We start from the raw sequence: 57671 nt of genomic DNA, 5'->3' as shown, positions 1-57671 counted from the left end.
ACCCTGCCGGCAGACCGCCGCGAGCGGCTGCTGCCGGCGCTGGCGCAGGCCGAGCGCGACGACATCCGGCGCCTTGCCAGCTACCCGCGCGACAGCGTCGGCGCGCTGATGACCTCCGAGTACGCGACACTGACCCCGGACCTGACCGCGGGCCAGGCGATCGCCGAACTGCGCCGGGTCGCGCCGGACAAGGAGACGATCTACACCTCCTACGTGGTCGACCACGACCGTCACCTGATCGGCGTGGCAACCCTGCGCCGCCTGATCCTGGCCGATCCGGACACCCCGGTGCTGGAGGTCATGGCGCCCAACCCGGTCACGGTGTACGTCGATGCCGACCAGGTCGAGGCGGCCAACAAGATCGCGCGTTACGACTTCATCGCCCTGCCGGTGATCGACCGCGAGGAGCGCATGGTCGGCATCGTGACGTCCGATGACGCGATGGACGTGGCCGAGGCCGAGGCGACCGAGGACTTCCACAAGTCCGGCGGTACCCTGGGCACGCTGACGATGAGCATGAAGGACGCCACGGTGTCCCTGCTGTATCGCCAGCGCGTGTACTGGCTGGTGCTGCTGGTGTTCGCGAACCTGTTCTCGGGCGCGGGCATCGCCCACTTCGAGGACCTGATCGCCGCCAACATGGCGCTGGTGTTCTTCCTGCCGCTGCTGATCGCCAGTGGTGGCAACGCCGGCGCCCAGTCCGCCACGCTGATGGTGCGCGCCCTGGCCACCGGCGACGTGGAGATGCGCGACTGGGGCAGCATGCTGGTGCGCGAACTGGTCGTGTCGACCCTGCTGGGCCTGACGATGGCCGTCGCGGTCAGCGCGATCGGCCTGTTCCGCGGCGGCCCGGCGATTGCCCTGGTGGTGGCCACGACCATGCTGCTGATCGTGCTGGTCGGCAGCGTCATGGGCATGTCACTGCCGTTCCTGCTGAACAAGTTCAAGGCCGACCCGGCCTCGGCCAGTTCCCCGCTGATCACCTCGCTGGCCGATGGCATCGGCATCCTGATCTACTTCGGCATCGCTACCGTGATGCTGTCCTGGATGGGCCACGCGATCGCCTGATCGCACCGGCCCGGCGTCGGTGGCCGGCGGCTCGACGCGTGCGCGCGCTTGAGAAACGACGCGATCGCACCCATTCAAGGACCTGTTGCGGCGGCGTGTGGAGGACAATGGCCCCGTTGGTCGCAATCCCCGATTTGTGCAGGACATGCAATGAGTGAGCCCAGCCCGGCCGTCGATCTGCTCGCCGGCGATGCCAACGCCCGCACCGATGCCGCCCCGCCGGCGGAATCGCACCTGCCGGTGCCGGTCGCCGCGGAGACCGAGCCGGTAATCCGCTACGTCGACAGTTGCGACCTGCCCACGCCGTGGGCGACCTTCCGCCTGCACGGGTTCATCGACACGGCCAGCGGCAAGGAGCACGTGGCGCTGACCTTGGGCGACCTGGACGACAGCGCGCCGGTGCTGGCGCGGGTGCACTCGGAGTGCCTGACCGGCGATGCGTTCTTCAGCCAGCGCTGCGACTGCGGCGCGCAGCTGGAAGAGGCCTTGCGCCGGATCGCCACCGAAGGCCGCGGCATCGTGCTCTACCTGCGCCAGGAAGGGCGCGGCATTGGCCTGATCAACAAGATCCGCGCGTATCACCTGCAGGATCTGGGCGCCGACACCGTGCAGGCCAACGAGGACCTGGGCTTTGCCGCCGACCAGCGCCACTACGGCCTGTGCGAGCCGATGCTGGCCCATTTCGGCGTCGGCGCGCTGCGCCTGATGACCAACAACCCGGCCAAGGTCGTCGCCCTGCAGAAGCTGGGTGTCCTGGTGCCGGAGCGGATCTCGATCCTGGTCGGCCACAACGACAGCAACCGGCGCTACCTCTCCACCAAGCGCGAGAAGCTGGGCCACGTCATCGGCCTGCCGGTCGAGTAGCGGGCGCGCCGGCCTGGCGGGCGAATGTCCCCCGGCCTCCGCCTGCGGCGGACGCCTCCTCCTTTATTTCGCCCGGAATGCCCGCGGGTCCCGCTGACGGATTGCAGCCGTGCCCTGATAGAGCCGCGGACAAACGGTGCGCGTCAACAATTCCGGGCAGCCTGGAACGGCCGGGGGAATGTCCCTGGGTGGGAAATAAAGGAGGAGGCACCGGCTCTATCGGTGCCGGGGGACATTCGCGCCCAGGGACATTCCCCCGGTCGCCTCACGCCCCGCAGGCGCAACGTCCCCTCCTCGGGAAGCGCCTACTTCTCCTTGCGCCAGTTGAGTGACCCGCGGTCCTCCAGCGTGCTGGACTCGATCTCGATGTCGAAGCCGCGGTCGAGCAGGTATTTCAGGGTCAGCACCTGGCCGGTGCCCAGCAGGGACACCCCGTAGCCGACGTACAGCCGCGGCGAGAGCTGCTTGCCGAAGCCGAACACGCTGCCGCCCAGCGCGCGGCTCTGGGTGACGCCCGCATCCTCCAGGCCGATTTTGGTGGCCAGCTGCGATGCCAGCATGCCGCCGCCGGCGGTCAGCGCCGCATTGGCCGCGTTGAGGTCGCCGCGCTCATCGCCAGTCAGGGTCGACAGCGGCCGGCCGAGGGTCAGGTAGGCCAGCGCCTCGGGCTGCGAGCTGGCCGGGTTCGACCACACCGAGGCCTGCGGCGCACTGGCGCGCCCGCTCACGTCCACGCCGGCGGTGACCTCGCCGATCACCCGCTCGGCGCGCAGGTTGACCACCGGGTTGGAGACCGGGTCGTTGGACCAGCGGAGCAGGCCGCGGGTGATCCTCAGGTCCTGCCCGTAGGCCTTGTACTCACCGGCGACGTTGATCGCACCGTTCGCTGTGAGTTCACGCCCGGGGCGGGCCAGCAGGTGCATGTTGCCGTCGACCTTGCCGGTCAACCCGAAGCCCTTCATGCGCACGTTGTCGCCGACGGTGATGCGCAGGTCCATCGCCAGCGGCGTGCCCGGGCCTTCGTCGGGATTGACGGGATCGAGCACGACGACGTCGGCCGATGGCGACACCGCGTGGTCCAGGCCTTCCAGGTTGACCATTGCCTCGGGCACGTTGATCGTCCCGGACAGGCGCATGGGTTGGCCGATCTGGTAATTCAGTTGCAGGTCCGGGCTGGCCACCGCGCGCAGGTCGGGCGTGTCGGAGACCAGCACGTCGGTGCCGCTCAGGCGCAGCACCAGCGGGGTGTCATCGCCCTTCCAGCCCAGCGTGCCGTCGATGTTGAGCACGCCGTTGCCGTCGTTGCCGGCGCTGGAGGCGGAGCGCACGCTGCCGTGGATCCGCGCGCTGCCATCGGCCAGGGCATTGAGCTGCAGGTTGCCCTCGCGCAGGGTGATCGCCAGGGCCGGCATCTCGGTGCTGAAATTGGCCACCTGCGCCTGGCCGCCCAGCTGTGGCGCATCGCGGGTGCCGGTCACGCTGATCTGCGCGCTCAGCGCGCCGGTCGGCTCGACGATGTCCGGCGAGAACAGCTCCATCCAGGTCAGCTCGCGAGTGTTCAGCGACAACTGGCCGCTCAAGGGCGACCACGCGTCCCAGCCGGTGCGCAGGCTGGCGTCGATGCGGCCGTCGCCGTTGAACCCGGTGCCGAACTCGGCCTCGATGCCCTGCGGCCGGAAGGTCGCGGTCAGGGCCAGGTTCTCGTAGCTGAGCAGTTCGGTGCGCGAGCGCTCGCTGTTGCGGATGCCGCCGCCGGGCGAGGTGATGCGGGCCTGGCCGTCCCAGCCGTTGCCGACCGGGCGGATGTGCGCGTCGATCGCGAGCTCGCCGCGCAGCAGCCACGGCTGGCGGTGTTCGCGCTCGGGCAGGTACGGCTCGATGAGCGCGACCGGCAGCCCCTCGCCGACCACGCTGAGGCCGCGGCGCGGCCAGTCCGCGTTGACGCACAGCGAACCGCCGGCGGTCGAGGCCAGGCAGGCCGGCTCCAGCGTCACGCTGCTGCCGCTGGGCACGGGCGCCCAGGCAAAGCCGGCGGGTGCGCGCAGGTTCCAGTCCGCGCCGCGCTCCATGTCCACCCCCAGCCGCGAGAGGGTGCCCTGCCAGCGGCTGCCGCGGTGGTTGAGGGACGCATCCAGCGCCAGCGACGCCAGGCCTTCCCGGCCGGCAGTCGCACTCAGGCGCAGTTGCTCCACCGCGCCGCGCGCGTCGATGGCCAGCCGGTCCACCGGCGCGCCGATCGCCAGGCCGTCGCCACGGATGGCCAGTTGGCCGTCCCCGCGTGACCAGGGCAGCTCGCCCTTGATCGTCAGGGCGTTGGCGGCGTAATCGGCAAACTTCAGGTTGCAGCCGACGAGGTCGGCGCGGATGTCCGGCCCTGCCGCCGGACCCTGCACCCGGGCCGTGCCGCGCAGCGTGCCACTGGCATCGGGCAGCAGGTCCTGCAGGTTCAAGGGGGCGAAGCGCGCGTCGACATCCACGCGGTCGCCGTAGCTGCCCTTGGCGTCGATCCGGCTGCCGCCAACGGCGAGGGCGAGTTCGCCCTGATAGCGCGCGACATCCCCGGTCGGGGAGGCGCCGGACATGGTGAAGTGACCGTTGCCGTCCAGCGGCTTGCCGTGCAGGCGGCCGCCCAGGTCGGCCAGATCGAGGGTCGCTTCCAGTCGGCCGTCGTCGCGGGCGCCGCCGGTGCTGGTGATGTGGCCGTTGACCGAGCCGTTCCAGCCCGCGGCAAAGTAGCCCGGGTCAAACCCGGCCAGGCGGCTGTCGATGTCCCACGCCAGCGCCGGCGCCCAGGCAATGTGGCCGGTGGCGGCCAGGGTGCCGGTGGGCATCGCCACATCCAGCGCGTTCAAATCCATGCGCTCGCTGTTGCCGCGTCCGTCCAGGGTCAGCGTCGCGCGCTCGCCGTCACGGGTCAGGGTGGCATTGCCGATCAGCGCCCACCCCTGCAGGGTGCCGGCGAGACCGAAATCCGCATCCGCGGCCAGCGCGGTCGGGCTGCCCCACTGCAGGCCACGGGCATTGGTGGCGAAGCGGAACGAGGCATTGGCCGGATCGGTGAAGTCGGCCGTGCCGCGCGCAACCACGCTGCCGTCCAGCAGCTCCAGACGCAGCGGGTCCAGGTCCAGGACCTGATCCTCCACCCGCAGGCGCGAATTGAGCACCCTGGCGCTGAACTCGCCCTGCCGGACCTCGCCGCGAAGGCGGGCGTCGCCGCCCACGCCGTCGACCTGCAATTGCAGTGCCAGCGGCGCCTCCGCGGGAGCGGCCTGGGGATCGGTCAGCAGGCCGATGTCGAGCGCGTCGGCGCGTGCGCGCAGCTGCCACTGTGGCCGGTTGACGCTGGCCATGACCGGGCCGCCGCTGGCACCCGGCGGGCTCACCAGACGGTCCTTGCCGCGCAGGATCACGGTGGCCCGTACCTCGCCGGGCGCGCGCCCGCCCAGGCCCAGGTCCATCTCGTCCAGATCGCCCCGCGCCAGCAGACCGAACCGCGCCGACGTGCGGCCGGGCGCCGCGGGCAGGACGGCGGTCACCAGCAGATCGGTGCGGTAGTTGTCCGCGGGCGCGTAGTCGCCGTGGGCGGTGAAGCGGCCGCGGTCGCTGTCGATCGCCAGCGTCTCCACGTGCAGGCTGCCGGGCTTGGCCTGCAGGCCACCGCGCAGGCGACGGATGTTGATGGTCGGCTCGCCTTCGCTGCTGATCCGGAAGCCGTCGATCTGGATGTCGGCAGCGGTCAGTGCCAGTGGCGGATTGATCTGCGGCAGCGAATCGGGCCAGCGCGGGAGTTCGAACGGCTCGTCGCTCGCGGGCAGGTCCAGCGTCGCGTTTTCCACCTGCAGCGCATCCAGGCGCAGGTGCCTGCCCAGCAGCGGCAGCAGGGCGGGCTCCAGGGTCACCCGCTGGGCGGTGAAGACGATCGCGTCGTAGGTGAAACGCACGTCGTGCATCGTCAACGGCCCCGACACCGGACCCTCGGCCTTCTGCCAGCTCAGCGTCGCGTTGGCCGGCAGGCGCTGGACGATCTGCGCCAGCAGCACATCGCGCCCGCCGATCGTGCTGACCAGCCAGTAGACGACGGCGACCAGCAGCAGCACCAGCCCACCGGTCAGCAACGCGCTGCGGATGGCAAGGACGCGCATGCGTGCATGGCGCTTGCGGCGCAGTTCGGCGATCCGCTCCTCGCGCTCCTCCGGGGTCAGGTCCGGGTCCAGGCGATGGCGTCTCGGGAAGCCGATCATGCTCAAAGATCCGCGCCGACGCTGAGGTAGATCTGGAACGACGAGTCCGGGCTGTCCAGGCCGTGGGCGATGTCCAGGCGCAGCGGTCCGACCGGCGAGCGCCAGCGCACGCCTGCGCCCACGCCGGTGCGCCAGTCCGGGGTGCTGTCAAACGCACTGCCGGTGTCCACGAATGCCGCCGCGCCCCAGCTCGGGGTGAAGTAGTGTTCGTATTCTATGCCTCCGGTGGCCACGTTCCTGGCGCCCAGCGCGTACAGCTTTCCGTCGCTGCCTTCCACCCGCGGTCCGACCTCGCGCCACGCGTAGCCGCGGATGCTGCGGTCGCCGCCGGCGAAGAAGCGCAGGCTCGGCGGCATCGCCACCAGCTCCTCGGTGAAGGTGTGGCCCAGCTCGCCGCGGGCGATGATGCGGCCGCGCTCGCCGATGCCGCGGTACCAGCTGGCGGTCGCGCGGATCTGGCCGAAGTCGGCATCGCTGCCGGCGCCTTCCACGCCGCCGCGCAACATCAGCGTGCCGGCGCGGCCGTTGCGCGGGAACACCCGGTCGTCGGCGTCGATGTACTCGGCGCGCAGCGAGGGGTAGGTAAACGTGGCGTAGCGGAATGCCGGCTCGGTGAGCGGGTCGCCGTCATCGTCGGCGGCGTAGGACCAGCGCTCGCGCAGGGCGTGCAGGGAGGCGACAACATTGAGGTGGCGGTTGATCTTGCCGCTGCGGCTGGCGACCAGCTCGATGCGGCGGCTGTCCATGTAGTCGGTCTGCTCATCCGCCGCCTGCGCGCTGACCGTGTACCAGCCGTCCACCCAGGCGAAGGCCGGGATGCGGTATTGCGCGGTCAGGGTCTTGCGGCGCTGGGCGTAATCGAGCTGGGCGAGCGCCTTGTGGCCACGGTCGTTCACGTAGCGGCGCTCCAGCCCCAGGCGCACGCCGGCGCCGCTGTCGGTGCCGTAGCTCAGGCCGGCGGTGTAGATGCTGCGCTTGGCCGGGGTCAGCACCACGTCGATCGGCACCTGGCCGTCGACCGCCTGGTCGGGCAGCGGATTGATCATCACCGAGGAGAAGTAGTCCAGCGCGGTGAGCGAATCGCGCAGGCGGTCCAGCTTGCCCTGGTGGTAGTAACTGCCGGTGTCCCAGTACACCAGCTTGTCCAGCACGGACTGGCGCAGGATGGCGTGGGGCGTCTGCTGGAAATCGATCGGGCCCATGTCGTAGCGGCGGCCGCTGTTCCAGACCAGGTCGATGTCGGCGGCGTTGTCGGCGCGGGTGACCTCCACCCGGCGCGAGGCGAAGTCGGCGTCGAAGTAGCCGCGTTGCGACAGCCGGCGGCTGATGCGGATCTTGCTGGCCTCGTAGAGCTGGTGGTCGAACACGTCGCCGACCTCGGGCTTGAATTTGGCCAGGTCCTCGCTCAGGTAGCGGTCTCGCGCACCGGCGCCGTCGATGGCCACGTGCTCGCGGCGGACGCGCACCGGATCGCCGGGAACGACGGTGATCGTGACCGTTCCCGCGGAGCCGTTGTTGCGCTCGTAATCGACCGTGATGATCGGTGAGTAATAGCCGAAAGGCTCAAGTGCCTCGCGCGTTTCGTCCTCGGCGGCACGGACCAGATAGGCCAGGCGGCGCGCGGAGATCTCCTTGCCGGAGGCCGCCACCAGGGTGACCGCGCTGCGCACGTTGTCGGTCATCGCCTCGTCAAGGCCGAGCACGGCGACCTTGTCGACTCGTGCGGCGTGGGCCGTACCGCAGACCAGCAGACAGGCAAGGGCGGCAGTAACCGCGATCGGGGCAAGGCGCATGGCGGAAGAATACCTTCAACGCGTCAATAGCAAATAAATACGGGCCCATCCGTGGACGCCGCCGTGGCGACGGCGGTGCCGCGGCGCGCCGTGTCGTAGCATGCGCGGATGAAGATCCTGGTAACCGGCGGCGGCGGATTTCTCGGCCAGGCCCTGTGTCGCGGCCTGCGTGCGCGCGGCCACGAAGTGGTGAGTTTCAACCGTGGCGACTACCCGGCGCTGGCGGCGATGGGCGTGCAGCAGGTGCGCGGCGACCTGGCCCAGCGCGATGCGGTCATCGCCGCTGCGCGAGGCTGTGAGGCGGTGTTCCACAACGCCGCCAAGGCGGGTGCGTGGGGGCCGCGGCAGGCGTACCACGACGCCAACGTGCTCGGCACCCGGCACGTGCTGGACGCCTGCCGCAGCCACGGCATCGCCCGGCTGGTGTACACCTCCACCCCCAGCGTGACCCACCGCGCGACCCACCCCGTGCAAGGCGGCAGCGCGGACGACGTCCCCTACGGCACCGGCTTCAAGGCGCCGTATGCGAGCACCAAGCTGATCGCCGAGCAGGAGGTTTTGGCGGCCAACGACTCGGCGCTGGCCACCGTCGCGCTGCGTCCGCGCCTGATCTGGGGCGTCGGCGACAACCAGTTGCTGCCCCGGCTGGTGGAGCGCGCCAACGCCGGGCGGCTGCGGCTGGTCGGCGACGGCGACAACCTGGTCGACACCACCTACATCGACAGTGCCGCCCAGGCCCACTTCGACGCCTTCGAGCATCTGGCGATCGGGGCCGCCTGCGCCGGCCGCGCCTATTTCATCAGTAACGGCGACCCGCGCACGATGCGCGAGACGATCAACGGCCTGCTGGCCGCGGTGGGCGCGCCGCTGGTGGAGAAGACCCTGCCGTTCGGGCTGGCGTATGCAGCGGGCGTGGTCTGCGAGGGACTGTGGACTGCGCTGCCGCTGCGCGGCGAACCGCCGATGACGCGGTTTCTGGCCGAGCAGCTGGTGACCACGCACTGGTACGACATGGCTCCGGCGCGGCGCGATTTCGGTTACCGGCCTGCGGTCGGCTTCGATGAGGGCCTGGCCCGGGTGCGTGCCGACTACCTTGCGCACCGCTAGCGCCGCGTCTGCTGCAACGGCGTTCCTGCGCGGTGACGATGCCGGAGGCAGGCGCGCGCCAAGTAGAATGCGCGCATGACCCAGTCCCGCTCACTTCCTCCGTCGCCGCTGGCGGCGCTCAAGCCGCTGGCCGGGCGCGCGTTGCAGACCGCCCTGAACCGCGCCCTCGCGCTGGATCCGCAGACCCGCGACAGCCTGGCCGCTCTCCACGGTCGTCGCGTCGCACTGCACCTGTCCTCGCCGCCGCTGGCGCTGCAGATCCGGGTGGTAGGCGACGGGCTCGAAGTCGGCCCGGTGGACGCCGCCGAGGCGAGCCACCTGTCGATCAGCAGCACCCTGTCCGGGCTGCTGGGGCAGCTGCCGTTCCTGCGCAACGATGACGCGCCGCCGGTAGGGCGGCTGCGGATGGAAGGCGATGCGGACCTGGCGCGACGCCTGCAGCGGCTGGCCGAGGGCTTCGACCCGGACTGGCAGCAGCCATTCGCCCGCGTGTTCGGCGATGTGGTCGGGGTGCAGGTCGCCAACGCGCTGGCCGCCGGACTGAAGCAGGCGCGTGTGGTCGCCGGCGAGCTGGCCGGCAGCGCGGCGGAGTACGTCACCGAGGAATCGCGCGACGTGGTGCCGCGCGCCGAGCTGGAGGCGTTCCACGATGACGTGGACGCGATCCGCGACGACGTGGAGCGTCTGGTCGCCCGTGTCGGGCGGCTTCACAGCGGCGTCGCCGCACCGGGCAGCGCGTCGTGAAAGCGGCCCTGCGCGCCTGGCGCATCGGTCGCGTACTGCTGCGCTACCGCCTCGACGAGCTGCTTGAGGGCACCTCGGCCGAGCGCTGGTTGAAGCTGGCGCGGCCGTTCGTGCCGCGCGCGTCGGCGGAAATTGTGTCCCAGCCGCGCGGCGTCCGCCTGCGCCTGGCCCTGCAGGAGCTCGGGCCGATCTTCGTCAAGTTCGGCCAGATCCTGTCGACCCGCCCGGACCTGGTGCCGCCCGACATCGCGGTGGAGCTGTCGACCCTGCAGGACAACGTGGCGCCGTTCGATGGCGAGGTCGCGCGCGCGATCGTGGAAGCGTCGCTGGGCCGGCCGGTCGAGGCCGCGTTCGCCAGCTTTGACACCACTCCGCTGGCTTCGGCCTCCATCGCCCAGGTCCACGCCGCGACCTTGTCGGCGTCCGGCGGCAATCCGGCGCGCGAGGTGGTGGTCAAGGTCCTGCGGCCGGGCATCGAGGATCAGGTCGCAGCCGACATCGGCCTGTTGAGCGCGCTGGCCGGGATTGTCGAGCGGACCCATCCGCGCGCGGAGAAGATCCGCCCGCGCGCGATCGTCGCCGAGATCGAAAGCACGCTGGCCGCCGAGCTCGACCTTGAGCGCGAAGGGGCAAACGCCAGCGTATTGCGGCGCTTCTGGACCCGGGCGGACGGCTCGCCCAGCGATGACCTGTACGTGCCGGAAGTGATCTGGAGCCACACCGCCGGCAAGGCGCTGACCCTGGAGCGGGTGTATGGCATCCCTTCCGACGACATCCAGGCGCTGGACGCGGCCGGGATCGACCGCCCGGCGCTGGCGGCCAAGGGCGTGCGGGTGTTCTACACCCAGGTGTTCCGCGACAACTTCTTCCACGCCGATGCGCACGCCGGCAACATCTGGGTCGACATCGACCCCGCCCGCAAGGCCAACCCGCGCTTCATCGCGCTGGATTTCGGAATCATGGGCCAGCTCTCCGACGACGACCAGTACTACCTGGCGGAGAACTTCATGGCGATCTTCAACCGCGATTACCGGCGCATCGCCGAGCTCCACCTGCGCGCGGGCTGGATGCCGGCCGACAGCCGCCTGGACGAGCTGGAAGCCGCGGTGCGCGGCGTCTGCGAGCCGTATTTCACCCGTCCACTGAGCGAGATTTCGCTGGCCGAGGTGTTGGTCAAGCTGTTCCGCACTGCCCAGCGCCACCAGCTGACCCTGCAGCCGCAGCTGATCCTGCTGCAGAAAACCCTGCTCAACATCGAAGGCCTGGGACGCCAGCTGGATCCGCGCATCGACATCTGGGGCGTGGCCAAGCCGGTGCTGAAGAAGATCCTCGCCGCCCGCTACAGTCCCCGGCGCCTGCTGCGCGAGTTCCGTCGCCACCTGCCCGAGTTCGTGACCCACGCCCCCGAGATGCCGCGCCTGCTGCACACCTGGTTGACCCAGCAGGTGCGCGGCGAACACGAGCTGCGGATGCGCTCGGCGGACCTGGCCGAGCTGGCACGCACTGCGCGCGAAACCCAGAAGCGGACGGTCGCGGCAATCCTGGGCAGCGGCCTGCTGGTCGCCTCGGCGGTGCTGTACGGGTTCGATTCCGGCGGCGCCGGGCAGTGGTCGGTGCCCGTCGCTTCGTGGATTGCCGGAATCGCCGGCGTCGCGGCGATGCTGCTGGCGTGGCCGCGCCGTTGAGCGATCCTGCGGCGCTTGCCTTGCCGGTGCTGTACCAGGACGAGTGGCTGGCCGTGATCAACAAGCCGGCCGGCCTGATGGTCCACGACAGCGCGCTGGCCCGGGGCGAGACCGATTTTGCCGCCGACCGCTTGCGCGAGCAGTTCGGGCGCAAGGTGTTCCTGGTCCACCGCCTGGACCGTGCCACCAGCGGCTGCCTGCTGCTGGCCTTCGACCGTGACGCCGCCTCCATCTTGGGCAAGGCGGTCATGGCCGGCGAGCTGCACCGGGAATACCGCGCGATCTGCCGCGGCTGGCCGGAGGCGGATTTCGATGTCGACCACCCGCTCGACGGCGGCCCCGGCAAGCCGGTGAAGAAGCCGGCGCAGACCCGCTTCCAGGTCCTGGCGCGGACCGAATGCGACTGGCCGTCGTCCGGCTTCCCCAGCTCGCGCTACGCGCTGGTGCAGGCGCAACCGGTGACCGGACGATTCCGCCAGATCCGCCGCCACCTCAAGCACGTCTCCCACCATTTGATCGGCGATACCAGCCACGGCGACGGTCGCCACAACCGCGCCTTCCGCATGGTCGGCATCCACCGGATGCTGCTGCACGCGCACCGGCTCGCGTTCGCCCACCCGGCGAGCGGAGAAGCGCTGGAAGCCATTGCGCCGCCGGACGCCCAGTTCGCCAGGGCGCTGGCGTACTTCTAGACTCAGGGAATGGTCCGGATCGGCAATATCGTCATTCCCGAGTCCGAACTGGTCGAGCGTTTCGTGCGCTCGGCCGGTCCGGGCGGGCAGAACGTGAACAAGGTATCGACGGCGGTGGAGCTGCGCTTTGATATCGCCCAGTCGCCGTCGCTGCCCGAGCCGGTGCGCGCCCGCCTGCTGGCCCGTCGCGATCGCCGCATCACCGCCGACGGGGTGCTGGTCATCAACGCGCAGACCCTGCGCACCCAGGACCGCAACCGCGAGGACGCGCGCGAGCGGCTGGCGGCGTTCATCGGCCAGAGCCTGCACGCACCGAAGAAGCGGATTCCGACCCGTCCGACCCGAGGGTCCAAGGAACGGCGGCTGGCCGGCAAGCGCGAACGCGGCACCATCAAGCAGGGACGCTCGCGGACCGACTGGGACTGATCGAGGCGGCCGCTTGGTGCGATCATCGGCGCAGAGCAGAGCAGGGGAGATGGGCGCTCGATGACGGCGAGAGACGACCCGGAAGTGCCGGCAGGCAGCGTGCCCACGTTGCCGCCCAATGTGCCGCGCGTGCGGCCCAGCCACTTTGGACGCTGGTTCGGCCGTACGGTGCTGCGCCTGGGCGGTTGGCGCATGACCGGCGAGTTCCCCGACCTGCCGCGGGTGGTGCTGATCGGTGCGCCGCATTCGTCCAACTGGGACGCGGTGTGGGGGTTCGCGGCCAAGCTGGCGCTGGGCGTGGACGTGCGGATCCTCGGCAAGGACTCGTTGTTCCGGGTGCCCGGACTGGGGTGGCTGTTGCGCAAGCTCGGCGTGATTCCAGTCAACCGCAGCGCCGCGCACGGCGTGGTGGAGCAGGCGACCGCGATGCTGCGCGACGCCGAGCGGCTCTGGTTCGGACTGGCCCCGGAAGGCACCCGCAAGCCGGTGGAGCGCTGGAAGAGCGGCTTCTGGAAGATCGCCGATGCGGCCGGCGTGCCCATCCTGCCGGTGTACTTCCACTACCCGCAGCGCCGCTTGGTGGTCGCCGCGCCGTTTCAGACCGGCGCTGACATGGAGGCCGACATGGATCGGATCCGCGCCTGGTACCGGTCGGTATCCAAGGGAAAGCTGCACGACGCCTGAACGACTGGCATGATTATTGCGATGCTCGTCACAGAGAGCGTCACAAAACTGATCACACAAATCGTCGCAGCATCCGCCGCGTAGCGCGGCCTCCCCGTTGCCGGAGCAGTCACGCCGCATGAATTCGCGCCGCACCAAGCAGCCGGGCCGGCACGCCCGATGGAGCTGAGCGTGGCCCGCGCACCCTGGTTCGCGGCCGGGCCGGGTGCGTGGTGGGCGATGCTGGGCCATCTGCGGCCGCCCGACCCGACCGTGCCCACGCCGGCCGAAGACTGGCGCCACGCGGTGGTCGATGTCGTGATCCCGGTGTGCCGCCATCACGACACCGTCGTCCACTGCCTGGCATCGCTGCTGGGCCAGACCCGGCTGCCGCGGCGGGTATTGCTGGTGGACGACGGCGGCATTGATCGCGACCACAGCCTGCAGCTGGCCCGCGAGTTCGCCCGCGCCAACGGCATACGGCTGGAAACGATTGCCCGCGGCTGGTCGATCGGCCGCGTGGTTACGCTGAAGCGCCAGTCGCGCGAGTTCGAAGGCGACGTGCTGCTGGTGCTGGACGCGGACGCGGTGCTGGAGTCGCCGGACTATATCGAGCGCTGCATCTGCGAGCTGTACCAGGGCGTGGGCATCGCCAGTGCCAGTGGACGGATGCTGCCCTTGCAGGAGTCCGCGTGTGAACGGCTGGAAACCTCCGCGCCGTTCCGCAACTGGCTAGGTGACGACGACTACGCGCATCGCCAACGACCGCACAATCGCTGGCAGACCGCGCTGCAGCGGATGTCGCAGGGCTACCACGCACACATGGCCGTGCTGCAGCAGGACTTCCTCGACGCCGGCGTATCGCGTGTGGACGGGGGCGTGCCGATTGGCAGCGGTGGGGCGGTGGCCTACCGGCGCCGCTACCTGCGCGACCTCTTCCACCGCTACGAGCCGATCCGCGGAGACGACTTCACCGCGCTGGAGGACCATTTCATCGCGCTGGCGCTGATGAACGCCGGCTACCGCAACATCCGCGTGCCCGACGTGGTGGCCCGCACGCGAGCGCCGTCGCTGCTGCGCCTGCCGGAACACTCGCGGCGCTGGAGCGCGGGGTTCCTGCAGCTCCACCACTATTTCGATGTGCTGCTGCGCAGTCCGCTGCGACGCTTGCGCATGCCGGGTCCAGCGCGCCGCGAGGATGCCGCACAGTGGCGCCGGGGCAAGGCGGAGCGACGGGTCCAGGAGCCCTACCGGCAGGGATTCGGCGAGCGGATCACCCGTGAGCGCGGGCGACCGCTGGGAACGCCGCTGGCGCTGATCGCGCTGGAGCGCATCGGCTACCCGGTGCTGCTGTGGGTGCTGGCGCTGGCAGGACAATGGACCGCGCTGGCGATCGTCGTCGCTCTCGAAGTCCTCGCCACCTGCTTCATTGCCGCGCGCTTCGCCTCCGGCCCGCGTTTGCGCGCAGCCCTGCAGGCGCTCGCATGGGCGCCGGTCCGTTATCTGCTGATCCTGCAGGAGCCGGTCGCACTGGGCTGGTTCGCGATCCGCCGGTGGTGGAAGCGCGATCTGGACTGGCATGTCCGACGCGACGCGAGCGGGCGTCGCCGGCCGCGCGCGATCCGCCATTGAGCATCAGCGCTCCGATGGGCCGCTGTCGTCGCGGTCGCGGCGGGTAAACAGGTCGGGCTTGATCAGTTCGGTGAATGCGCGCGCCTGCGGGCTGAGGTACTTGCCGCGCCGCACCACCACGCCGTAGCTGCGGTAGGGGAACCATTCGGCGAGCGAGCGTGACGCCAGCCGGTCCTTGTCGGCTTCGGTCAGGCAGATCGCGGTGACGATGCTGATCCCCAGCCCCATCGCCACGTACTGCTTGATGACCTCCCAGCCGCCGACCTCCAGGGCGACCGTGTAGGGCACCTGATGGCGCTGGAACACCAGATCGACCATGCGATAGGTGGTCAGGCGCTGCGGCGGCAGGATGAGTCCGTAGGGGGCCAGGTCGGCCAGGTCGAATTTGGCCCGGGTCGCCAGCGGATGGTCCGGCGGGGTGATAAGCATCGGTTCGAAACGCATCACCGGCGCGTAATCCAGGTCGCCGGGGACGTCGAGCATCGAGCCCACCGCGAGGTCCACCTCGTCGGAGCGCAGCAGCTCCAGCCCGCCGGCGCCGGTCACGTTGTGCAGGTTCAGACGTACCTCCGGATGCGCGGCGCGGAAGGCGGCCACGATCGGCGGCAACAGGTAGAGGATGGTCGAGCTGCCGGCGGCGACGTTGAGCTCGCCGCCATCCATCCCGCGCAGCTGCTTGCGGAACGCGTCCGGCAGTTCGTCGATGCCCTCCACCAACGGTCGCGCCAGGTCGTACAGCGCCTCGCCCTGGCGGGTCATCACCAGACGTCGGCCGCTGCGCTCCAGCAAGCGTTCGCCCAGATCCCGCTCCAGCGCCTGCAACTGCAGGCTCACCGCCGGCTGGCTCAGGAACAGCGCCTCGGCGGCGCGGGAAACCGACCCCAGCCGCACCGTCTGGCAGAACGCGCGCAGCGGTTTGAGTCGATCGCCCTTGTAGGAGAAGCGGGGTGTCGCCGGTGGTGGCTCGATGCTCATGGGTACTCCTGTGCCCGGTTTCACCGGTCCAACGTTGGTTACGGCATCAGATATAAGCTGCCCTTATACATCGTATTGATATATCTGAATTGTAAATAAAGCCACCGGCGACGCATGGTCGAGTGCCCAACCACTGGAGCAACGGCATGTCGGCAGTCATGAGACGCGAGAGCGAACCGGCCACGCAAGGGTTCAGCGTCCGCGCCGTCGCGGAGGACCAGGATCAATTGCTGAGCGCGTCGGCCAGCGAGTTCCTGTCCGGGCTGCATCGTCGATTCGATGGCCGGCGCCTGGACTGCCTGGCCGCCCGCGTTGCCCGCCAGGCCGAAATCGACAACGGCGCGCTTCCGGATTTCCGCGAGGACACGCGCAACATCCGCCAGAGCGACTGGAAGGTCGCGCCGCTGCCAGCCGCCCTGCGTGACCGTCGGGTCGAGATCACCGGTCCGGTTGACGCGAAGATGGTCATCAACGCGCTGAACTCCGGGGCCAACTGCTTCATGGCCGATTTCGAGGACAGCACTTCGCCGACCTGGAAGAACCTGATCGCCGGCCAGCACGCCATGCGCGGCGCGGTCGATGGGACGCTGGAGTTCGATGCCCCTGCCCGCGCCGACGGCACTCCCGGCAAGCACTACGCGCTGAAACCGGCCGCCGGGCAGGCCGTGCTGCTGGTGCGTCCGCGCGGGTGGCATCTGGACGAGAAGCACGTGCAGGTCGACGGCCGGCCCATGTCCGCCAGCCTGTTCGACCTCGGACTGTTCGCCTTTCACAACGCCGCCGCGCTGGCGGCGCGCGATCGCGGCCCGTACTTCTACCTGCCCAAGCTGGAGTCGATGGAAGAGGCCGCGCTGTGGAACGACGTGCTCGACCACGTCGAGCGCACGTTGGGCCTGGCCGAAGGCCAGATCAGGGTCACCGTGTTGATCGAGACGCTGCCGGCGGTGTTCCAGATGGACGAGATCCTCCACGCCTTGCGGTCCCGGATAGCCGGTCTCAACTGCGGGCGTTGGGACTACATCTTCAGCTACATCAAGACCTTCCGCGCGCATCCGGACCGGTTGCTGCCCGAGCGCGGCCAGGTCGGCATGGACCGGCCCTTCCTGCGCGCGTACTCGGAACTGCTCATCCACACTTGCCACCGTCGCGGCGCCCACGCCATGGGCGGCATGGCCGCGCAGATCCCGATCGGCGACGATGCGGCCGCCAACGAGCGGGCGATGGCGAACGTGCGCGCCGACAAGCTGCGCGAGGTCACCGCCGGCCACGACGGCACCTGGGTCGCGCACCCGGCGCTGATCCCGCTCGCCCGCGACATCTTCGACGAACGCATGCCCGGCGAGCACCAGCGCCACGTGCTGCGCGAGGACGTGCAGGCCTTCACCGAGCGCCAGTTGCGCGACCAGCTGCTGACGCCGCCGCTGGGCACGATCACCCGCGCCGGCTTCGACGGCAACGTCGAGGTCTGCGTGCGCTACCTCGCCGCGTGGCTGGATGGCAACGGGTGCGTGCCCATCCACTGGCTGATGGAGGACGCGGCCACCGCAGAGATCGCCCGCACCCAGCTGTGGCAGTGGCTCCATTGCCAGTCGCAGGCGATCGCCGCGGGCAATCCGCAGGCCGAGCCGCCGCAACTGGAGGAGGGCACACCGATCGACTTGATCCTGCTGGAGCGCGCCTTCATTGGTCTGCCGGCGCGCCTGGGTGATCGCCGCGAGCTCGTCGGCGGCAGCCGGATCGAGGAAGCCATCGGCATGCTCGACCGCCTTTGCCACGCCGACACCCTCGAGGACTTCCTCACCGTTCCCGCCTACCGCCGCCTCGAGTGACGCGCACCCATTCGCCTGTTCCGCCTAAACGTCACCCCACAAAGGACATTGCCATGAGCACCCAACCCACCGCCGATCAGATCCGTGACGACTGGAACACCAACCCCCGCTGGAAGGGCATCACCCGTCCCTACTCGGCCGAGGACGTCGTGCGTCTGCGTGGCACCGTCGCCGTCGAGCACAGCCTGGCCAGTCTGGGCGCCGACAAGCTGTGGCAGTCGCTGCAGCGCGAGGATTTCGTCAACGCCCTGGGCGCGCTGACCGGCAACCAGGCCATGCAGCAGGTCAAGGCCGGGTTGAAGGCGATCTACCTGTCGGGCTGGCAGGTCGCCGCCGACGCCAACCTGGGCGGGCAGATGTACCCGGACCAGTCGCTGTACCCGGCCGACTCGGTGCCGGCGGTGGTCAAGCGCATCAACAACACGCTGCTGCGCGCCGACCAGATCCAGTGCGCCGAAGGCAGCGGTGACATCGACTTCCTGCAGCCCATCGTCGCCGATGCGGAGGCCGGTTTTGGCGGCGTGCTCAATGCGTTCGAGCTGATGAAGGGCATGATCGAGGCCGGTGCCGCCGGCGTGCATTTCGAGGACCAGCTGGCCAGTGCGAAGAAGTGCGGCCACATGGGCGGCAAGGTGCTGGTGCCGACCCGCGAGGCAATCGAGAAGCTGGTCGCCGCGCGGCTGGCCGCCGACGTGATGGGCGTGCCCACTCTGATCGTCGCGCGCACCGATGCCGAAGCCGCCGACCTGCTGACGTCCGACATCGACCCGACCGATGCCCCGTTCGTCACCGGCGAGCGCACCGTCGAGGGCTTCTACAAGACCCGCAAGGGGATCGACCAGGCGATCAGCCGCGGCCTGGCCTACGCGCCCTACGCCGACCTGGTGTGGTGCGAGACCGGCAAGCCGGACCTGGAGTTTGCGCGCCGGTTCGCCGAGGCGATCCACGCCAGGTTCCCGGGTAAGCTGCTGGCCTACAACTGCTCGCCCAGCTTCAACTGGAAGGCCAACCTGGACGACGCGACCATCGCCCGGTTCCAGATCGAACTGGCGGCGATGGGCTACAGGTTCCAGTTCATCACCCTGGCCGGCTTCCACGCCGTGAACTACGGCATGTTCCACCTTGCCCGCGGCTACGCGCAGCGCCAGATGAGTGCGTTCGTCGAGCTGCAGCAGGCCGAGTTCGCCGCCGCCGGCGAGGGCTTCACCGCGGTCAAGCACCAGCGCGAGGTCGGCACCGGTTACTTCGATTCGGTCACCCAGGTGATCCAGAGCGGGCAGTCCTCGACCACCGCCCTGACCGGGTCAACTGAAGAGGAGCAGTTCCAGTCCGAGCCAGCACTGGCCTGACGCTGACGCGGTCACCACCCGCGCGGGAGGATGCTGCCCCATGGAAGGGGCGGCACTCGTTTTGAGCGCGCCGGGCGTGTCGGCTACCGCGTGTTCCCGCCCCCTGTTGAAGCGAGAGGAGGATTTCATGGCGGAATTCAAAGTGGGCGACCACGTGCGCTGGAACTCGGAAGCCGGCCACGTCAGCGGCAGGATCACCAAGGTCCACAAGCGTGATTTCGACTACAAGGGCCACACCCACCGCGCCAGCGCGGAGGAGCCGCAGTACGAGATCAAGAGCGACAACACCGATCACATCGCCGCCCACAAGGGCAGCGCACTGGAAAAGATTGCGAAATAGGCGAGCGGCCGCCGCCGGATCACAGGTGACGGGTTGATGCGCGCGGTCAATCCTTCAGGCGGTTGCCAGAGGCATCCCGCGATCCACTCGCCGATAGCCGATCGCCTCGCTCAGGTGCGTGGTCTGGATCTGTGGACTGCCGGCCAGGTCGGCGATTGTCCGCGCCACCCGCAGGATCCGGTGCATCGAGCGCGCCGACAGGTGGAGGGTGTCGATCGCACGTTCCAGCAGGGCAAAGTCTCCCTCGGCCAAGCGACAAGTCGCACCGGTCTCTGACTGGCTGAGGTGGGCGTTGGCCTTGCCCGCACGAGCCAGCTGCAGCTCGCGGGCGGCGACCACGCGCTCGCGGACGGTATCGCTGTTCTCGGCAGGCGCGGCATCCGGTCGCAGTTCCGATGGCGGCAGCCGCGGCACCTCGACGTGCAGGTCGATCCGGTCCATCAGCGGCCCGGAGATTCGCGCGCGGTAGTTCAGGACCATGTCCGGGCTGCAGCGGCAGCGCCCGCTGGGGTCGCCGGCCCACCCGCACGGACAGGGGTTCATGGCTGCGACCAGCTGGAAGCGCGCCGGGAACTCGACGCTGCGGGCGGCGCGCGCGATGGTGACAGTGCCCGACTCCAGTGGCTCGCGCAGCACCTCCAGCGTGCGCCGGCTCCACTCGGGCAGCTCGTCCAGGAACAGTACGCCGTTGTGCGCCATGGAAATTTCGCCCGGTCGCGGCTCGGCGCCACCGCCGACCAGCGCGACCGCACTGGCCGTGTGGTGCGGGGAGCGGAACGGGCGTTCTCGCCACAGCGACGCGTCCACGCCACGTCCGCCCAGCGAAGCGACGGCCGCCGAATCCAGCGCTTCGGCGTCGCTGGCCACCGGCAGCAGACCGGGCAAGCGGGACGCGAGCAGCGTCTTGCCGCAGCCTGGCGGCCCGACGAGGAGAAGGTGGTGACCACCCGCCGCGGCGACCTCCAGTGCGCGGCGCGCATGCGCCTGGCCGCGCACATCGGCCAGGTCCGGTCCGACGCGCCGACTCGGGGCTGCAGCGTCGGCGCGTGGCAGCGATTTATGCCCTGACAACATCGCGCACACTTCCAGCAGCGTGCGCGCGGTCCGCGTCTCCACCCCGCTGACCAGTGCGGCTTCGGCGCCGTTGGCGGGCGGCACGACCAGTTTGCGGCCGGCCTGGGCCGCGGCCAGCGCGGCCGGCAGCACCGCGTCCACCGCGCGCAACTCGCCGGTCAGGCCCAGCTCGCCGAGGAACTCGTATTCACCCAGAGCCTCCAGCGGGATCTGCCCACTGGCGGCGAGGATCCCCAGCGCGATCGGCAGGTCGAAGCGGCCGCCGCCCTTGGGCAGGTCGGCGGGGGCGAGGTTGACGGTGATCCGCCGGGCCGGGAATTCGAACTGGGCGCACTGGATCGCGGCACGTACGCGCTCACGCGATTCGCGCACCGCGGTTTCCGGCAAGCCGACGATCGACATCGAGGGAAGCCCGCCGCCCAGATGCACCTCCACGCGGACCGGAGCGGAACGGATGCCCGATCGCGCACGGCTGTGCACGAGTGCCAGGTTCATCGGGGCAGGTCAGTGGCGAGGAGGCGCGGACGGGTCGGCGCTTTCCGCGCCGGCGTTCACGCGCGAGCCCAGCTGCGCTTCCAGCTCGGTCACGGTGCGCTGCAACTGGTCGAGTTTTTCCCGGGTGTGCAACAGGACCGCGCGCTGCACATCGAACTCCTCGCGCGTCACCAGATCCAGCCGCGACAGACCCGACTGCAGGACGGACTTGAAGTTCTGTTGCAGCTCCTCGCGACCTTCGCGAAGGCTGGGCGGCACCAGGCCGCTGAGACGGCGTGCAAGTTCATCGATGTGGTTGAGATCAATCATGTTGGCTCCTCCGGCAATGGTTCAACACTGGGTCGCGCGAAGTCGCACCACAATCGGCCGGGCCCGCGATGGGCTGTCGGAAAAATCTGACAGGCCGGGTGCCCAGTTTACCGCAGCGGTCGCCGGGCTTCGCGCTATCCTCGTCGCCACGATGCCCTGCAGCCCCGGAGTTCGCGATGAAGATGGTCATGGCGGTGATCAAGCCGTTCAAGCTCGATGACGTGCGCGAGGCACTCGCCGAGGCCGGTGCAGCCGGCATCACGGCCACCGAGGTCAAGGGCTTCGGTCGGCAGAAAGGGCACACCGAGCTGTACCGAGGCGCCGAGTACGTGGTCGATTTCCTGCCCAAGATCAAGCTGGAAGTGGCGATCACCGACGACCAGGTCGACACCGTGGTCGAGGCGATCATGAAGACCGCCGGTACCGGCAAGATCGGTGACGGCAAGATTTTCGTCTGGGACCTGGACCGGGTGGTCCGCATCCGCACCGGCGAGCTGGATGCCGATGCGCTCTGAGGGCGCGGCCGCGGGCGACGCGATGAGTCCCGCCGAGGAGCCGCTGTCACGCCAGGTGCAGGGTTTCATCGTCCTGCTGGCGCTGCTGCAATCGCTCGCGCTGTGGGTGGTCTGGGTCGGTGCGGAGCGGGGCTGGCCGGTGCTGGGGGCGCTGGGCACCCGCGTGTGCTGGTACGCGCTGGTGCTCGCGGTGCCCACGGCGATGGCGTTGTCGGTGCGCCGTCTGGACGACGCGCGCTTCTGGCAGAACGCCGCGCTGGTGGCGCTGGTCTTCCTCGGCCTCGGCGCGTGGGCGGCGCGGTCGGCCACCGGCGCGCCGGGACTGGAGGCTTCCGCGGTGCTGGCGCCGTTCGCGATCAGCATGGCCGCGGCGTTGTTCGTGGCCGGCCCGTTCCTGCAGTGCCGGCAGGCCCACGGTCGCTGGTGCGCGCCCTACCCGGAACTGTTCGCGCACGCCTGGCAGAACCTGCTGACCTTGCTGGTTGCCGGTGTTTTTACCGGAATCTGCTGGGCGGTGCTGGGCCTGTGGGCCGGCCTGTTCAAGCTCATCGGCGTGGAATTTTTTGCCGACCTGTTTACCGGCACGGCGTTCGCGTATCTCGCCACCGGGCTGTTCGGCGGTCTCGGCGTGCTGGTCGGACGCAGCCAGGCGCGACCGGTGCAGATGATGCGCCGACTGCTGATCGCAATCTTCACCGGCCTGTTTCCGCTGCTGGCGGCCATCGCGGTGCTGTTCGTGGCGACCCTGCCGTTTACCGGCCTGGAGCCACTGTGGAGCACCGCCTCGGCGGCCACGGTCCTGATGGCGCTGCTCGTGGCCATGGTGGTGTTTGCCAACGCGGTCTACCAGGACGGTGATGATCCGGCGCCGTATCCGCGCCCGTTGCGGTTGCTGGCGGGGGCGGGGCTGGTCGTGCTGCCGGTATTTGCGGTGCTGGCGCTGGTCGCCCTGGGCTTGCGCGTCGGCCAGTACGGCTGGAGCGTGGAGCGGATCTGGGCGGGTATCGCGGCGGCGATCCTCACCGTGCACGCCTTTGGGTACGCATGGGCGGCGCTGGACCGACGCGATCGCTGGCTGGCGCGCATCGAGCCGGTGAACGTGACCGCTGCGCTGGCCGCCCTGCTACTGGTATTGCTGGTCAATTCGCCGGTGCTGGACCCGCAGCGCATCGCCGCCGCCAGCCAGGCCCAGCGTCTGCTGGACGGGCGTACCAGCGCGGACGATTTTGATGAGGTCTACCTGCGTTACCGCTCCGGTCGTGCGGGTTACACGACGCTGCAGGAACTGTCGAAGGCTCCGCAGGTCGCGTCGAACGCCGGGCTGTCCGACCGTATCGAGCGGGTCCTGCTGCAGACCGGGCGCTACCAGCCATGGGATTCGGACGACCAGGCCAAGGCGACGGCGGAGGAGCGCGCGTCGCTGCAGCCGGGCGCAATCCCCGTGATCGGCCCGGAGCCGGAGGCCGGCTGGTGGAACGCGATGGCGGCAGGCGATCTGGACTCCATCGCCTGTGGGCAACCGGGAAGTGAATGCGTCGCCATCGTGCGCGACCTGGACGCGGATGGCGTGCTGGACGTGCTGCTGTGCCACCTGGGCGTCGATCACACCGTGCACTGCCGCGTGCACGCGCGTGACAACGGCACCTGGAACGACGTCGCACCGGTGGTGATGTTCGACAACGCCAAGCGCACGCTCGCGGATGCGCTGCGCCGCGGCGACGTGAAACTGGTGCCGCGGCGGTGGCCGGACCTGGAGGTTGCCGGGCAGCGCAATGCGATCGAGGAGCCATCGGCCGAGCCGGCCGAGCCGACTGCCGAAATCGATTCAGCTGATCGGGTGGATGACGCAGATGCGGACGGCAAGGGCAATCCGCCCGAGCCGGCGGATCCCGTCGATCCGGCCGACTGAGCGGAATCAGCCCTCCAGTGCTTCGGCCACGAACGGCGGCAAGCTTGCCGCGCCGCGGTGGATGTCGGCGCTGTAGTACTTGCTGGTGAAGGCCTTGGCGCGCGCATCGGCCTCGCGGAAGTCGAAGCCCTGGCCCTTGCGCGCCAGCGTGCAGCTCCACCAGCCGGTTGGGTAGCACGGCTGCGGGAAGGGCAGGGTCTGGAACGAGGTGAAGCCGGCCTTGCCCATCTCCGCGCGCATCGCCTTGATCAGGTCCAGCAGCACCAGCGGTGATTCGGATTGCTGGACCAGGATGCCGTCGTCCTTGAGCGCACGGAAGCACGACTCGAAGAAGGACTTGTTGAACAGTCCCTCAGCCGGGCCGACCGGATCGGTGGAATCGACGATGACCACGTCCAGGCTGCCGGGCGCGCGGTGCTTCATGTAGGCGATGCCGTCATCGAACAGCAGCTGCGCGCGGGGATCGTCGTTGGAATCGCACAGCTCGGGGAAGTACTTCTCCGACATCCGGGTGACCTGCTCGTCGATGTCGCACTGCACCGCGCGCTCCACGCCCGGGTGCTTGAGCACCTCGCGCAGGGTGCCGCAGTCGCCGCCACCGATGATCACGACCTGCTTCGGATCGGCGTGGGTGAACAGCGCCGGGTGCGACATCATCTCGTGGTAGAGGAAGTTGTCGCGGCTGGTCAGCATCACCGCGCCGTCGATCAGCATCAGGTTGCCCCAGTCGGTGGTCTCGAAGATCTCGATCTTCTGGAACGGCGACTGCACCTCGTCCAGCTTGCGGGTGATGCGGAAGCCGATCGCGGAGCCGGAGGGCTCGAAGTTCTCGTAGTGCCACGTCGTCTCAGCATTCATTGCATTTCGTCCAGTGTTGGCGGCCACATTCAGGTCGGCGGACACCGAGTGCCGTGGCAGAGGGAAGGGCGCGAATTGTAACCAACGCGCCGCAACAGGCCGTGATCTGCGTCGTGACGTCCCGGGCCCGCGTGGGGCGATAGAATGCCCGTCCCCCCGCTGCCGGTAGCATGCCGATGTCCCACTGGTCGATCGATCAGGCCCGCAAGACCTACTCCGTCCCGCATTGGAGCGAGGGGTACTTCGACGTCGACGACCAGGGCCGGGTGACGGTGCGGCCGCGAGGGGCGAATGGACCCGAGGTGGCGTTGCCGGAGGTGGTCGACCAGGCGCGCGCCAACGGCGCCAAGCTGCCGCTGCTGGTGCGCTTCCCCGACATCCTCGGCGACCGCCTGGGCAAGCTGCAGGCGGCGTTCGCCCAGGCCATGGCCGATGCGGACTACGCGGGCGGCTACACCGCGGTCTACCCGATCAAGGTCAACCAGCATCAGGGCGTGGCCGGCACGCTGGCCTCGCACCACGGCGAGGGCTTCGGCCTGGAGGCCGGCAGCAAGCCCGAACTGATGGCGGTGCTGGCGCTGAGCCGTCCCGGCGGCCTGATCGTCTGCAACGGCTACAAGGACCGTGAATACATCCGTCTGGCGCTGATCGGCCGCAAGCTGGGCATGGAAACCTTCATCGTCATCGAGAAGCCCTCCGAGCTGGCGCTGGTGCTGGAAGAATCGAAGGCGCTCGGGGTCAAGCCCGGGATCGGTGTGCGCATGCGCCTGGCCAGCCTGGGCGCGGGCAAGTGGCAGAACAGCGGCGGCGACAAGGCCAAGTTCGGCCTGACCCCGCGCCAGGTACTGGACCTGTGGAAAAGCCTGCGCGAGGCCGGGATGACCGACTGCCTGGGCCTGCTGCATTTCCACATGGGCTCGCAGATCTCCAACGTGCGCGACATCGCCAGCGGCATCCGCGAGGCGACCCGTTATCTGGTCGAGCTGTCCAAGCTGGGCGCCAATGTCCGCTACATGGACGTCGGCGGCGGGCTGGGCATCGACTACGAGGGCACCCGCTCACGCAGCTATTACTCGATCAACTACGGCGTGCAGCAGTACGCATCCAGCATCGTCCAGCCGTTGGCCGATGCGTGCATCGAGCACGGCCTGACGCCGCCGCGCATCGTCACCGAATGCGGCCGTGCGATGACCGCGCACCACGCGGTGCTGATCGCCAACGTCTCCGAGGTTGAGCCCGCGCCGGAAGGCCGGGTGCCCGACGAGCACGACGATGAGCCGGCGGTCATCCGCCACCTGCGCGGGATCCACGCCGAGCTGGATTCGCGCCCGGCGGTGGAGCTGTTCCACGAGGCCGTCCACTTCCACTCCGAAGGCCTGACCGCCTACGCGCTGGGCCAGATCGACCTGGTCCACCGCGCCCGCATCGACGACCTGTTCTACCTGATCGCCCACGGCGTGCGCGAGCGCCTCAGCCCCGGCGAGAAGAGCCATCAGGCGGTGCTGGACGAGCTCAACCAACGGCTGGTGGACAAGTACTTCGTCAACTTCAGCGTGTTCGAGTCGATGCCCGATGTCTGGGCGATCCAGCAGGTGTTTCCGATCATGCCGATCGAGCGCCTGGACGAGGCGCCGCAGCGGCGCGGGGTGATCGCCGACCTGACCTGCGACTCGGACGGGCGGATCGACACCTACGTCGGCAACGAGACGCTGGACACCTCGATGGCGATCCATTCGCTCAATCCCGGCGAGAGCTACCGGCTGGGGTTCTTCCTGGTGGGCGCCTACCAGGAGATCCTCGGCGACATCCACAACCTGTTTGGCGACACCGACGCGGTCGCGGTGCAGATCGACGGCGACGGTTACCAGTTGACCCAGCAGCGCCGCGGCGACACCACCGACGTGATGCTCGACTATGTCGGCTACTCGCTTGAGGAGCTGCGCGCCAGCTACCGTGCCAAGGTCGACGCCGCGGATCTACCCGCCGACGAGGCCGATCGCCTGAACGCCGCGCTGGAAGCCGGCCTGACCGGATACACCTACCTCAGCGACGCGCCACTGGCGTAGTCGAGGGGCCCTGCATCAACGCCTGGACCAGGCACGAGGAACTGCATGAAAACCGGATTCATTGGCCTGGGCGCGATGGGCGCACCGATGGCTCGCTACCTGCACGCGCGCGGCCTGCTGACCGTGGTCGGCAACCGCACCCAGTCCAAGGCCGACGCACTGGCCAGGGAACTGGAAGTGCGTGCGGCGCGCTCGGCCGACAACTTCGCCGACTGCGACGTGGTCGCGATGTGTGTCTCGCTGGACGCCGACGTGCTCGAGAACGTCCAGGCGCTGGCGCAGGTGCTCAAGCCCGGCGCGGTGGTGGTGGATCACTCCACCGTCTCTGTGCAGACGGCGCGCCGCGCGGCGGCGATGCTGCACGAGCACGGCATCGGCTTCGTCGACGCGCCGGTATCGGGCGGCGTGGAAGGCGCGCGCAACGGCAAGCTGTCGGTGATGGCCGGCGGCGACGCGGAGTCGATCGAGAAGGTGCGGCCCGTGCTGGAGGCCTACGCCAGCCGGATCAGCCACATGGGCGCGACCGGCGCCGGCCAGGCCACCAAGGCGGTCAACCAGGTGCTGGTGGCCGGCATCAACGAGGCGGTCTGCGAGGGTCTCGCGCTGGGCGAGAAGCTCGGCCTGGACGCCGATCGCCTGCTGCCCACGCTGATGGCGGGCGCGGCCGGCAACTGGTTCCTGGAGAAACGCGGCGGGACGATGATGCGCAGCGAGTTCGCGCCCGGCTTCAAGAGCGCGCACATGCTCAAGGACCTGCGCATCGTCCGCGATATCGCCCGCGAGGCGTCGATCCAGCTGTCGACGCTGGAGTTGGCGCTGGCCGACTACGGTCGCCTGGTCGACCAGGGTGACGGCGACAGCGATACGTCGGCGCTGATCAAGCTCAAGCGCGGCAGCTGAGTTTCGCCGCGCCTGCGGGCGCGACCTCCACCGGTGCGTGCGGCCGCGAGCCGCTACCAGTTACCGGCCACCGGCAGTGCGGCAGGCGGCCCTACTGGGCCTTGATCGCCATCGCCGACACGCCGCTGCTGGCGAGCTTGCGCTTGGCATCGGCCAGATCGCCGGCGCTGCCGTAGGGGCCCATGCGCACGCGATAGACGGTGTTGCCGTTGATCTGCGCCGGCTCCACGCGGGCGCTCAGGCCCATCATCGCCAGCTGCGCCTTCAGCTCCTCGGCCTGGCCGGAAGCCTGGAAGGCGCCGGCCTGCAGCAGGTAACGGCTGCCATCGGCGGCAGCGGCGACGGGCTTGGGCTCTGCCACCGCGGCCGCGGGCGTGGCCGCCGGGCTTGTTGTCGCGGCGGTGCTGGCCGCTGGCGTGGTTGGCGTCGGCGCCGGAGTCGCCGGCTCCTCGCTGACCGGCGTCGGCAGCGCCGGATCCGCCGCGTCCGGATTGCGGGCGACCGCCGCCGCCGGCGTCTCGCCGCGCAACGCGGCCGCAGCGCGCAGGGCTTCCGCGCGCTGCTCTTCGGCGCGCTCGGTAGCGGCCAGCTCGGCGTCGCTGACGGCGACTTCCTTGCCGGGAAGCAGGGTGTAGAAATCGTATTTGGGCCCGTCGCTGGCGGGCGGCTTGCCGGTGGCGCCTGGGCTCACCACGCTGTCGTCCACCGCAACCGGGGCCGGCTGCGCGTCGGGATTGGGCTGCGGGCGGAAGAAGCCATCGCCGTCGGACTTGAGCACCTTGGGCAGCAGCACGATCGCCACGATGGTGATCAGGATGCCCAGAATCATCCATGCCCAGCCGGGCATGCCGCTGTTGCCCTGGTTGCGTCGCGCCTGTGATTTACCGCGTCGTGCTGCCACTTACATCACCTCGGGGGCGCTTACGCCCAGCAATTCCAGACCGTTGGCCAGCACCTGTCGGGTCGCCATCGCCAGCACCAGCCGGGCGTGGCGCTGGTCGGCATCATCCACCAGGAACTGATGGTCGTTGTAATACGACTGGAAGACTTGCGCCAGTTCCAGCAAATAGGCGGCGACCTGGTGCGGCTCCAGGTCGCGCCCGGCGGTCTCCACCACATCGGGGTAGCGCAGGATCGTCGTCACCAGATCGTGGGTCGCGGCGTCGTCTTCCAGGCCCAGCTGCAGGCCGGCGTCGCGGTCGAATGACAGGCCGCGCTCATCCAGCTGGCGCATCAACCCGCACATCCGCGCGTGCGAGACCTGGACGTAATACACCGGGTTGTCGAGCGACTGGCTGCGCGCCAGGTCGATGTCGAAGGTCAGCTGCGAGTCGGGCTTGCGCGCGACGAGGAACCAGCGGGTGGCGTCGCGTCCGGCCTCGTCGACCAGATCGCGCAGGGTGAGATAACTGCCGGCGCGCTTGGACAGCTTCACTTCCTCGCCGCCGCGCATGACCGTCACCATCTGGTGCAGGACGTACTCGGGCCAGCCCTGCGGGATGCCGGCATCCAGTGCCTGCAGGCCGGCGCGCACGCGGGCCAGCGAACCGTGGTGGTCGGCGCCCAGCTCGGTGATCGCGCGCTGGTAGCCGCGCTGCCACTTGCTCAGGTGGTAGGCGACGTCGGGCACGAAGTAGGTGTAGGTGCCGTCGGACTTGCGCATCACGCGGTCCTTGTCGTCACCGAAATCGGTGGTCCGCAGCCACAGCGCGCCGCCGTCCTCGTAGGTGTGGCCGTTCGCGGTGAGCGCGGCGACGGTTTCCTCCACCTTGCCTTGCGTATACAGCGAGCTCTCCAGGAAATAGACGTCAAAGCCGACGCCGTAGGCGGCCAGGTCGCTGTTCTGCTCGCGCCGCAGCCAGGCGACGGCGAAGCGGCGGATCGCGTCGAGGTTGTCGGCATCGGCGGCGCCGGTAAGCGTCTCGCCGTCGAGCTCGACGCTGGCGCCGTCCAGGTAGGCCTGGGCCACGTCGGCGATGTAGTCGCCGCGATAGCCGTTCTCGGGCCACGCCGGGTCATCGGTGCCGATGCCGCGGGCACGCGCCTGCACCGACAGGGCGAGGTTCTCGATCTGCACGCCGGCATCGTTGTAGTAGTACTCGCGCGCCACTTCCCAGCCGTTGGCGTCGAGCACGCGGGCGATGCAGTCGCCGATCACCGCCGCGCGGCCATGGCCGACGTGCAGCGGACCGGTCGGGTTGGCGGAGACGTACTCCACGCCAGCGCACCGGCCTTGGCCGGTGAGGTTGCGGCCGTAGTTGGAGCCCTGGGCAAACACCTCGCCCAGCTGCCGGCGCCAGGCGGCCTCGTCGATGTGGAAGTTGATGAAGCCCGGACCGGCGATCTCGATCTTGCCGATATCGGCATTGGCCGGCACCGCGTCGACGATCGCCTGGGCGATCGCGCGCGGATTGGAGCGCGCCGGCTTGGCCAGCAGCATCGCGGCGTTGGTCGAGAAGTCACCCTGCACGCGCGCCTTCGGTCGCTCGATGACGAAATCGGGCGTGGGCAGATCTGCGGGCAGGGTGCCGGCGGCGCGCAGGGCGTCGATGGCGTGCGCGATCAGGGCATGCAGGGTGGCTTTCACGGAAACTCGACGGTGCGGCGGAACCGGCCATTTTACCCGGTTCGCAACGGCGCGTCCGGACGGTCTGGCGAGGCTTGAAGCCATGAGAGGGGGCGCCGGCGGGGACCGGTGCTGGTGGTTCGTTGCCGGGGACTCGCGGCCACAGGTCAGGGGCTGGAGGCGCGGGCCGGCGTCGCGGTGCATTCGCCGTCGCAGCCGCCGATAATGGCCCACTCTCCGCCTGGCCTCGGGTCGTCGTGCGGGACCTGCAAGAGCCGGCGATGACAGCGAGCGATTTCCCCGATTACCCCTTTACGCCAGCCCGGTTCGAGGTCCGCCCGGGCATCGCGATGAGCTATCTGGACGAAGGCCCGCTCGACGGCGAGGTGGTGGTCATGCTGCACGGCAACCCGTCGTGGAGCTTCTACTGGCGGCACCTGGTGCGCGGCCTGTCGGACCGCTACCGCTGCATCGTGCCGGACCACGTCGGCATGGGCCTGTCGGATCGGCCGGACGACGCGCCCGATGCCTCGCCGCGATACGACTACACGTTGCAATCGCGGGTGGATGACGTCGGCGCGCTGCTGCGGCACCTGGGCATCAGCGGCCCGGTGACGCTGGCGGTGCACGACTGGGGCGGCATGATCGGCTTCGGCTGGGCCCTGACTCACGCTGACCAGGTCAAACGGCTGGTGGTGCTGAACACTGCGGCATTCCCGCTGCCGGCGGCCAAGCGGATGCCGAAGCGGCTGGGTTTCGGTCGCGATTCGCGCATCGGCGGCTACCTGATCCGCCGCTTCAACCTGTTCGCCCGCGGCGCGGCATGGATGGGCACCAGGCGCTCGTTGCCGGCCGACGTGCGCCGCGGCTATATCGCGCCGTACACCGGCTGGAAAAACGCCATCAGCACCCTGCGCTTCATGCAGGACATCCCGCTGGGCGAGGGCGACCGGGCCTGGCCGCTGGTCGCCGAGGCCGGACGCCGCCTGCCGGAGTTCGCCGACCGTCCCGTATTCCTGGGCTGGGGCCTGAGGGATTTCGTGTTCGACCGCCACTTCCTCAAGGGCTTCACCGACGCGCTTCCTGACGCGGAGGTGCACGCCTTCGCGGACGCCGGCCACTACGTGCTGGAAGACCGTCACGAAGTGCTGGTGCCGGCGATCCGCGCGTTCCTCGACAAGCATGCCGTGGACAACGATCCCGTGGACAGCCACCCATTGCCCCGTGACTGAGCGGGCCAACATCGCCGACGCGCTGCCACGGCTGGCGGCGCAGCATCCGGATCGCATCGCGATGCGCTGCCCCGGCACGCGCCGGCGCGACGGCCTGGCGAGTTACGACCTCAGCCTGACGTATGCCCAGCTGGACGCGCGCAGCAACGCGATCGCCGCGGGACTGGCGCTGCGCGGGGTCGGCCACGGCAGCCGCGTGGTGGTGATGGTGCGGCCGTCGCCGGAATTCTTTTTGCTGATGTTCGCGCTGTTCAAGGCCGGCGCCGTGCCGGTACTGGTCGATCCGGGCATCGACCGCCGCGCATTGCGCCAATGCCTGGACGAGGCGATGCCGGATGCCTTCATCGGCATCGGCCTGGCGCAGGTTGCGCGTCGCCTGCTGGGCTGGGCGAAGTCCGCTCGGCTGGCGATCACCACCGCGCGGCGTCCGTGGCTCAGCGATGCGACGCTGGCGCAGGTCGAGCAAGATGGGGTCCGGGCAATCGCGTCCGGTGAGGCGGCTTCGCCAGCCGCGACAGACGCCGACGACGTCGCCGCGATCCTCTTTACCAGCGGTTCCACCGGCGTGCCCAAGGGCGTGGTCTACCGGCATCGGCACTTCCTCGCCCAGGTGGCGATGCTGCGCGACGCGTTCGGCATCGTCCCCGGCGGGGTGAACCTCCCGACCTTCCCGCCGTTCGCCCTGTTCGACCCGGCGTTGGGGGTGACCTCGATCATTCCCGACATGGACGCGACCCGGCCCGCCGAGGCCGACCCGCGCAAGCTGCACGACGCGATCGACCGGTTCGGCGTGGACCAGCTGTTTGGATCTCCGGCACTGATGGCGGTGCTGGCGCGCCACGGCGAGCCCCTGCCGACACTGAAACGGGTGATGTCGGCCGGTGCGCCGGTGCCGGCCGATGTGGTGGCGACACTGCGCCGCCTGTTGCCTGATGACGCACGGTTCTGGACGCCGTACGGCGCGACCGAATGCCTGCCGTTGGCGATGATGGAGGGCCGTGAGCTGCAGGCCACGCGCGAGGCGACCGAGGCCGGGGCGGGCACCTGCGTCGGCCGGCCGACCGCGCCCAACGTGGTGCGCATCATCGCGATCACCAACGCGCCGATCGCCGAGTGGTCCGACGCGCTGTGCCTGCCCGACGGCGCGGTGGGCGAGATCACGGTTACCGGACCGACCGCGACCGACACGTATTTCAACCGCGACGCGCAGACGCGGGCTGCGAAAATCCGCGAGCGTGTGGGCCGCACAGGTGACGGGCCCGACGGGTCGGATACCGCCGGACGCGACAGTGCCACGCCCGGCACCGTTCCGACCGCGGATGACGAGCGCATCGTCCACCGCATGGGCGATCTGGGCTATCTCGATGCGCAGGGCCGGCTGTGGTTCTGCGGGCGCAAGTCGCACCGCGTGGAGAGCGCTGCCGGCCCGCTGTACACCGAGCAGGTGGAGCCGGTGTTCAACACGCATCCGCAGGTGCGGCGGACGGCGCTGGTCGGGGTCGGTGCCGTCGGCGCGCAGCAGCCGGTGCTGTGTGTGGAACTGGAGGCGGGCGTGCGCCGGGACGAATGGCCCGCCATCGACCAGGACCTGCGCGGGATCGCGAACATGCATCCGTCACTGGTCATGATCGATCGCTTTGCCCTGCACCCGGGATTCCCGGTCGACATCCGCCACAACGCCAAGATCGGTCGCGAGAAGCTGGCCGTTTGGGCGGCAGCCACGAAGCAGTGACCCGACGCCGTTAAACGTCGCGGCACACCGGGTCGTGGTCGTTCGCCGCAGTCGCCGTCGAGGTTGGTGACAGCCCTGCACGCAACTGCTGCGCCCCTCGCCTCCGCCGCCCGCTAGCGGCCGCGAGAGGCGTAACGGGTCGCGCAATCGGCGCCAGAACCAGCGCTTACGCCGCCTCAGACCGACAGGTGCTCGATCGCCGCCACGCTGCCGAGGCGGTCGCTGAGGCGGCGCAGCAGCGCGAGGCGGTTGCTGCGCACCGCCGGGTCGTCGGCGTTGACCATCACCTGCTCGAAGAAGGCGTCCACCTGCGGCCGCAGCCGCGCCAGCCGCCCGAGTACCGCGACGTAGTCGCCCGCATCCAGCAGCGGGTCGGTGTCGGCGATGGCGGCATCGATCGCATCGGCCAGCTCGCGCTCGGCGGGTTCGGCGAACAACGCGGCATCGACGGTATCCGGTACCACCCCCTCGGCCTTGCGCAGGATGTTGCGGCTGCGCTTGTTGGCCGCGGCCAGCGCCGCCGCTTCGGGCAGGGTGGCGAACTCGCCGATGGCGGCGAGGCGGCGGCCGAAGTCGGGCAGCGAGTCGTGGGCGGCATGGCTCACCGCCTCGAACTGCTGCGGGGACACGCCGCGGTCGGCGTAATAGCCACGCAGGCGATCGTAGACGAAGGCGGTGATATCGAAGGCACTGATGTCGGGATGCTGGACCGGCTGCGCGGCGAGCGCGCGCTCCACCAGGTCGTGCAGCAACAGCTCGTGTCCGCCTTCGAGCAGCGTGCGCGCAAGGCCCAGCGCATTGCGGCGCAGGGCGAACGGGTCCTTGTTGCCGGTCGGCTTCAGGCCCGCGGCAAAGCCGCCGGCAAGCGTATCCAGCCGTTCGGCGATCGCCAGCACCTGGCCCAGCGGCGAGGGCGCGATGGCGTCGCCGGACACCCGTGGCAGGTAGGCCTCGTCGATCGCGTTGGCGACCGCCTCCGGCTCGTTCTCGACCGCGGCGTAGTAACGCCCGGCGATGCCCTGCAGCTCCGGGAACTCGCCCACCATCAGCGACTGCAGGTCGGCCTTGGACAGCTCGGCCGCACGTCGCGCCTGCACCGGATCGGCGCCGATCTGGCCGGCGATCGCCTCGGCCAGCGCGGCGACGCGGGCGACCTTGTCGGCCATGCTGCCCAGCTTGTTCTGGTAGGTGACCTGGGCCAGCCCCTCGACCATCGATGCCAGCCCCTGCTTCATGTCTTCCACGAAGAAGAACTTCGCATCGCTGAAGCGTGGCCGGATCACCCGCTCGTAGCCCTTGCGCACCTGCTCCACATCGGTGCTCTCGATGTTGGCGATGCCGACGAAGTGCTCGCTCAGCTTGCCGTCCGCGCCCAGCACGGGGAAGAACTTCTGGTTGGTTTCCATGGTCGCGATCAGGGCTTCGGCCGGGATCGCGAGGAATTCGGTTTCAAACCCGCAGGTCACCGCGCTGGGCCATTCGACCAGCCCGTTGACCTCTTCCAGGATGCCCGGATCGATCCGCGCCTCGCCGCCGCACGCGCTCGCTGCCGCCCGCACCTGCTGCACGATCCGTTCGCTGCGCTCGTCGGCATCCACCAGCACCTTCGCGGCACGCAGCGATTCCACGTAATCATCCGGCGCGGTGAACCACACCGGCTTGTCGTGCATGAAGCGGTGGCCGCGGCTCATGCGGTCGCTGCGCACGCCCAGCAGCTCCATCTCGACCACCTCGCTGCCCAGCAGCGCGACCAGCCAATGCACCGGGCGGGCGAAGCTGTAGTCGTGGTCGCCCCAGCGCATCGGCTTGGGGATAGGCATGGCCGCCAGCGCGTCGCTGACGATATCGCCCAGCAGATCCGCGGTGCGCGCTCCGGGTTTTACCGATCGGTGGACGAAACGCTCGCCCTTGTTGTCGGTGGTCTTCTCCAGCGCGGTCCATTCCACGCCGGCCTTGGCCGCGAAGCCCTGCAGCGCGCGGGTCGGCTGGCCTTCGCCGTCGAGGGCGATGTTGAGGTAGGGGCCCATCACCTCGGTCGACTGCTCGGGTTGCTCGCTGGCCACGCCTGGCAGCAACACGGCGAGGCGACGCGGTGTGTACAGCGGCTTGGCCTCGTCGCGCTCGAAGGCGATGCCGCGCTTGGCGAGCCCCTCGATCACGCCGTCAAAAAACGCGCGCGCCAGGCCCGGCAGCGCCTTGACCGGCAGTTCTTCGGTGCCCAGTTCAATCAGCAGGGGCTGCATGGTGTTCATGGAATGTCCTTGCGTACGGCGATCAGATCGTCACGACCCCTTGCATCAAGATTGCGCGGAGCAGGGCGCGCGCTGTTTTTCAACAGCAGCAGAACGCCGGCGACCGGGGGCAGGAACCAGCCGAAAAAAAGCCAAAGCCACGGATTGCGATGGGTGGTCTGGGCCCAGTAAGCGGTAAAGACCCCGAACAGGAAGCCGCCAAAGACAAACTCGGTGGTGGTGCCCATCACACGGCCTCCGAAGGGACCGAAGTGGAAGCATTCCGGACACCCGGAAAGCCGAGCTTCTCGCGCTGGGCGAAGTACGCCTCCGCGACGCCGTGGGAGATTTTGCGCACCCGCAGGATGTAGCGCTGGCGCTCGGTCACCGAGATCGCGCGGCGCGCGTCCAGCAGGTTGAAGCAGTGGCTGGCCTTCATCACCTGCTCGTAGGCCGGCAGGGGCAGGTTGAGCTCCACCATCGCCAGCGCCTCGGCCTCGCACTCGTCGAACCGGCGCCGCAGCACCTCCACGTTGGCGTGCTCGAAGTTGTAGGTGCTCTGCTCGACCTCGTTCTGGTGGTAGACATCGCGGTAGGTGACCGGATGGCCGTCGGGGCCATGGGTCCAGACCAGGTCGAACACGTTGTCCACGCCCTGCAGGTACATGCACAGCCGCTCCAGGCCGTAGGTGATCTCGCCCAGCACCGGCCGGCACTCCATCCCGCCTGCCTGCTGGAAGTAGGTGAACTGGGTCACTTCCATGCCGTTGAGCCAGACCTCCCAGCCCAGGCCCCAGGCGCCGAGGGTCGGTGATTCCCAGTTGTCCTCGACCAGGCGCAGGTCGTGCACCAGCGGATCCACGCCGAGCGACTTGAGCGAGTCGAAATACAGCTCGACGATGTTGTCCGGGCTCGGCTTCATCGCTACCTGGTACTGGTAGTAGCGCTGCAGGCGGTTGGGATTGTCGCCGTAGCGGCCATCGGTGGGACGCCGGCAGGGCTGCACGTAGGCGGCGTTCCATGGCTCCGGTCCGATCGCGCGCAGGAAGGTCGCCGGGTGGAAGGTGCCCGCGCCCACCTCCAGGTCCAGCGGCTGGATCAGCACGCAACCCTGGTTGGCCCAGAACTCGTTCAGGCGCTGGATCAGCTGCTGGAAAGTCGGCGGAGCCGGGGTGCCGGGAGCGGTCTTCGACATGCTGGAGAGGCCGTGGGAACAAAGCACGGTAGTATACGTGCGGCCCTGCGAGGGCCGCTTTTTCACACCGGCCTGCCGCCCCGCGCGGCGGGCCGCACCTGACTGGAACCCTGCCGTTGACTGCTCCCTTCCTGATCATCGAGACCGGCCAGCCGGTCGCCTCGATGCGCCGCCACGGCGGTTTCCCGCACTGGATCCGCGTGGCCAGCGGGCTGCCGCGCGAGCGCGTGGTGTCGATCAACGTGGAAGCCGGTGAAAGCCTGCCGACCACCGGGGGCTTCGCCGGCGTGATCGTCACCGGCTCGGGCGCGATGGTCACCGAGCGCCGCGACTGGAGCGAAGCCACCGCGGCTTGGCTGGCCGACGCGGCGCGTGCGGGTTTGCCGATTTTCGGCATCTGCTACGGGCACCAGCTGCTGGCGCATGCGCTGGGCGGCGTGGTGGGCGACAACCCGGCCGGGCGGGAAATGGGCACCTTCGAGATCGAACTGCTGCCGCCGGCGGCCGATGATGTCCTGCTTGCGCCCATGCCGGAGCGCTTCGCGGTGCAACTGACCCATCAGCAGAGCGTCCTGAAGGTGCCCGAGGGCGCCGTCGTGCTGGCGCGCTCCGCGCTGGACCCGGTGCAGGCATTCCGCTGGGGCGACAATGCGTGGGGCGTGCAGTTCCACCCCGAGTTCAGCGCCACCCACATGCGCGGCTACATCCAGGCGCGCAAGGTTGCGTTGCAGCGTGAGGGACTGGATCCTGCGGCGATGGTGGCCCAGGTCGCCGCCACGCCGGAGGGGCGGCGGGTGATGCGCCGGTTCGTGCACCATGCCACCGGGCTGGCGCGCACGAACGGTTGAAAACACGGACTCAGGCGGCGCGCGGGCGGGGAAGCAAGCGGTTGCGACACGGCGCCGCAGGTGCGGCCACGGATCAGCGGTATCAGGGAGATGAGCGGGATGAACGAGATTCGCAAAGTGCCCATGGGCGCCGGGGCCGAGTGGTTGCTCGGCGGCATTGCCTTGCTGCGCAGGGCGCCTTTGACGCTGGGACTGCTGGGCCTGATCTGGGGCGGCCTCTCGGCGCTGGGCTCGCTGGGCGGGCAGGTGTGGCTGAGCGCGCTGATGGCGGTGGCCGGGCCGATCCTGTTTGCCGGGATCATCTATGCCGCGCGCGAGGTCGATCGCGGCCTGCCGGCCAGCCCACGACACCTGCTGCAGGGTGTGCGCGATGGCAAGGCGCCTCGCCTGCTGGCGATGCTGCTGCCGCAGCTTGTGGCGATGGTCGTGTTGGTGATCCTGCTGGTGGCGATGGTGGGGCCGGAGCAGCTGCAGCGCCTTTCCACGGTGATGATCGAGCTGCAGACCAATCCCGACCCGGCCTTGGTGGAGTCCCTGCCGCTGGGCGCACTGTTCGGCTGGATGGTGGCGGCGATGGTCGTCGGCGTCGTCGCCGGGTTTTTCACCTTCGTGGCGATTCCGGAGATCATCTTCACCCCGCGCACGGCCTTCGCGGCGATGCAGCTGAGCCTGCGTGCCTGCCTGCGCAACCTGGGCGCGCTGCTGGTCATGCTGGTGCTGCTGGTGATCGGCATGATCGCGCTCAGCCTCGCCCTGCAGCTGGTGGGCGCGCTGCTGGCCTTCGCGATCGGCGCCCACGCGTCGATGTTCGCGGTGCAACTGCTGCTGATGGCGATCCTGCTGCCGGTGCTGGGCGGCGCGGTGTATCTTGCGTGGCGCCAGATGGTGGGCGACGCGCCGGTGACTGAAACGGTCGCGGGCGGCTTCGAGGCCTGACGGCGGCGCGCGAGCTCTCGGGGGAGAGCGTTTACGGCCCTGCGTCGCGGGGTTTCCAGGGATCAATCAAGGGGAGAGAAAAACGATGAGCACTCGTGCAATGGGGCCCATGGCCGGTCTCGGCTGGCTGACGCGCGCAATCAATGTCGGCCGCAACGGTCCGGGCGCGGTTTTCGGCGGTGCCGCGCTGATGACGGTGGTCGTACTCGCGGCGGTGTTCGCCGGTGTCGCCGTGCAGTTCGCCCTGGCGGCGACGATGGGAGACGGGCTCACCGGCATGATGCTGGGCACCGCCGTGATGAGCGTGCTGGTGATCGTGGTCATGGCGATGATGGTGGTCGGTTTCCTGCGCCTGCTGGACAGGGTGGAAAGTGGCAGCGGCGCGCGCGCCACGGATGTGTTCGCCGGTTTCGGTGGCTTCGCCACGTCCCTGCGCACGATCGGCCTGATGGTGATGCTGGCGGTGCTGCAGAACGTGATCCTGATCGCCGTGCTGATGACCTTCGCCGGCGGATTCGTGCAGTGGTATCTGCAGATGCTGCAGTCCTCGATGGCCGGCGGCGGCGACCCGGCGATGCTGGACCAGCTGCCGGCGGGCATGGGCATCGCCAGCGTGGCGATGCTGGTGGTCGGGCTGGTGTCCTACGGCGTGCAGGCCATTGCGCTGGGCCAGGTGGTGCTGCGCGGGCGCGGGGTGTTTTCCGCACTCGGCGACGGGGTCGTGGGCACGTTCAAGAACCTGCTGCCGCTGTTGGTGTTCGTGATCGCCGCCATCGTGGCGATGATCCTGGTATCCATCGCGGTCCTCCTGCTGGCCATGCTGATCGGCCTGCTGGCCAAGATTGCCGGCGCCTGGCTGGCGGTCGTGCTGGCGATCCCGCTGTACATCGCCGGCATGCTGGCGATGTATGTGGTCATGTTCGGCGCGATGTACCACCTGTGGCGCGATGTCTGCGGTGGCGGCGCGGCTGCTGTCACGGCTCCGGTGGCCACCGACGGCATCGCCGCCTGAGGACACGCAATCACGCCCCGGGCGGCATGCGCCTCCGGGGCGTCACTGCAGCGATTGTTCCAGCGCGCCTTGCATGGTGGCCATCGCGTTTCCCACCCACCAGGCTCCCAGCGCCATGGCAAGGGTACCGACGAGCGCCAGCCAGGCGACCGCCCAGCCCGGCATCCCCGGCTGCGCAGCCCATACCCGCGTTCCGCCGAGGCGATCGTGCAGGGCCTGGTGCCGCGGAGGGACGGCGGCCATCAGATGGCCGATATTGAGGGTTAACCACGACGCCACGCCGGCGACGTGCCGCAAAAGCGCGCGGGCAGGGCGGATTCGTTGCCGCCGGGCATCGGCGACCTGCAGGCCCAGCAATCGTTGCCCTGGCGTGGCCTGCCACGGCCCGGCTTCCAATGCGGTGTGGTAGATCGCCGACACCACGAACAAAGTCGCGAGTGGTGGCCATCCCAGCGCCCACAGCGCGTGCTCCAGCCCGGCGGTCGACGCCCTGATCGAGGGGTCCTGCATCACGGTCAGTGCCAAGGCCGGCAGCGGCACGCCCTCGATGATTGCCCGGCCCATGGCATGGCCGCAGGCTTCCATCAGTGCGTCCATCTGCTGTGCAAACGCTGCAGCGCGAGCGGAAAGAAGCGGCCAAGCCAGCAACAGCGACAGCGTTCCGAGCGCGACGGCATCCAGTGTCCAGGCGGCGATGCGCTGCCACAGCCCGGCCGGTTGGATCAACCCGGTCATTCCGTGTCGCTGGCGGCCGCCGTCCTGTCCCCGCGCACCAGCCAGCGCGAGGCGATGATGCCGACCTCGTAGAGGGCGCACATCGGCGCGGCCAGCATCAGCTGGGAGACCACGTCGGGCGGCGTGATGACCGCCGCCAGGACGAAGATCCCGACCACCGCATAGCCGCGCGATTCCTTCAACTGGTCGGGTGTGACCCAGCCCAGCAAAGCCGCGATGACCATCGCCACGGGCAACTCGAAGCTGGCACCGAAGGCCAGGAAGATCACCAGCACGAAGTCCAGGTAGGCGCTGATGTCGGTCATCATCGCCACGCCTTCAGGCGCGATCTTGGTCAGGAAACCGAATACCGCGGGCAGCACCAGGAAAAACGCGAACGCGCAGCCGGCGTAGAACAGTGCCACCGAGGAGGCCAGCAGCGGCACCGCCAGACGCTTCTCGCGCTGGTACAGCCCCGGGGCGACGAACGCCCAGGCCTGGTACAGCAGCCATGGCATCGAGACCATCAGGGCGGCGAAGAAGGCCAGCTTCAACGGCGCGAAAAAGGGGCTGGCGACTTCGACCGCGATCAACTGCCCGCCCGGCGGCAGCTTGGCCAGCAATGGCGCGGCCAGCGCAGCGTAGAGTTTGTTGCCGAACGGCAGCAGCAACAGCAGCACGGCGAGGAGACCGGTCACCGCGCGCAGCACGCGGCCGCGCAGTTCGATCAGGTGGTCGATCAGTCGGGGCGCGGCCTCGGTATCGTTGTCCATCGGCTCGCGCGGGTCGCGCGCGTCGTCCGCCGGGTTCGGGCTCATGGTTGCGGATCCGGCGTGCCCGCGCCCGCGACGGGTTCGGCCGGGCCGGCGTCAGGGGTATCTCCCCGCATTGCGTCGCCGTCCTGCTCCGCCGCGTCGTGCCCCAGCGCAGGCGCCGCAGCGGTGGCCGCGGCACGCGTGACCGGAGCCACCGCGTCCTTCACCGACTTTTCGGCGTGCTTCACCGACTTCTCGATGCCCTGGCCTTCGCGGCGCAGGTCATCGTGCAGGTCGCGGCCCTGGTTCTTCAGCTCCGTGCCCAGCTCGCGCAGTTCGTCACGGGTCCGGGCCAGGCTCTTTTTCAGCTCATCGTCGGCCAGCTCGCGCTCCAGCTCGGACTTGACCGAGTACCACTGCGCGCGCGCACGCCGTACCCACAGCCCCGTGAAGCGCGCCGCGCGGGGCAGCCGCTCGGGACCGAGCACCATCAGGGCGACGATCGCGACGACAAAAAGCTCGGAAAAACCGATGTCAAACATGGCAGGCCGCCGGGGTACACGCCCCGATCAGGGCAGTCCGCTAGCGCGGGATCTGCTCGTCGTCGCGCGCATCGCGCACGTCGGCCGGGCGGCGGGTGGACGGCTCTTCGCGGCGGGCGTCGTCGCCAAGGCGGGCCGGCGGGCGGTCGGCATCGAGATCGTCATCGTCGTGCACGCCCTTTTTGAAGCCCTTCACCGCCTCGCCCAGGTCCTTGCCGACGTTTTTCAGGCGCTTGGTGCCAAACACCAGCACCACGATCAACAGCACGACTACCCAGTGCCCAATACTCATACTACCCATCGACGTGTCCGCAGAAAAACCAGAGGTTCCAGAATACCCGCAATCACCGGCCACTGCCGGCGGGGGCGGCCGTTCAGCCGTTGGGCGGCAGTGGTTCGGTGTGGATCGCCGGCGGTTGCGGGCTGTCCACGGTTTCGAACGGCTGCGGCTGCGGGCGGTTGGCGTCGTAGGTCGTGTCGCGAGGCGCGTTCAGCGGCGCGCTGCTGACCGGCGCGGTCGAGGTGCCCGCGGCGGGCGCATTGACCGTTGCCGCCGGCGATCCATAGGCAACGGGTGCGGCCGGGGCCGGCTGCTGCCTGCGCGCGGCGCGGGCGGTTGCCGTCGCTTCCTCGAGCTGGTCGCGGAAACCCACCACCGCGTCGGAGGCGCGCTGGCCGGCGCGGTCCTCGAAGATCATCCGCGGCGTGGTGCCGCCGCCGTAAACGCTCTGGTTGGCGGCGTCATCGATGCTGAGCACCGCGCCATCCAGGGCAACGCCGGCGAACAGGCCGCGCGCGCGCGACCACGACCAGATCTCCGCCTTCAGTTGCCCATCGGTGGCCAGCCCGGTGGTCCGGCCGACCGGCCCGGCGGCGACGCTGGCGTCCGCGCCCAGGGTCAGCTTGCCGTTGACGATGGAGTCCAGCCCACGCTGGCTGGTGAACACCAGCACCACGTCGGATGACTGCACGCCGGCCTGGAAGCCGATGCTGGCGCCGGTGAGCTTGACGAAGGCCGGATTGGACCAGGTGCCCTGCGGGGTCTTGATCGACACCAGGCCGTGGCCGCGGCGACCGCCCAGTACCAGGCCGATCTTCAGGGTATCGGGCACGACCACGATGGCCCTGGCCTGGTCGAGCATCGCATCGGGGATGCCCGACTCCGGAATGGCCTGGATTTCGTTGAGCACGCGGACCGCGTTGCGGGCGCGCTCGTCCTCGGTCACCCCGGCAAGGGCGGGGGCGGCAACGACGAACGCGAGCAGGATCGAGGCAAGACGGGGGAGGATCGACATGGAGGACTCCGGAAACGGGACTGCGGATGGAACCCGACGACTGCCGGCACATCCCCATCGACCGCACGCGGGCGGCGAAGTTCGTACCGGAGCTTTATTCAGGCTAGTGACGCGGCGATGAATCCTGTGGGAACCAACGGCAGCTGGCATCCTATACGGATGACTCAATCCGCTGCCCCCTCCCCCGATACCGCCGTCGTTCTGATCAATCTTGGCACGCCCGACGCGCCCACCGCGGACGCGGTGCGCCGCTACCTGGGCGAGTTCCTGTCCGACCGCCGCGTGGTCGCTTTGCCGCGGCTGTTCTGGCTGCCGTTGCTGCATGGGATCATCCTGCCGCGCCGCTCGCCGAAGGTGGCGCTCAAATACGCCAGCGTGTGGCTGGAAGGCGGATCGCCGTTGGCGGTCTACAGCCGCCGTCTGGCCGAAGGCGTCCAGCGCGAAATGCCCGAGGTACTGGTCGTCGACGCGATGCGCTATGGCAACCCCGCGCTGACCAGGGTGCTGGAGGACCTGCGCGGGCGCGGCATCCGCCGGGTGCTCGGACTGCCGCTGTATCCGCAGTACTCGACCACCACCACCGCGACCGTCGGCGACGTGCTCGCGCGCGAGACGGCGATGCAGGTGCGCATGGTCGATGACTACCACGTGGATCCGGGCTGGGTGGCGGCGGTGGCCGACTCGATCCGCGAGCATCGCGCCCGCAACGGCGCCGGCGATCACCTGGTGTTCTCCTTCCACGGCCTGCCCAAGCGGGTGATCCGCAACGGTGATCCGTACCAGCGCCAATCCGAGGCCGGCGCGCAGGCGATCGCCAGGGCACTCGAGCTGGAACCCCACCAGTGGACCATCAGCTACCAGTCGCGCTTTGGCGCCGAGCGGTGGCTGGAACCGGCGACGACCACCGCGCTGGCCGCGCTGGGCGAGCGGGGCGTGCAATGCATCGACGTCGTCGCGCCCGGGTTTGCGGCCGACTGCCTGGAGACGCTGGAGGAGATCTCCATGGAGCTGGCGGCCGAGGTCGCCGGACGCGGCGGCACGCTGCGCTACATTCCCTGCCTCAACGATTCGCCGGCGCATGCGCGTGTCATCGCCGGGATTGCGCGGCGCGGCCTGGACGCCTGGCCGATGGCCCAGCCGTGACCCGGCTGCAGGACTTCGTCCTGGATACCCGGCTGGGCCGACTGGCCGGGCTGCGCTCCGCGCCCGCCGGGCGGGCGGTGCCGCGCGTGCTGGCCCTGCACGGCTGGCTGGACAACGCGGCCAGCTTCATCCCGCTGCACCCGTATCTGCCGGGCATCGAGCTGGTCGCACTGGACATGCCCGGCCATGGCGCCAGTGACCATTTTCCCGAGGCCGCCGAATACACCGTCGTCAGCACAGCGCGCTCGGTGTTTGCCGCCGCCGATGCACTGGGCTGGGACGAGTTCTCGCTGCTGGGCCACTCGTTGGGCGGGGCGGTGGCGAGTCTGATGGCGGCGGCCGCGCCGCAGCGCATCCAGCGCCTGGGCACGATCGAGGCGCTGGGCGCGCTGTCAGCCGAGCAGGGCCGCCATGTTGAATCGCTGCGCGAGGCATTCGCGCGCCCGGGCGGTCCGCGCAAGCCATTGCGCGTGTTTCCGGATCCCGCCACGGCTGTGCGCGCGCGTTTGCAGGCCGGGGATATCCAGCCCGGCGCGGCGCGCCTGCTGGTCGAACGGGGCCTGGTTCCGGTACGCGGCGAGGGCGGCCCGCGCGGCTTCAGCTGGCGCAGCGACCCGCGCCTCACGCGGCCGACCGCCATCCGCATCAGCGAGGAGCAGGTGCGCGAGTTGTTGCGCGCAGTGGAGTGTCCGGTGCGCGTGCTCTACGCCGAACCGGCGCAGGTCTACTTCCCCGAAGAGCAGCGCCGGGCGCGCTTCGATTGCCTGCGCGACGCGCAGTTGGCCACCATGCCCGGTGGGCATCATGTGCACATGGAGCAGCCCGCCGAGGTGGCAGCGGTGTTCGCGGACTTTTTCAACGCGATCTGATCACCGGGCCTGATCAGCGCGGTTGAAGCCGCGGTCAGATCAGCGCGCCCCGATCGCCACGATCCAGAGCGCGGCCGGCGATGCCGACTTACGCCTTGTCGGGCGCTGTGGCAAGCAGCGAGCGCATCGTCGCCTTCAGCCGCGAGCCGTGCACTCGCAGGTACTCACGCTCCTCGCGCCAGTGCGGCATGCGTGTCTCCACCTCGGCCCAGAATGCGGGTGAGTGGTTGGCCTGGAGCAGGTGGCAAAGCTCGTGCACCAGCACGTAGCGGTAGGCCGAAGGCCGGGCGAGCACCAGCGACAGGTCCAGCGCGACGGAGTCGTCGGGTGCCAGCGAGCCCCAGCGCGAGGACATCAGCTTGAAGCGGAACCGGCGCGGTGGGCGCGGCAGCCCGTCCAGGTACTCCGGCATCCAGCGGGCCAAGTCGGCGCGCGCCTCGCCCTCGTAGAAATCCCGCAATGCCCGGGCCTGCGCCGCCGGTCCGGCGCGCTCGGGCAGCAGGAACACCAGTGCGTCGCCGGGTGCGGACTCGATCCGGGTGAACCGGCCGCGTTCCCAGCGCAATGGACGCTCGGCGTCGCGCAGTGGCAGCGTGGCGGACACATCCCGCAGCAGCGGCGCCGGTACGTCGCGCGTGTGCAGCTCCAGTTGCAGCGCAAGCCACTGCCGGTGCTCGTGGGCGAAGCGTGCCGCCGCACTGGCGCTGGCGCGCGGCGGCAGGGTCAGGCGCACGCCGCGCTCGCTGACGGAGAGCTTGATCCGGCGCGCGCGCGGGTCCCGGCGCCGCTCCACCTCCAGCGACTGACCGTCGTCCAGGGTCAGCTCGAAGGTGTCGCGTTGCACGGCGCGCCGCGCGGGCGTGCGTTTGGTGCCGACCAGGCCGTGCAGGCGGCGAAGCATGGTGGTGCCTGCGCCCCGCGCCTCAGTCGGCCGCGCTGAGCTTGAAGGCCGACTGCAACACCGCGAACAGGCGCTTGACCTCACCGCTCATCAGCACGAAGCGCGCTTCCATTTCCGCGCGCACGTCGTCGTGGTCGGTGGACTCCAGCTGGTCCACGGCGCCGTCGAGCAGCTTGAACTTGCGCACGATCAGGTCCTCGCCCAGAACGAAGGACACGTGGTCGTCCAGCGTCAGCGCCAGGCGGGTCACCTGCTTGCCGGTTTCCAGATGCTTGGCGATCTCGTCGTTGTCCAGCTCCATGCGCTGCACCTTGACCACCGCGCCCTGGTCGGCCGGATCGCGCAGCTCGCACTCATCGCCGATGCTCAGGCCGTCGGGCAGTGGCTCGCCGGCGACCCAGCCGGTCAGGATCGAGCGCGGCGCGATCTCCGGGTTCAGCGGCATGGCCGGGAAGCTGCCCAGCGCGCGGCGGATCTCGGAGGCCACGTTCTCCGCGCTCTTGCGGCTGGAGCTGTCGACGACGAGGATCCCATGCTCCAGATCCACCAGCGCATCGGTGCGGCTGGGCTTGATGAACGCCCGCGGCATCAGCTCGGTGATCAGCTCGTCCTTGAGGCGCTTGCGGGTGCGGCCGCCGGGCTTGCGGCCTTCGGTCTGCTCGATCTCCTCCAGCTTGCGGGCCAGCATGTCGTTGACCACGGCGCCGGGCAGCAGGCGGTCCTCGCCGCCCACGGTCAGCCAGATCGCGTCGCCCTGGCGCTGCGCGAGCTCCTCGCCATCACGGCCAATGGGCGAGACAAAGCCGCGCGATGACAGCTCCAGCGCGCCGACCGGCTTGAGCGCGCACTCCTGCAGGCCAGCGTCCAGATCATCGAGTTTGGTGGAGGTGGGGAAGCGGAACAGGGTCAGGTTGCGGAAAAACATGCAGACGGAATCCAGGTTGGGGTCGCACAGGACAGGCGCTGCCGGCCGGGCCGTCGGGCCGCAGCGGTGCGCTTGGGGAAGACGTGCGCCCGTCACCGGCGTGGAAGGGAGCGGACCGGGTCGGGCGGCGTCGTTGGATCCCCATTCTACCGGCACGCCTGATGGGTGCGATCCCCGGTCCGGTTCCGGCGCGGACCGTCGTTGTCGCGCGCCTACGCCGAGTACGGCTCCTGGACCAGACGCTGGGAGATCCACCAGATATTGCCGCGCGGGTCGCGGACACCGCCCTGGCGGTCGCCATAGGGCATGTCCGCCACGTCCATCTCGTGGGTCGCGCCCGCTGCGATGGCGCGTGCCATCGCGGCATCGGCGTCCTCGACATAGAGGTAGAACGAGAACGCCATGCTTGGGTAGCGGGCGGTCGCCTCGCTGATCATCACCGTGGAGGTGCCTACCCGCACCTGCGTGTTGGCGATCCGGCCGTCGGCCCGCAGCGAGCGCAGCTCTTCCACGCCACCGAACGCACTGGTCAGGAAATCAACGAAGCGCTCCGCGTCTTCGACGAAGAAATACGGGGTGATGGTGGTGAAGCCCGGGGGTATGTACATGGCCGCCTCACTGGGTCGGGGAAAATCCTGCGCCCAGGTCCGCCTGGGCGCGCCGGTTTTGCGGGTACCTCGTCAGCTCACCCGGCGGTACCCGCCGGGCACGCCCTCCGGCGACAGGACCCATTGCCACAACTGCAGCTCCCGGGCCCGGAACGCACCGGCGCACGAGAGCAGGTAATAGCGCCACTTGCGCTGGAACGGACGGTCCAGCCGGTCGGCGAAAAGCGGCCAGGCGGCCTCGAAGTTGGCGTGCCAGGCCATCAGGGTACGGTCGTAGTCGGCGCCGAAATTGTGCACGTCCTCGGCGATGAACAGGCCATCGATGGCATCGCCGATCTGGCCGATCGAGGGCGTCTCGCCGTTGGGGAAGATGTGCTTGTCGATCCAGCGGTCCGGCGTGGCATGACGCTCGTTCTTGCCGATCGTGTGCAGCAGGAACAGGCCCTCCGGAGACAGGCAGCGCCGGGCGACCTCCATGTAGTCGCGGTGGTTCTTGTGGCCCACGTGCTCGAACATGCCGACGCTGACGATGCGGTCCACCCGGCCGCCGAGGCTGTCGCCGTCCAGCTCGCGGTAGTCCTGCAGGCGGAATTCCAGCGGCAGCCCGGCGTAGCGTTCCTGCGCGTAGCGGGTCTGCTCGGCCGATACGGTCACGCCGATGCATTCCACGCCGTGGCGCTCGGCGGCGTAGCCCATGAAGCTGCCCCAGCCGCAGCCGATGTCCAGCACCCGCATCCCCGGGCGCAGGCCAAGCTTGCGGCAGATCAGCTCGAGCTTGGCCTCCTGCGCGCCGGCCAGGTCGGTGGCGTCCTTCCAGTAGCCGCAGGAATAGACCATGCGCGGGTCCAGCATCGCTTCGTAGAAATCGTTGCCCAGGTCGTAGTGGGCCCGGCCCACCTGCCAGGCCCGGGTGCGGCTCTGGCGGTTGAACATCCGCACCTGCAGCGCGTGCCAGGCGATGCGGGCCGGGTGCACCTCGCGATCCAGGTGCGCGCGTAGCAGTCGCTCGAAGAAGACATCGAGTTGTTCGCAGTCCCATGCACCGGCCATGTAAGCCTCGCCCAGGCCGAGGTTGCCCTCGGCCAGCGCCCGCTCGAGTGCGGCCGGGTCATGCAGCTGCATGTCCCAGGGGCGGTCGCCGTTGATGCGGATATCCGCCTTGCCGAGCAGGCCGGCGACCAGCTGTTGCGGGGCGGTATCCAGGGCCGGGGCGGGAGCCGGTGGCGGCGGAGCGGGAACACGCGGCGGCGGAACGGGCGCCTGGGAGGACGGAACCGGAGACGGGCTCGACATGGCAGCAACCTCAAGCAGGGGTCGCGGTGAATCCATCACATCGTCGTGCTTCCAGCATTCGGCTCGCGACGGTGCCGATCGCTACCGGCTCATCCTAGCGCTGCGCTGGCCGGTCGGCAAAGCGGTTCTTGGCGCTGAACGCACTCATTCGAGCGCGACGCCGTCCTCGTCGGGGCGCGCCGCTTCCGGACTCACTTTCTCGATGCTGTGACGCAGCTCGCGCCCCAGGATGAAGCGTGCGTCGCGCGCCCAGGCTTCCAGCGGCAGGTCGAACACCAGCTTGGCGTTTTCGTCCAGCCGCACCAGGCCGAGTTCGCGCAGTTTCTGGATGAAGCCGCGGAACAGCGTCTTGTCGAAAAACTCCGGCGCGGCCGGCGCGTACAGCAGGCTCAGGCGCTGTGCGGCCAGTTGGCAAAGGCTCTCCAGCTGGCCGGTGGACAGCGTGCCGCTGCCGTTTTTCACCAGCACCGAGATGGTGATGTAGTAACGCTCGAAGGCCTGCTGCAGCGAGTGGCCGATGGCGCGCAGGCGGAAGACCTCATCGGTCTGGCCGGCGTTGCGGGCCAGCACGCCGCCTTCCTCCTCGTTGACTCGCTCCAGCAGTCCCTCGCGCACGAACACGTCGATGGTGCGGGTCAGCCGCTGGACGAACTCCTCCTCGCTCCACGGCAGGAACAGTTCGGCCTGCAGGAACGGGTAGACGCTGCGGCCGAGCCGGAGGACGCTGTCCTGCGCCATGCGCCGATTGTTCTGGAAACAGCAGGCGATCCACGAGGTTGCGGTGAACAGGTGGACGACGTTGTTGCGGAAATAGCTCAGCAGGACCGCCTGGTCGCCGGCCACGAGCAGCACGTCGCCCAGCGGATGCGCGGTGCGGGTCAGCACGCCGATGTCCTCGCCGTGGGCGATGATCTGCGCCGGCGTGTGCGGGGTCACCGTCGTGCGGTCGGAGTAGGGCAGCTCGGCCAGCAGGGTCTTGGACAGGGCGATCTGGGCGAGCAGGTCGCCTTCGCCCATCGCGTGCTTGGGCGTGGACAGCAGCGCCAGCGCCAGCAGGTTGATCGGATTGACGTCGGCGGCGCGGTTGACGTTGACCTGGATGCGCTGGGCCAGCGCATCCACCGCCCCGGACAGCCACGCCGGCTTCTCGTCATCGCCGAGCGCCTTGCCGTCCCAGTCGGGCGCGTGCGCGACCAGCACCTCGTCCAGCTTGATCGGTTCGCCGAAGTTGACCACCACCTGGCCGTAGTTGGAGCGCAGCACCTTGGGGATGCCGCCCAGCAACTGCCAGATCGACTCACCCTTTTTCGGCTTGCCCGACAGCTCGTCCAGGTAGCTGTTGCCTTCCATCAGCTTCTCGTAGCCGATGTACACCGGCTGGAACAGGACCGGACGGGTGGGCTGGCGCAGGAACGCGCGCACCGTCATCGAGACCATGCCGCCCTTGGGCGGCAGCAGGCGGCCGGTGCGTGAGCGACCGCCCTCGACGAAATACTCGATCGAGTAGCCGCCCGAGACCAGCTTGGCGACGTACTCGCTGAGCACGGTGGAATACAGCGCACTGCCGCGGATGCTGCGACGGATGAAGAAAGCGCCGCCCTTGCGCAGCAGGGTGCCGATGACCGGCAGGTTGAGGTTGATGCCGGCGACGATATGCGGCGGCACGATCCCGCGGGTGTAGAGCAGGTAGCTCAACAGCAGGTAATCCATGTGGCTGCGGTGGCAGGGCACGTAGATCACTTCATGGCCGGGCGCGACCTGCTTGAGCTTGTCCAGGTGGTGGACCAGCACGCCGCGGTAGATCCGGTTCCACACCGGCGTGAGCAGGAAGCTGGCCGAACGCACCACCGGGTGGGAATAGTCCGCGGCGATCTCGTAGGCGTAGCCATGGGCCTTCTTCCACGCCTCGCCGGCGGAGGAGTCGTCGCGCCGCGCCTGGTCGGTGATCGCGTCCTTGACCGAGTCGGTGGCCAGCACCTTGTCCACCAGCAGGCGCCGGGTGGACAGATCCGGCCCGATCACCGCGGCGCGGATACGGCGGAAGTGCGTGCGCAGCACGCGCGAGAGCTTGCGCACGGTGCGCTCGGCCGGCAGGTCCTCGGCGATGATCCCGCGCAGGCTGATCGGCGGCGCGAACCGCACGGTGGTGCTGCGACCGTTGAGCAGGATCGCCAGGAAGCGGCGGAAGCGGCCCACCAGCGCCCAGTTTTCCGAGAACAGCACCGAGAACCAGCCACTGGTCTTGTCCGGCGCACGGCCGACGAAGATCGACACGGGCACCAGTTGCACATCCAGCGCCGGGTGCTCGCGATGCGCGTCCAGCAGGCGTGCCAGCGAGGTGGAGTGGCTCTTGGAGGTGGGTTGCTGCGGGCTGAGCGGATGCTGCAGCGGTCCCAGCGCGCTGGCGTTGCGCCGCGACAGGGCGACGTAGGCGCGCTTTCGACCCAGCGGGTCGCCGGGCAATGGTTGCAGCGGCGAGGGCAGGCCCTGGCTGCGGCAGGCCTGGTCCAGGATCAGCGCGTTGGACATCCCGTAGTGCTCGATCACGTAGCACACGGGCTTCTCGCCCAGTTCGGGCGCATGGCTGAGCGGGTTGGCCGGCTCGACCGTCAGGGAAATCCACGGCGACAGCAGCCCTCCCAGCATCCGCGCCCACCAGGGCCGACGCCCGGTGGTGCGCGCCACGACAGGTGCGGGCACGTCCCCGGCATCTGCGGGCTCCGAATCACCGCCAAGGGTCGTGCCCGGCTCGAACGCGCCGGGGGACGCCCGCTCGCCGGCGGACTCGAGGCCGGGGACATCGTCGTGCGTCATCGCCGCGTCGTCGGACGCGGTTCGCTCCTCCGGGGAGGATGGCAGGGAGGGCTGGTTTGGCATCGGCGCCATTATGCCGGTTCGCTGGCCGCGACCGCCGCTCAGTGCGGCAGGGGCCTCGACCGGGCCTCGCGCGCTGCCGGGGTGGCTGCAGGGGAAGGAGCCGCCGCCTCCTGCTCGGCGTGGCGGAGCAGGTGGCTCAGGTACCAACGACCGTCGCGGCGCTCCAGTGCGATCTGCGCATCCACCGTCGCGCCCGCCAACGGGTAGGACAGACTGACATGCGCCGTGTCTCCGGTCTGTTCGATCAGGCGCACCTGGGCGCCATCCAGGGTCGCGTTGATATCCAGGCCGTACGCGTCCAGGACGCTTTTCAGGCGGGCCAGTAACGGACCGAGCCGGGTCAGGCTGCGCTCCATGCCGGCCTCGCGCAGCGCGCCCGGATGGCCGAGCCCGGTCAGGCGGGCGGCGGCGACCAGTTGGGGAACGGCGGCTTTGGCCAGCGCCGGATCGGCAAGGGGGGCGTTTTTCCCCCAGGTGCTGAGCGCGACGATCAGCTGCACGTAGTGCTCGCGCTCCGCGTCGCTGTAGCTGCTGCTGCGCTCCACGTATTGCGCCGCAAACAGGCCCAGCGTCGAGGCGGCAGTGCGCAGTTCCCGTCCGGCGCCGGCGAACTGGCGGCGAAAGGCGGCCAGCAGGGTCTTCTCGGCGTCGGGTTCGGACAAGGTGATGATGAAGCCCGGCAATTGCTCGCTCAGCGGCAGTTCCGACAGCGGCCAGGTGGTGCGGCCCTCCGACCACGCCATCGCCATCTCCTGATGCAGCTGCGGCGGCAGCGCGTGATCGGCGTAGGCGACCAGGTCATTGCCGCGCAGGTCCTTGACCAACTGGTTGACCGCTGCCACCGGGGTGTCACCGGTGGTGGCACCGGACGCGGCTTGTGGATGCTGGCTGCAGCCGCCGGCGAAGATCGCTGCGGCCAACACGGCTGCCGCCGCGGACGCGGCAATACTGCGTGGAATCAGGATCATGCGTTGCGGCTCCCCAGTCGCAATCGGCCATCTTCAAGCCCGACGGCCGAGCCTACAAGCCAAGCCGGTCGCGGAATCACCCTTTGGCCAGCAGGAAGCGCGGCTGGATCAGTCGCGCGCATCCAGTGCACGCTGTTTGGCCGCGCGTTGCGCCGCAGGCGGCAGGCTCCAATCGTTCTCGAACAGGGCCGGCTGCCAGTCGCCGTAGCTGGGGTTGGCCAGCATCCACCAGCGCTCGCCGAACCACTGGCCGTACTGTTCCAGCAGTTCGGCGCGCTTCTGGGGCGTGTTGGGACGCGGCTGCACGAAATCGCCGAGCTGGTCACCGAACTGCATCAACACCCGGTAATGGCGGCTGACCCACTGCCGCCGACAGTGTTTCTCGCTGCCCGAGGCCTGCTGGCAGCCCTCGACCGGCATGCCCTTGCCCAGATACACGGACTCGTCGGCGACCGGGAAGCCAACCGCGCGCAGGTTGGCCAGACTGGCCGTGCGCTGGTCCAGGGTGCGGTTGGAAAGGTAGATCACGGTGATGCCGCGCGTATCGGCGGCTTGGGCGAACTCGACGGCCCCGGGCACCGGGCGCGCGCTCTGCTCGGCAACCCATTGCGCCCAGGTCGCGTCGTCGTAGGCGAGTCCGGAGCGGATCAGCCGGACCTGGTAGGGCGAGTTGTCCAGCACCGTCTCGTCGATGTCGACCACCACCGCCGGCTTGAGGCCGGTCGCGGGAACCACGCGGTCCGCCGGTACCAGGGCATCCCATTGCGGGTCGGCCAGCGCGGCATCCAGCTGCGCCAGCGCGGCGCGGTAGGTCTGCATCGAATTGGCCCGGTACTCCGCCGAGGTCTGCATCCAGGTGACCGCATGCAGATTGTCGTCGGCCGCAGGTGCCGCCGAACTGGCGGTGCTGGGGGAACCGACCGGCTCCCGGTCAGGCACGGCAGCCGTGTGCTGGCAGCCTGCGAGCAGCAAGAGCGTCCCCAGCAACGGCGAAGCAGACACGTATTGGCGCATGGGCAATGACCGCAATGAACGGGAGGGTCAGTGTAGCCGAGCCGGTAGAACCGGCCGTGCCGGTAAAAAAAGACCCCGGCCGAAGCCGGGGTCGTGGTCCATCTGTGAGGTGTGGCGTCAGTCCACCTGCATCAGTTCGCGCGCGCCTGGATGGTCATGCCGCTGTAGCTGCCGGTCACCAGGATGTAGTAGGTGGTTGCCGGCGGATTGCTCACGCGGATGGTCTCGTTGTTGCCCGGGCGGGTCGACTTGAAGTCATGGGTGTCTGCCGTGGGCGCCTCGCCGGCGCTGACATAGACACTGGCGTTGCCGGTGCCACCGTAGGTCATCAGGTTGAACAGCCGGGTACCCTCGGGAACCTCGAAGCTGAAGAGCGTCTCGGTGCCAGAGGTGCCCGACAGGTTGCCGACCGGAACCATGTTGGTCAGCTCGATCGCGTCGGGCGCGCACTCTTCCACCGCCGGGTCACACGGGACTTCCATTGCCTTGGCCAGAGCGGCCGGGGCGTCCAGCAACCCGCTGCCGATCGGCTTGTCCGGCGTGGCCGGGAACGCACGCGCGCTCTGGACCAGGATCGCCTCCAGCTCGGCGGGCGTCTTCGGCGCGCCGCCGGCGGCGACCACCGCGCTCTGCACCAGCGCGGCAACACCGGCCACGTGCGGTGACGCCATCGAGGTGCCGGCCATGCCCATGTAGGTGGGCTCGCCTTCTTCGGGTGAGGTCGGCGAGTCGTTGGCCGCCTGCCACACGTAGCCGTTGGGGTTGCCATCCACACCGCCGCCGCCGCCCGGGCCGGTCAGGTCGATCTTGGCGCCGAAGTTGGAGTAGGACGCACGTCCACCGGTGATGCGTCCGGCGGCGACCGAGATCACGCTGTCGCAGCTGGCCGGGCTGAAGTTGGCCACTTCCGAGTTGCTGTTGCCCGCGGCGACCACGACGGTGGTGCCCAGGGCGACGGCCTTGTTGATCGCCGTCTGGCTGATCGCTTTGCACGAGCCCGAACCGCCCAGGCTCATGTTGATGATCTCGGCCGGGTTGGGGTTGGTCGGCACGCCCGGAACCTCACCGCCAGCCGCCCAGACAATGGCGTCGGCGATATCGGAGGTGTAGCCGCCGCAGCGACCCAAGGCGCGGATCGGAAGCACCTTGGCGTTGTGGGCAATACCCGCCATGCCGATGCCGTTGTTGGTCAGCTCGGCCACCGTGCCGGCGACGTGCGTGCCGTGGAAGGAGCTCTCGCCGACCTGGCAGCGGGCGGCATCATCGTTCCAATCGCCGTAGTCGTGCGCACCCGGCACGCGCTCATCGGTGGGACGACGGGAAACCTCCTTGTCGCTGATGAAGTCGTAGCCGAACAGCATGTTCGCGTCCATGTCGGGATGCTCGACGATGCCGGTGTCGATCACCGCCACCACCACGCCCTCGCCAGTGGAAACGTCCCATGCCGACGGGGCGCGGATGCCGCCCGCATTGTCCTGCAGGTGCCAGTTGTACTGGGCGTAGTAGGGGTCGTTGGGGGTCAGCTGCGGCTGCACGTCGGTCTTGATGCGCGCGACGCCGGTGTGCTGCATCAGCTCGTCGATTTCCACCGAGGCGACCGCCGGATCGGCCTTCAGCTCGCGCACGAGGTTGTTGAGCTCGGCGGTACCCAGCTTGCGGTCCAGGCGGATCAGGTCGGCGCCAACGGCGAGCTTGCGCATCAGCATCGCCGACGGCGCCGTGCTGCCGGTGCGGGCCGAAGCGGAGGTCATGGAGCGGCTGCGTGCGGCGGCATTGTTGACGGTGCGCAGCTTGACGGATTTGGGGGCTGCCGCGTCGCGATAGGTGACGATCAATCGCGCGCCCGAAGCGGCGGCGGTGGCGGCGCTGGGCGCCTCACGGGTCTCCAGCTTGGTGGAGCTGGCGGCCATCGCTGCGGGGGCGGCGAGGGTCACGGCAACCGCGGTGGCGAGCAGGCTGATGCGGAACGATGGATTCTTGCGAGTCATCTGGTTCTTCCTGGTTGTGGTGTTTGTCAGGTCTTGCGCGAAGCAGTTGGTTGGAACAGTTGCGGGATCAGGAGAAAAAACTAAGCGGGAGCAGCTTTTCAAATGCGGTGCTGGCGTCGCGGGCCGGAACCCGCGACGCCCCAGCCTTACCAGCCGAAGCCGACACCGGCGCCGACGGAGGTGTCGTCACCGCTCATCGCGCCGCCGAAGGTGACCGTCGCGCGGTCCGACAGGGCCCGCTGATAGCCCAGCGAAAGCGCGGCCTGGCCGCCCTGCACGCCCACACCCACGCCGACCCGGTTCTGGGTCCGCACTCCGGCGGCACTGGTGGCCATGTTCAACATCGCCGCGCTCATCGCGCCCATCTGGTCGAAGCGCTTGTCGACCTCGTAGAAGCGATCGTTCACTTCACCGCGGAGCATGTTGAAGTCGTCCGTGATGACGGTCATGCGCTGGTCCGTGTACGCCTTGGCCGAGTTCAGCGCGTTGGTCGTGCTGGTGTCCGTGTAGTTGTACGACGCGTTCAGCGTCTGCGTGGCGGTGGTGTCGGTGTAGCTGCGCGACGCATCCAGCGTCGCAGCGTTGCCGGCCTGCATCTGGCCTACGTTGACGGCATCGCTGGCCTGGGTGCCGGCAGCGACGTTGGTCACCCGGCGCTGGTTGCCGGCCGAGCCCACCGACACCGTGTTGGCTTCGTCGGCGACCGAACCCTGGCCGAGGGCCACTGCGCCCTTCGCCGATACCGCCGCCCCCTGGCCCAACGCCGTGCCTTCGCTGGCGGTGACATCCGTGTCGGCGCCGATAGCGACCGCGTTGCTCGCGGCGGCATCCACGTTGCTGTTGTTGCCCAGCGCGGTGCTGTTGGCAGCGCCGACGAAAGCGTGGTTGCCGATGGCGGTGTCATTCCCGTCGACGGCGACGCTGCCTTCGCCGATGGCGAGGCCGGTGCCCTCGCCACGGAAGAGGTCGCTGTCCTGGCCCGCCGGACCCTGCGGGCCGGTCGGGCCCGTTGGCCCAGTGGGACCCGTTGGGCCGGTCGGCCCCTGGGGACCTTGTGGGCCGGTATCGCCGACGATGCTGTCACCCTTGGGACCCTGCGGACCGGTCGGTCCGGTGGGGCCGGTTGGCCCGGTCGGACCGTCCGCGCCCTGCGGTCCGGTCGGCCCGGTTGGACCCATCGGGCCCTGCGGACCTGCCGGGCCCTGCGGGCCGGTGAAGTTGTCAACGCTGTTCTGCAAAGAGGTCAAGCGGCCATCCACGGCGGAGAAGGCATCGCCCACGTTGCCGTAGGAGTTGCCCTGGATCATGTAGCTGGGCGCGCTGAACACGCCCCCGGAGAACCCGGCGCCACCACCCAGGGCGCTGGCCATGGCGCCCATCTGCGCCATGTTGGCCGCGTCGGTGTCCATGCTGCCCGCGGCGACATTGGTGATCTGCCGCTCGTTGCCGCTGCTGCCGACCGAGACCGTATCGGCTCGGTCCGCATAGGAGCCGGCGCCCAGGGCGACACTGCCGTCGGCTTCGGCAAGGCTGTCAGAACCCAGTGCGGTGCTGTCCTCGCCCTCCGCGACCGCGGCACTGCCGAGTGCGCTGCTGTTGTAGCCCGTTGCTGCGGAAAGCCCGCCCACCGCGGTCGTGAAGTCGCCGCTGGCTTCGGCAAATGCCCCGACGGCCGCGGACGCCAGTCCAGTGGCGACCGACTCCGCGCCGACTGCCGAGGCGAAGTCGCCGCTGGCCTCGGCGAGGAAACCCACTGCTGCCGACTCAACGCCGCTGGCATAGGCCTCGGCGCCCAGTGCGGTCGCAGCGTCGCCGCTGGCCACGCTGTAGAAGCCTGACGCGGTGGATTCCACCCCGGATGCCTCGCTCAGTGCGCCGGTTGCCACCCCGCCATCACCGTTGGCGACGGAACCCGCTCCCGTTGCCGTGGCCAGGTAGCCTGACGCTTCGCTTTCCGAGCCGGTCGCGGTGGCGAGCTCGCCCGAGGCGCTGCTGTAGGCGCCGGTTGCCGTGGCCCCTTCGCCCGCCGCGGCACTGCCGGCACCGTAGGCGCTGGCGCTGTCGGCTGCGGCAACGGCGTTGAAGCCGCTGGCAGTTGCTTGATCACCCAGCGCGGTGGCGCCTGAGCCCATCGCGCTGGCACCTTCGCCGATCGCAGTGCTGCTGGCGCCCACTGCGACCGTATAGTCACCTTCGGCCAGGGCGTCGCTGCCGGCGGCGACCGCATCGTCCCCATCGACCACGGCCTCGCCTTCACCGCTTGCCTTGAACAGGCGACTGGTTTCGTCGGCGACACCGGCGATGGCATTGAGCTGGCCCAGGTTCACCGCATCGTTGTCCTCGGTACCTGCAGCGACGTTGGTGATCTGGCGCTCGTTGCCCACATCGCCCACCGAGACGGAGTTCTCCCGGTCGGCGTACGAGTCGGCACCCAGGGCAACGCTGTTGTCGGCCGTGGCCATTGCTGCGTTGCCCAGGGCCGTGGTGCTGTAG

47 protein-coding genes and 1 pseudogene (2 of these 48 cut by a window edge) are annotated in these 57671 nt (G+C 69.4%); 23 read left to right on the top strand and 25 right to left on the bottom strand.

The features are described 5' to 3' along the window. Positions 1–1068 carry the 3' portion of a magnesium transporter gene (gene mgtE, locus INQ40_RS12305; RefSeq protein ID WP_228482029.1) on the top strand. It extends 366 nt beyond the left edge of the window, so 1068 of the gene's 1434 nt are visible here — the last part of the coding sequence; the start codon falls outside the window, past its left edge; it ends in the stop codon at positions 1066–1068. 150 nt (positions 1069–1218) lie between these two features. Beyond that, positions 1219–1932 (top strand): GTP cyclohydrolase II, encoded by a 714-nt coding sequence (ribA, locus tag INQ40_RS12300; RefSeq protein ID WP_194340653.1) that lies wholly within the window; start codon positions 1219–1221, stop codon positions 1930–1932. Between the two features lie 305 nt (positions 1933–2237). Here ribA and INQ40_RS12295 read toward each other — a convergent pair whose 3' ends face one another. Further along, a complete protein-coding gene (locus INQ40_RS12295) occupies positions 2238–6173 on the bottom strand; it encodes a translocation/assembly module TamB domain-containing protein (protein WP_194340652.1) in 3936 nt (1311 codons plus the stop codon). A gap of 2 nt (positions 6174–6175) precedes the next feature. Next, positions 6176–7966 carry an autotransporter assembly complex family protein gene (locus INQ40_RS12290; protein WP_194340651.1) on the bottom strand — a complete coding sequence of 597 codons (1791 nt, stop codon included), beginning with the start codon at positions 7964–7966 and terminating at the stop codon, positions 6176–6178. Between the two features lie 108 nt (positions 7967–8074). On the opposite strand from INQ40_RS12290, the gene oleD reads away from it, so the two are divergent. The 7 genes from oleD (at position 8075) to INQ40_RS12255 (ending at position 14915) form a co-directional block, all read left to right on the top strand. Continuing rightward, on the top strand, positions 8075–9073 hold the full coding sequence (oleD, locus tag INQ40_RS12285; RefSeq protein WP_194340650.1) for a 2-alkyl-3-oxoalkanoate reductase: 999 nt from the start codon (positions 8075–8077) through the stop codon (positions 9071–9073). A gap of 75 nt (positions 9074–9148) precedes the next feature. After that, a complete protein-coding gene (locus INQ40_RS12280) occupies positions 9149–9817 on the top strand; it encodes an SCP2 sterol-binding domain-containing protein (protein ID WP_194340649.1) in 669 nt (222 codons plus the stop codon). Further along, complete coding sequence (gene ubiB, locus INQ40_RS12275; RefSeq protein WP_194340648.1) at positions 9814–11502, top strand: ubiquinone biosynthesis regulatory protein kinase UbiB; 1689 nt, start codon at positions 9814–9816, stop codon at positions 11500–11502. The genes INQ40_RS12280 and ubiB overlap by 4 nt, the downstream gene beginning before the upstream one ends. Further along, a complete protein-coding gene (locus tag INQ40_RS12270; protein WP_228482028.1) occupies positions 11487–12194 on the top strand; it encodes a pseudouridine synthase in 708 nt (235 codons plus the stop codon). Before ubiB ends, INQ40_RS12270 begins: the two co-directional genes overlap by 16 nt. 9 nt (positions 12195–12203) lie before the next feature. Next, the gene (gene arfB, locus INQ40_RS12265) at positions 12204–12620 is read left to right on the top strand and encodes an alternative ribosome rescue aminoacyl-tRNA hydrolase ArfB (RefSeq protein ID WP_193984946.1); all 417 of its coding nucleotides are present in this window, start codon (positions 12204–12206) and stop codon (positions 12618–12620) included. A gap of 60 nt (positions 12621–12680) precedes the next feature. Further along, on the top strand, positions 12681–13304 hold the full coding sequence (locus INQ40_RS12260) for a lysophospholipid acyltransferase family protein (RefSeq protein ID WP_194340646.1): 624 nt from the start codon (positions 12681–12683) through the stop codon (positions 13302–13304). Positions 13305–13475: 171 nt separating this feature from the next. Then, positions 13476–14915, top strand: coding sequence for a glycosyltransferase family 2 protein (locus INQ40_RS12255; RefSeq protein WP_194340645.1), 1440 nt, complete (start codon positions 13476–13478; stop codon positions 14913–14915). A gap of 3 nt (positions 14916–14918) precedes the next feature. Here INQ40_RS12255 and INQ40_RS12250 read toward each other — a convergent pair whose 3' ends face one another. After that, entirely contained in the window at positions 14919–15890 is a 972-nt protein-coding gene (locus INQ40_RS12250; RefSeq protein WP_194340644.1) for a LysR family transcriptional regulator, read from the bottom strand. 146 nt (positions 15891–16036) lie between these two features. Here INQ40_RS12250 and aceB point away from each other — a divergent pair, with 146 nt between their 5' ends. The 3 genes from aceB to INQ40_RS12235 all read left to right on the top strand — a co-directional run bounded on the left by aceB (position 16037) and on the right by INQ40_RS12235 (position 19408). After that, entirely contained in the window at positions 16037–17719 is a 1683-nt protein-coding gene (aceB, locus tag INQ40_RS12245; RefSeq protein ID WP_194340643.1) for a malate synthase A, read from the top strand. A gap of 53 nt (positions 17720–17772) precedes the next feature. After that, positions 17773–19068: an isocitrate lyase gene (gene aceA, locus INQ40_RS12240; RefSeq protein WP_194340642.1), complete on the top strand. Its 1296-nt coding sequence runs from the start codon at positions 17773–17775 to the stop codon at positions 19066–19068. A gap of 127 nt (positions 19069–19195) precedes the next feature. Next, positions 19196–19408 (top strand): DUF2945 domain-containing protein, encoded by a 213-nt coding sequence (locus INQ40_RS12235; RefSeq protein ID WP_194340641.1) that lies wholly within the window; start codon positions 19196–19198, stop codon positions 19406–19408. A 54-nt stretch (positions 19409–19462) separates the two neighbouring features. Here the strand turns inward: INQ40_RS12235 and INQ40_RS12230 are convergent, their stop codons facing one another. Both INQ40_RS12230 and INQ40_RS12225 read right to left on the bottom strand, forming a co-directional pair. Continuing rightward, the gene (locus tag INQ40_RS12230) at positions 19463–20977 is read right to left on the bottom strand and encodes a YifB family Mg chelatase-like AAA ATPase (protein ID WP_194340640.1); all 1515 of its coding nucleotides are present in this window, start codon (positions 20975–20977) and stop codon (positions 19463–19465) included. A gap of 9 nt (positions 20978–20986) precedes the next feature. After that, positions 20987–21286: an accessory factor UbiK family protein gene (locus INQ40_RS12225; RefSeq protein WP_193984931.1), complete on the bottom strand. Its 300-nt coding sequence runs from the start codon at positions 21284–21286 to the stop codon at positions 20987–20989. Between the two features lie 176 nt (positions 21287–21462). Between INQ40_RS12225 and INQ40_RS12220 the strand changes: the two genes are divergently transcribed. Together INQ40_RS12220 and INQ40_RS12215 are read left to right on the top strand one after the other, a co-directional pair. Beyond that, on the top strand, positions 21463–21801 hold the full coding sequence (locus INQ40_RS12220) for a P-II family nitrogen regulator (protein WP_043958974.1): 339 nt from the start codon (positions 21463–21465) through the stop codon (positions 21799–21801). Next, entirely contained in the window at positions 21785–23710 is a 1926-nt protein-coding gene (locus INQ40_RS12215; protein WP_228482027.1) for a DUF4153 domain-containing protein, read from the top strand. Before INQ40_RS12220 ends, INQ40_RS12215 begins: the two co-directional genes overlap by 17 nt. A gap of 6 nt (positions 23711–23716) precedes the next feature. On the opposite strand, the gene speE is transcribed toward INQ40_RS12215, so the two are convergent. Then, positions 23717–24568 carry a polyamine aminopropyltransferase gene (speE, locus tag INQ40_RS12210; RefSeq protein WP_194340639.1) on the bottom strand — a complete coding sequence of 284 codons (852 nt, stop codon included), beginning with the start codon at positions 24566–24568 and terminating at the stop codon, positions 23717–23719. A 176-nt stretch (positions 24569–24744) separates the two neighbouring features. On the opposite strand from speE, the gene speA reads away from it, so the two are divergent. Together speA and INQ40_RS12200 are read left to right on the top strand one after the other, a co-directional pair. Further along, positions 24745–26634, top strand: coding sequence for an arginine decarboxylase (gene speA / locus INQ40_RS12205; protein ID WP_194342564.1), 1890 nt, complete (start codon positions 24745–24747; stop codon positions 26632–26634). Between the two features lie 45 nt (positions 26635–26679). Continuing rightward, positions 26680–27534, top strand: a complete 855-nt coding sequence (locus INQ40_RS12200; RefSeq protein WP_194340638.1) for an NAD(P)-dependent oxidoreductase — start codon at positions 26680–26682, stop codon at positions 27532–27534. A gap of 91 nt (positions 27535–27625) precedes the next feature. Here the strand turns inward: INQ40_RS12200 and INQ40_RS12195 are convergent, their stop codons facing one another. Together INQ40_RS12195 and argS are read right to left on the bottom strand one after the other, a co-directional pair. Continuing rightward, positions 27626–28435 carry an SPOR domain-containing protein gene (locus INQ40_RS12195; protein WP_194340637.1) on the bottom strand — a complete coding sequence of 270 codons (810 nt, stop codon included), beginning with the start codon at positions 28433–28435 and terminating at the stop codon, positions 27626–27628. Continuing rightward, a complete protein-coding gene (gene argS / locus INQ40_RS12190; protein WP_194340636.1) occupies positions 28436–30121 on the bottom strand; it encodes an arginine--tRNA ligase in 1686 nt (561 codons plus the stop codon). A gap of 260 nt (positions 30122–30381) precedes the next feature. On the opposite strand from argS, the gene INQ40_RS12185 reads away from it, so the two are divergent. Together INQ40_RS12185 and oleC are read left to right on the top strand one after the other, a co-directional pair. Then, positions 30382–31332, top strand: a complete 951-nt coding sequence (locus INQ40_RS12185) for an alpha/beta fold hydrolase (RefSeq protein ID WP_194340635.1) — start codon at positions 30382–30384, stop codon at positions 31330–31332. Next, complete coding sequence (oleC, locus tag INQ40_RS12180) at positions 31325–33064, top strand: olefin beta-lactone synthetase (RefSeq protein WP_194340634.1); 1740 nt, start codon at positions 31325–31327, stop codon at positions 33062–33064. Before INQ40_RS12185 ends, oleC begins: the two co-directional genes overlap by 8 nt. 176 nt (positions 33065–33240) lie before the next feature. Here oleC and glyS read toward each other — a convergent pair whose 3' ends face one another. Genes glyS through glyQ form a run of 3 tightly spaced genes read right to left on the bottom strand, consistent with a single transcriptional unit; the run spans position 33241 to position 36490 of the window. Continuing rightward, entirely contained in the window at positions 33241–35316 is a 2076-nt protein-coding gene (gene glyS / locus INQ40_RS12175) for a glycine--tRNA ligase subunit beta (RefSeq protein WP_194340633.1), read from the bottom strand. After that, positions 35313–35543: a hypothetical protein gene (locus tag INQ40_RS12170; protein ID WP_194340632.1), complete on the bottom strand. Its 231-nt coding sequence runs from the start codon at positions 35541–35543 to the stop codon at positions 35313–35315. Before INQ40_RS12170 ends, glyS begins: the two co-directional genes overlap by 4 nt. Next, positions 35543–36490: a glycine--tRNA ligase subunit alpha gene (gene glyQ, locus INQ40_RS12165; protein WP_194340631.1), complete on the bottom strand. Its 948-nt coding sequence runs from the start codon at positions 36488–36490 to the stop codon at positions 35543–35545. Before glyQ ends, INQ40_RS12170 begins: the two co-directional genes overlap by 1 nt. 164 nt (positions 36491–36654) lie before the next feature. Here glyQ and INQ40_RS12160 point away from each other — a divergent pair, with 164 nt between their 5' ends. The 3 genes from INQ40_RS12160 (at position 36655) to INQ40_RS12150 (ending at position 39286) form a co-directional block, all read left to right on the top strand. Continuing rightward, a complete protein-coding gene (locus INQ40_RS12160; RefSeq protein ID WP_255524323.1) occupies positions 36655–37338 on the top strand; it encodes a glutamine amidotransferase in 684 nt (227 codons plus the stop codon). 99 nt (positions 37339–37437) lie between these two features. Further along, positions 37438–38274 carry a BPSS1780 family membrane protein gene (locus INQ40_RS12155; RefSeq protein WP_194340629.1) on the top strand — a complete coding sequence of 279 codons (837 nt, stop codon included), beginning with the start codon at positions 37438–37440 and terminating at the stop codon, positions 38272–38274. Between the two features lie 85 nt (positions 38275–38359). Further along, positions 38360–39286, top strand: a complete 927-nt coding sequence (locus tag INQ40_RS12150; protein ID WP_194340628.1) for a hypothetical protein — start codon at positions 38360–38362, stop codon at positions 39284–39286. A 42-nt stretch (positions 39287–39328) separates the two neighbouring features. On the opposite strand, the gene INQ40_RS12145 is transcribed toward INQ40_RS12150, so the two are convergent. The 5 genes and pseudogenes from INQ40_RS12145 to INQ40_RS12125 form a co-directional block, all read right to left on the bottom strand. Further along, entirely contained in the window at positions 39329–40021 is a 693-nt protein-coding gene (locus INQ40_RS12145) for an RDD family protein (protein ID WP_194340627.1), read from the bottom strand. Further along, a complete protein-coding gene (gene tatC, locus INQ40_RS12140; protein WP_194342563.1) occupies positions 40018–40773 on the bottom strand; it encodes a twin-arginine translocase subunit TatC in 756 nt (251 codons plus the stop codon). The genes INQ40_RS12145 and tatC overlap by 4 nt, the downstream gene beginning before the upstream one ends. 41 nt (positions 40774–40814) lie before the next feature. Further along, complete coding sequence (tatB, locus tag INQ40_RS12135) at positions 40815–41297, bottom strand: Sec-independent protein translocase protein TatB (RefSeq protein ID WP_194340626.1); 483 nt, start codon at positions 41295–41297, stop codon at positions 40815–40817. A gap of 40 nt (positions 41298–41337) precedes the next feature. Continuing rightward, positions 41338–41598 carry a Sec-independent protein translocase subunit TatA gene (gene tatA / locus INQ40_RS12130; RefSeq protein ID WP_193984901.1) on the bottom strand — a complete coding sequence of 87 codons (261 nt, stop codon included), beginning with the start codon at positions 41596–41598 and terminating at the stop codon, positions 41338–41340. Between the two features lie 298 nt (positions 41599–41896). Further along, a pseudogene (locus INQ40_RS12125) lies at positions 41897–42592 on the bottom strand (lipid-binding SYLF domain-containing protein); the annotation flags it as partial. A gap of 159 nt (positions 42593–42751) precedes the next feature. Between INQ40_RS12125 and hemH the strand changes: the two are divergent. Then, the gene (gene hemH / locus INQ40_RS12120; protein WP_194340624.1) at positions 42752–43735 is read left to right on the top strand and encodes a ferrochelatase; all 984 of its coding nucleotides are present in this window, start codon (positions 42752–42754) and stop codon (positions 43733–43735) included. Then, positions 43732–44604: an alpha/beta hydrolase gene (locus INQ40_RS12115; protein WP_228482026.1), complete on the top strand. Its 873-nt coding sequence runs from the start codon at positions 43732–43734 to the stop codon at positions 44602–44604. The genes hemH and INQ40_RS12115 overlap by 4 nt, the downstream gene beginning before the upstream one ends. An 88-nt stretch (positions 44605–44692) precedes the next feature. Here INQ40_RS12115 and INQ40_RS12110 read toward each other — a convergent pair whose 3' ends face one another. The 9 genes from INQ40_RS12110 to INQ40_RS13105 form a co-directional block, all read right to left on the bottom strand. Continuing rightward, the gene (locus INQ40_RS12110) at positions 44693–45505 is read right to left on the bottom strand and encodes a SprT family zinc-dependent metalloprotease (RefSeq protein ID WP_194340623.1); all 813 of its coding nucleotides are present in this window, start codon (positions 45503–45505) and stop codon (positions 44693–44695) included. 22 nt (positions 45506–45527) lie between these two features. Continuing rightward, positions 45528–46430 (bottom strand): recombination-associated protein RdgC, encoded by a 903-nt coding sequence (locus tag INQ40_RS12105; RefSeq protein WP_194340622.1) that lies wholly within the window; start codon positions 46428–46430, stop codon positions 45528–45530. A 212-nt stretch (positions 46431–46642) separates the two neighbouring features. Next, positions 46643–47038, bottom strand: coding sequence for a VOC family protein (locus INQ40_RS12100; RefSeq protein WP_194340621.1), 396 nt, complete (start codon positions 47036–47038; stop codon positions 46643–46645). 72 nt (positions 47039–47110) lie between these two features. Then, a complete protein-coding gene (cfa, locus tag INQ40_RS12095; RefSeq protein ID WP_228482215.1) occupies positions 47111–48241 on the bottom strand; it encodes a cyclopropane fatty acyl phospholipid synthase in 1131 nt (376 codons plus the stop codon). A 234-nt stretch (positions 48242–48475) separates the two neighbouring features. Beyond that, positions 48476–51217 carry a glycerol-3-phosphate 1-O-acyltransferase PlsB gene (plsB, locus tag INQ40_RS12090; protein WP_194340619.1) on the bottom strand — a complete coding sequence of 914 codons (2742 nt, stop codon included), beginning with the start codon at positions 51215–51217 and terminating at the stop codon, positions 48476–48478. Between the two features lie 29 nt (positions 51218–51246). Then, positions 51247–52176 (bottom strand): hypothetical protein, encoded by a 930-nt coding sequence (locus INQ40_RS12085; protein ID WP_194340618.1) that lies wholly within the window; start codon positions 52174–52176, stop codon positions 51247–51249. Between the two features lie 108 nt (positions 52177–52284). Beyond that, entirely contained in the window at positions 52285–53190 is a 906-nt protein-coding gene (locus INQ40_RS12080; protein ID WP_194340617.1) for an HAD family acid phosphatase, read from the bottom strand. Positions 53191–53321: 131 nt separating this feature from the next. Further along, a complete protein-coding gene (locus tag INQ40_RS12075) occupies positions 53322–55178 on the bottom strand; it encodes a S8 family peptidase (protein WP_194340616.1) in 1857 nt (618 codons plus the stop codon). A gap of 146 nt (positions 55179–55324) precedes the next feature. Continuing rightward, a protein-coding gene (locus INQ40_RS13105; RefSeq protein ID WP_228482025.1) for a hypothetical protein crosses the window boundary here: on the bottom strand, positions 55325–57671 show its 3' end. It continues 3404 nt past the right edge of the window; only the last 2347 of its 5751 coding nucleotides appear in the window; its start codon lies off the right edge, out of view; its stop codon occupies positions 55325–55327.

It is taken from the genome of Lysobacter sp. H21R4 (assembly GCF_015277535.1).
Taxonomy (GTDB): domain Bacteria; phylum Pseudomonadota; class Gammaproteobacteria; order Xanthomonadales; family Xanthomonadaceae; genus Novilysobacter; species Novilysobacter ciconiae.
This window is presented reverse-complemented; position numbering and strand designations above follow the sequence as displayed.

Bases quoted from the DNA above. Each gene is read 5' to 3' on its own strand.
- INQ40_RS12110 (WP_194340623.1), bottom strand. From the start codon at position 45,505: ATGCTTCGCCGCCTGCACGGCCTGGTCGGCACCAAACGCACGCCCGCG.
- glyQ (WP_194340631.1), bottom strand. From the start codon at position 36,490: ATGTCGAAGACCGCTCCCGGCACCCCGGCTCCGCCGACTTTCCAGCAG.
- INQ40_RS12295 (WP_194340652.1), bottom strand. From the start codon at position 6,173: ATGATCGGCTTCCCGAGACGCCATCGCCTGGACCCGGACCTGACCCCG.
- INQ40_RS12200 (WP_194340638.1), top strand. From the start codon at position 26,680: ATGAAAACCGGATTCATTGGCCTGGGCGCGATGGGCGCACCGATGGCT.
- INQ40_RS12100 (WP_194340621.1), bottom strand. From the start codon at position 47,038: ATGTACATACCCCCGGGCTTCACCACCATCACCCCGTATTTCTTCGTC.
- INQ40_RS12080 (WP_194340617.1), bottom strand. From the start codon at position 53,190: ATGCGCCAATACGTGTCTGCTTCGCCGTTGCTGGGGACGCTCTTGCTG.
- plsB (WP_194340619.1), bottom strand. From the start codon at position 51,217: ATGGCGCCGATGCCAAACCAGCCCTCCCTGCCATCCTCCCCGGAGGAG.
- INQ40_RS12225 (WP_193984931.1), bottom strand. From the start codon at position 21,286: ATGATTGATCTCAACCACATCGATGAACTTGCACGCCGTCTCAGCGGC.
- INQ40_RS12160 (WP_255524323.1), top strand. From the start codon at position 36,655: ATGCGCCGCCACGGCGGTTTCCCGCACTGGATCCGCGTGGCCAGCGGG.
- INQ40_RS12230 (WP_194340640.1), bottom strand. From the start codon at position 20,977: ATGAACCTGGCACTCGTGCACAGCCGTGCGCGATCGGGCATCCGTTCC.
- tatA (WP_193984901.1), bottom strand. From the start codon at position 41,598: ATGGGTAGTATGAGTATTGGGCACTGGGTAGTCGTGCTGTTGATCGTG.
- INQ40_RS12075 (WP_194340616.1), bottom strand. From the start codon at position 55,178: ATGACTCGCAAGAATCCATCGTTCCGCATCAGCCTGCTCGCCACCGCG.
- INQ40_RS12170 (WP_194340632.1), bottom strand. From the start codon at position 35,543: ATGGGCACCACCACCGAGTTTGTCTTTGGCGGCTTCCTGTTCGGGGTC.
- aceB (WP_194340643.1), top strand. From the start codon at position 16,037: ATGTCGGCAGTCATGAGACGCGAGAGCGAACCGGCCACGCAAGGGTTC.
- INQ40_RS12220 (WP_043958974.1), top strand. From the start codon at position 21,463: ATGAAGATGGTCATGGCGGTGATCAAGCCGTTCAAGCTCGATGACGTG.
- INQ40_RS12085 (WP_194340618.1), bottom strand. From the start codon at position 52,176: ATGATCCTGATTCCACGCAGTATTGCCGCGTCCGCGGCGGCAGCCGTG.
- speE (WP_194340639.1), bottom strand. From the start codon at position 24,568: ATGAATGCTGAGACGACGTGGCACTACGAGAACTTCGAGCCCTCCGGC.
- INQ40_RS12290 (WP_194340651.1), bottom strand. From the start codon at position 7,966: ATGCGCCTTGCCCCGATCGCGGTTACTGCCGCCCTTGCCTGTCTGCTG.
- INQ40_RS12280 (WP_194340649.1), top strand. From the start codon at position 9,149: ATGACCCAGTCCCGCTCACTTCCTCCGTCGCCGCTGGCGGCGCTCAAG.
- aceA (WP_194340642.1), top strand. From the start codon at position 17,773: ATGAGCACCCAACCCACCGCCGATCAGATCCGTGACGACTGGAACACC.
- ribA (WP_194340653.1), top strand. From the start codon at position 1,219: ATGAGTGAGCCCAGCCCGGCCGTCGATCTGCTCGCCGGCGATGCCAAC.
- speA (WP_194342564.1), top strand. From the start codon at position 24,745: ATGTCCCACTGGTCGATCGATCAGGCCCGCAAGACCTACTCCGTCCCG.
- oleD (WP_194340650.1), top strand. From the start codon at position 8,075: ATGAAGATCCTGGTAACCGGCGGCGGCGGATTTCTCGGCCAGGCCCTG.
- INQ40_RS12155 (WP_194340629.1), top strand. From the start codon at position 37,438: ATGAACGAGATTCGCAAAGTGCCCATGGGCGCCGGGGCCGAGTGGTTG.
- tatB (WP_194340626.1), bottom strand. From the start codon at position 41,297: ATGTTTGACATCGGTTTTTCCGAGCTTTTTGTCGTCGCGATCGTCGCC.
- INQ40_RS12250 (WP_194340644.1), bottom strand. From the start codon at position 15,890: ATGAGCATCGAGCCACCACCGGCGACACCCCGCTTCTCCTACAAGGGC.
- hemH (WP_194340624.1), top strand. From the start codon at position 42,752: ATGACTCAATCCGCTGCCCCCTCCCCCGATACCGCCGTCGTTCTGATC.
- arfB (WP_193984946.1), top strand. From the start codon at position 12,204: ATGGTCCGGATCGGCAATATCGTCATTCCCGAGTCCGAACTGGTCGAG.
- glyS (WP_194340633.1), bottom strand. From the start codon at position 35,316: ATGAACACCATGCAGCCCCTGCTGATTGAACTGGGCACCGAAGAACTG.
- tatC (WP_194342563.1), bottom strand. From the start codon at position 40,773: ATGGACAACGATACCGAGGCCGCGCCCCGACTGATCGACCACCTGATC.
- INQ40_RS12150 (WP_194340628.1), top strand. From the start codon at position 38,360: ATGAGCACTCGTGCAATGGGGCCCATGGCCGGTCTCGGCTGGCTGACG.
- INQ40_RS12260 (WP_194340646.1), top strand. From the start codon at position 12,681: ATGACGGCGAGAGACGACCCGGAAGTGCCGGCAGGCAGCGTGCCCACG.
- INQ40_RS12105 (WP_194340622.1), bottom strand. From the start codon at position 46,430: ATGTTTTTCCGCAACCTGACCCTGTTCCGCTTCCCCACCTCCACCAAA.
- INQ40_RS12235 (WP_194340641.1), top strand. From the start codon at position 19,196: ATGGCGGAATTCAAAGTGGGCGACCACGTGCGCTGGAACTCGGAAGCC.
- INQ40_RS12215 (WP_228482027.1), top strand. From the start codon at position 21,785: ATGCCGATGCGCTCTGAGGGCGCGGCCGCGGGCGACGCGATGAGTCCC.
- INQ40_RS12145 (WP_194340627.1), bottom strand. From the start codon at position 40,021: ATGACCGGGTTGATCCAACCGGCCGGGCTGTGGCAGCGCATCGCCGCC.
- INQ40_RS12185 (WP_194340635.1), top strand. From the start codon at position 30,382: ATGACAGCGAGCGATTTCCCCGATTACCCCTTTACGCCAGCCCGGTTC.